The sequence below is a fragment of the Deinococcus sp. Arct2-2 genome, from assembly GCF_004801315.1.
GTDB lineage: Bacteria > Deinococcota > Deinococci > Deinococcales > Deinococcaceae > Deinococcus.
Genome location: NZ_SSNW01000024.1, coordinates 1 through 57671 on the forward strand (window position 1 = coordinate 1; position 57671 = coordinate 57671).

The 57671-nt window shown below is 59.7% G+C and carries 44 protein-coding genes and 2 pseudogenes (1 of these 46 running past the window's edge); 30 read left to right on the forward strand and 16 right to left on the reverse strand.

Annotation, left to right across the window (positions count from 1 at the left end; all coding sequences use genetic code 11):
• Positions 1-486: 486 nt before the first annotated feature.
• Positions 487-1866, forward strand: a complete 1380-nt coding sequence (locus E7T06_RS11420) for an IS701 family transposase (protein WP_136365919.1) — start codon at positions 487-489, stop codon at positions 1864-1866.
• A 270-nt stretch (positions 1867-2136) separates the two neighbouring features.
• On the opposite strand, the gene E7T06_RS11425 is transcribed toward E7T06_RS11420, so the two are convergent.
• The 13 genes from E7T06_RS11425 to E7T06_RS11485 form a co-directional block, all read right to left on the reverse strand.
• Entirely contained in the window at positions 2137-2511 is a 375-nt protein-coding gene (locus E7T06_RS11425; protein WP_346763204.1) for a transposase family protein, read from the reverse strand.
• Positions 2505-2948 carry a transposase family protein gene (locus E7T06_RS11430; protein ID WP_240741010.1) on the reverse strand — a complete coding sequence of 148 codons (444 nt, stop codon included), beginning with the start codon at positions 2946-2948 and terminating at the stop codon, positions 2505-2507. The genes E7T06_RS11425 and E7T06_RS11430 overlap by 7 nt, the downstream gene beginning before the upstream one ends.
• Positions 2949-3080: 132 nt before the next feature.
• Positions 3081-4841, reverse strand: coding sequence for a sugar transferase (locus tag E7T06_RS22085; protein WP_136365920.1), 1761 nt, complete (start codon positions 4839-4841; stop codon positions 3081-3083).
• Positions 4842-4866: 25 nt separating this feature from the next.
• A complete protein-coding gene (gene galE / locus E7T06_RS11440; protein WP_136365921.1) occupies positions 4867-5862 on the reverse strand; it encodes a UDP-glucose 4-epimerase GalE in 996 nt (331 codons plus the stop codon).
• Entirely contained in the window at positions 5859-6923 is a 1065-nt protein-coding gene (locus E7T06_RS11445; RefSeq protein WP_136365922.1) for a glycosyltransferase family 4 protein, read from the reverse strand. Before E7T06_RS11445 ends, galE begins: the two co-directional genes overlap by 4 nt.
• Positions 6920-7852 carry a glycosyltransferase family 2 protein gene (locus E7T06_RS11450; RefSeq protein ID WP_136365923.1) on the reverse strand — a complete coding sequence of 311 codons (933 nt, stop codon included), beginning with the start codon at positions 7850-7852 and terminating at the stop codon, positions 6920-6922. Before E7T06_RS11450 ends, E7T06_RS11445 begins: the two co-directional genes overlap by 4 nt.
• Positions 7830-9020: an O-antigen polymerase gene (locus E7T06_RS11455; RefSeq protein ID WP_136365924.1), complete on the reverse strand. Its 1191-nt coding sequence runs from the start codon at positions 9018-9020 to the stop codon at positions 7830-7832. Before E7T06_RS11455 ends, E7T06_RS11450 begins: the two co-directional genes overlap by 23 nt.
• Complete coding sequence (locus tag E7T06_RS11460; protein WP_136365925.1) at positions 9014-10048, reverse strand: glycosyltransferase family 4 protein; 1035 nt, start codon at positions 10046-10048, stop codon at positions 9014-9016. The genes E7T06_RS11455 and E7T06_RS11460 overlap by 7 nt, the downstream gene beginning before the upstream one ends.
• Positions 10038-11246, reverse strand: a complete 1209-nt coding sequence (locus E7T06_RS11465) for a hypothetical protein (protein ID WP_136365926.1) — start codon at positions 11244-11246, stop codon at positions 10038-10040. The genes E7T06_RS11460 and E7T06_RS11465 overlap by 11 nt, the downstream gene beginning before the upstream one ends.
• Positions 11247-11798, reverse strand: coding sequence for a dTDP-4-dehydrorhamnose 3,5-epimerase family protein (locus tag E7T06_RS11470; RefSeq protein WP_136365927.1), 552 nt, complete (start codon positions 11796-11798; stop codon positions 11247-11249).
• The gene (rfbA, locus tag E7T06_RS11475) at positions 11795-12706 is read right to left on the reverse strand and encodes a glucose-1-phosphate thymidylyltransferase RfbA (protein WP_136365928.1); all 912 of its coding nucleotides are present in this window, start codon (positions 12704-12706) and stop codon (positions 11795-11797) included. The genes E7T06_RS11470 and rfbA overlap by 4 nt, the downstream gene beginning before the upstream one ends.
• Positions 12703-13725 carry a dTDP-glucose 4,6-dehydratase gene (gene rfbB / locus E7T06_RS11480; protein ID WP_136365929.1) on the reverse strand — a complete coding sequence of 341 codons (1023 nt, stop codon included), beginning with the start codon at positions 13723-13725 and terminating at the stop codon, positions 12703-12705. The genes rfbA and rfbB overlap by 4 nt, the downstream gene beginning before the upstream one ends.
• Positions 13722-15347 (reverse strand): AAA family ATPase, encoded by a 1626-nt coding sequence (locus E7T06_RS11485; RefSeq protein WP_136365930.1) that lies wholly within the window; start codon positions 15345-15347, stop codon positions 13722-13724. Before E7T06_RS11485 ends, rfbB begins: the two co-directional genes overlap by 4 nt.
• Before the next feature lie 272 nt (positions 15348-15619).
• On the opposite strand from E7T06_RS11485, the gene E7T06_RS11490 reads away from it, so the two are divergent.
• Entirely contained in the window at positions 15620-17137 is a 1518-nt protein-coding gene (locus tag E7T06_RS11490) for a transposase (RefSeq protein WP_205750909.1), read from the forward strand.
• Positions 17138-17299: 162 nt separating this feature from the next.
• On the opposite strand, the gene E7T06_RS11495 is transcribed toward E7T06_RS11490, so the two are convergent.
• Together E7T06_RS11495 and E7T06_RS11500 are read right to left on the reverse strand one after the other, a co-directional pair.
• Complete coding sequence (locus E7T06_RS11495) at positions 17300-17776, reverse strand: transposase (RefSeq protein ID WP_136365931.1); 477 nt, start codon at positions 17774-17776, stop codon at positions 17300-17302.
• Positions 17777-18121: 345 nt separating this feature from the next.
• Positions 18122-19066 (reverse strand): transposase, encoded by a 945-nt coding sequence (locus E7T06_RS11500; RefSeq protein WP_136365932.1) that lies wholly within the window; start codon positions 19064-19066, stop codon positions 18122-18124.
• 277 nt (positions 19067-19343) lie between these two features.
• On the opposite strand from E7T06_RS11500, the gene E7T06_RS11505 reads away from it, so the two are divergent.
• From E7T06_RS11505 to E7T06_RS11540, 9 genes and pseudogenes are all read left to right on the forward strand, one after another.
• On the forward strand, positions 19344-20756 hold the full coding sequence (locus tag E7T06_RS11505; protein ID WP_168733497.1) for an IS66 family transposase: 1413 nt from the start codon (positions 19344-19346) through the stop codon (positions 20754-20756).
• A 122-nt stretch (positions 20757-20878) separates the two neighbouring features.
• On the forward strand, positions 20879-21919 hold the full coding sequence (locus E7T06_RS11510) for a hypothetical protein (protein ID WP_136365934.1): 1041 nt from the start codon (positions 20879-20881) through the stop codon (positions 21917-21919).
• Positions 21901-22698: a hypothetical protein gene (locus tag E7T06_RS11515; RefSeq protein ID WP_136365935.1), complete on the forward strand. Its 798-nt coding sequence runs from the start codon at positions 21901-21903 to the stop codon at positions 22696-22698. Before E7T06_RS11510 ends, E7T06_RS11515 begins: the two co-directional genes overlap by 19 nt.
• 153 nt (positions 22699-22851) lie before the next feature.
• A complete protein-coding gene (locus E7T06_RS11520) occupies positions 22852-23871 on the forward strand; it encodes an aldo/keto reductase (protein WP_136365936.1) in 1020 nt (339 codons plus the stop codon).
• Positions 23872-24017: 146 nt separating this feature from the next.
• Positions 24018-24689, forward strand: a pseudogene (locus tag E7T06_RS21790) (MBL fold metallo-hydrolase).
• A gap of 18 nt (positions 24690-24707) precedes the next feature.
• A complete protein-coding gene (locus tag E7T06_RS21795) occupies positions 24708-24998 on the forward strand; it encodes a hypothetical protein (RefSeq protein ID WP_240741011.1) in 291 nt (96 codons plus the stop codon).
• A 90-nt stretch (positions 24999-25088) separates the two neighbouring features.
• On the forward strand, positions 25089-26033 hold the full coding sequence (locus E7T06_RS11530) for an NADP-dependent oxidoreductase (protein ID WP_136365937.1): 945 nt from the start codon (positions 25089-25091) through the stop codon (positions 26031-26033).
• 369 nt (positions 26034-26402) lie between these two features.
• The gene (locus tag E7T06_RS11535; RefSeq protein WP_136365938.1) at positions 26403-28802 is read left to right on the forward strand and encodes a GGDEF domain-containing protein; all 2400 of its coding nucleotides are present in this window, start codon (positions 26403-26405) and stop codon (positions 28800-28802) included.
• Positions 28803-28931: 129 nt separating this feature from the next.
• Complete coding sequence (locus E7T06_RS11540) at positions 28932-29321, forward strand: hypothetical protein (RefSeq protein ID WP_136365939.1); 390 nt, start codon at positions 28932-28934, stop codon at positions 29319-29321.
• 19 nt (positions 29322-29340) lie between these two features.
• Here the strand turns inward: E7T06_RS11540 and E7T06_RS11545 are convergent, their stop codons facing one another.
• Positions 29341-30156: a DUF4255 domain-containing protein gene (locus E7T06_RS11545; protein WP_136365940.1), complete on the reverse strand. Its 816-nt coding sequence runs from the start codon at positions 30154-30156 to the stop codon at positions 29341-29343.
• Between the two features lie 223 nt (positions 30157-30379).
• Between E7T06_RS11545 and E7T06_RS11550 the strand changes: the two genes are divergently transcribed.
• The 19 genes and pseudogenes from E7T06_RS11550 to E7T06_RS11640 all read left to right on the forward strand — a co-directional run.
• Complete coding sequence (locus E7T06_RS11550; RefSeq protein WP_136365941.1) at positions 30380-30637, forward strand: PAAR domain-containing protein; 258 nt, start codon at positions 30380-30382, stop codon at positions 30635-30637.
• Positions 30638-30900: 263 nt separating this feature from the next.
• The gene (locus E7T06_RS11555; RefSeq protein ID WP_136365942.1) at positions 30901-32538 is read left to right on the forward strand and encodes a phage tail sheath subtilisin-like domain-containing protein; all 1638 of its coding nucleotides are present in this window, start codon (positions 30901-30903) and stop codon (positions 32536-32538) included.
• A 114-nt stretch (positions 32539-32652) separates the two neighbouring features.
• Positions 32653-33099, forward strand: coding sequence for a phage tail protein (locus tag E7T06_RS11560; RefSeq protein ID WP_026298618.1), 447 nt, complete (start codon positions 32653-32655; stop codon positions 33097-33099).
• A 7-nt stretch (positions 33100-33106) separates the two neighbouring features.
• Entirely contained in the window at positions 33107-33553 is a 447-nt protein-coding gene (locus tag E7T06_RS11565; RefSeq protein ID WP_136365943.1) for a hypothetical protein, read from the forward strand.
• On the forward strand, positions 33550-33732 hold the full coding sequence (locus E7T06_RS11570; RefSeq protein WP_136365944.1) for a hypothetical protein: 183 nt from the start codon (positions 33550-33552) through the stop codon (positions 33730-33732). Before E7T06_RS11565 ends, E7T06_RS11570 begins: the two co-directional genes overlap by 4 nt.
• A gap of 10 nt (positions 33733-33742) precedes the next feature.
• Positions 33743-34219, forward strand: a complete 477-nt coding sequence (locus tag E7T06_RS11575; protein WP_136365945.1) for a phage tail protein — start codon at positions 33743-33745, stop codon at positions 34217-34219.
• A gap of 55 nt (positions 34220-34274) precedes the next feature.
• Positions 34275-39380, forward strand: coding sequence for a DUF4157 domain-containing protein (locus E7T06_RS11580; protein ID WP_136365946.1), 5106 nt, complete (start codon positions 34275-34277; stop codon positions 39378-39380).
• Positions 39377-40468: a hypothetical protein gene (locus tag E7T06_RS11585; protein WP_136365947.1), complete on the forward strand. Its 1092-nt coding sequence runs from the start codon at positions 39377-39379 to the stop codon at positions 40466-40468. Before E7T06_RS11580 ends, E7T06_RS11585 begins: the two co-directional genes overlap by 4 nt.
• Positions 40469-40512: 44 nt before the next feature.
• On the forward strand, positions 40513-42609 hold the full coding sequence (locus E7T06_RS11590) for an ATP-binding protein (RefSeq protein ID WP_240741012.1): 2097 nt from the start codon (positions 40513-40515) through the stop codon (positions 42607-42609).
• Positions 42606-43019 (forward strand): GPW/gp25 family protein, encoded by a 414-nt coding sequence (locus tag E7T06_RS11595; RefSeq protein ID WP_136365948.1) that lies wholly within the window; start codon positions 42606-42608, stop codon positions 43017-43019. The genes E7T06_RS11590 and E7T06_RS11595 overlap by 4 nt, the downstream gene beginning before the upstream one ends.
• Positions 43020-43254: 235 nt before the next feature.
• Entirely contained in the window at positions 43255-45297 is a 2043-nt protein-coding gene (locus E7T06_RS11600) for a putative baseplate assembly protein (RefSeq protein ID WP_136365949.1), read from the forward strand.
• Positions 45294-46250, forward strand: a complete 957-nt coding sequence (locus E7T06_RS11605) for a phage tail protein (protein ID WP_136365950.1) — start codon at positions 45294-45296, stop codon at positions 46248-46250. The genes E7T06_RS11600 and E7T06_RS11605 overlap by 4 nt, the downstream gene beginning before the upstream one ends.
• On the forward strand, positions 46247-50293 hold the full coding sequence (locus E7T06_RS11610) for an FHA domain-containing serine/threonine-protein kinase (protein WP_136365951.1): 4047 nt from the start codon (positions 46247-46249) through the stop codon (positions 50291-50293). Before E7T06_RS11605 ends, E7T06_RS11610 begins: the two co-directional genes overlap by 4 nt.
• A gap of 96 nt (positions 50294-50389) precedes the next feature.
• Entirely contained in the window at positions 50390-50974 is a 585-nt protein-coding gene (locus E7T06_RS11615) for a hypothetical protein (protein ID WP_136365952.1), read from the forward strand.
• Positions 50971-52656 (forward strand): VgrG-related protein, encoded by a 1686-nt coding sequence (locus E7T06_RS11620; protein ID WP_136365953.1) that lies wholly within the window; start codon positions 50971-50973, stop codon positions 52654-52656. Before E7T06_RS11615 ends, E7T06_RS11620 begins: the two co-directional genes overlap by 4 nt.
• Positions 52657-52679: 23 nt before the next feature.
• Entirely contained in the window at positions 52680-53345 is a 666-nt protein-coding gene (locus tag E7T06_RS11625; RefSeq protein ID WP_136365954.1) for a hypothetical protein, read from the forward strand.
• A complete protein-coding gene (locus E7T06_RS11630; RefSeq protein ID WP_136365955.1) occupies positions 53335-53814 on the forward strand; it encodes a DUF3592 domain-containing protein in 480 nt (159 codons plus the stop codon). Before E7T06_RS11625 ends, E7T06_RS11630 begins: the two co-directional genes overlap by 11 nt.
• Positions 53815-53976: 162 nt before the next feature.
• Complete coding sequence (locus E7T06_RS11635) at positions 53977-55152, forward strand: RNA-guided endonuclease TnpB family protein (protein ID WP_136365956.1); 1176 nt, start codon at positions 53977-53979, stop codon at positions 55150-55152.
• Positions 55139-57671, forward strand: a pseudogene (locus E7T06_RS11640) (hypothetical protein); its annotated part runs 1922 nt beyond the window's last position; the annotation flags it as partial. The gene E7T06_RS11635 and the pseudogene E7T06_RS11640, both read left to right, overlap by 14 nt.

Below are 57671 nucleotides of genomic sequence, written 5' to 3' on the forward strand. Positions count from 1 at the left end.
CCCACGAAGTACACTCGACTCATCAGAGTGGTGCGCTAGCAACTTGAACTCGCCTTTTATGTGGTAACTGATGAAAATAATCTTACCTACCAAGTCAGGCACGGATATCTTGATCGCAACCTAAAAAAGACATCAAGACATGGCCCGTACCTTAATAACTTGAGCTGGAACCCCACGGCAGTGACCTCATCAGAAAGAGACTTTGTGAATGTTGCGCCAGCACCGATGGTACTCCAGCTGCCAACGGTTACGCTAGGTACATACGATGATCCTATACCCCCAAAAACGCTTTCTTCAAAATAAACATTGCCTGCGAGGTGGCAGTCCGGCGCGACATGCACAAAATTGTTGAGTTTGGATTCATGATCTACACTCGCCATCGTATTGACGATGACATGACTTTCTAATCGGACAATAGGTTGCAAAACCGCTCCAGCCATGACTATTGGTAGTCCATTGACTCATGAAATGGGTGCAAGCTAGGGAATGAACACCCAGCAACTCATTCCTGAACCGTTGGAGCAGTATTGCCAGCTGTTCGACGCGGCGTTTACGCGTCCCATACAGCAAGCCACGTTTCGAACGTATCTGCAAGGTCTTCTCCTGGGAACGGAACGTCACAAAACGGCGACGGGACTCGCGAATACTGAACCGGGTCAACTAGGCAGCCGACACAAAGACGCACAGCGTGTTCAGTGGTTCTTGTCTGAAAGCACTTGGGATCCGGAAGAGTTGAATGACCTGCGCTTGGCCATGCTGTGTAGGCTGGCCAGTACTGCGCCGTGTGACGGCGCGGTGCTGGTCATTGACGAGACAGGCGACCGGAAATACGGCACGCACACTGTGCATGTCGGTCGCCAGTACTTAGGAAGTTTGGGCAAGGTCGATTCGGGCATCATGACCGTCCATGTGCTGTATGACACGCCAAATGCATATGTTCCCCTCAAATTTGTGCCGTATACACCAGCACATCACTTTGAACGCAAGACCAATGATCCCACGTTCAAAACCAAGCCCCAACTTGCCATTGACATGATTGATGCGGTCCGGGCCGATTGGCCGTATCGGGCAGTGGTTGCGGATAGCTTCTCCGGGCGGAACGAGGTCTTCCAGACCCACCTGATCCGTCAACACATTCCCTTCGTGTTGGCCCTGCCCGCATCCCACACGTGGTGGCATACCGCAGATCAGCCAGGGAGTGCCCTGGAACTGGCGCTGCGTGCAGCGCCAGAGGCCTGGCAGCCTCTCCTGCGCACCTATGCCGATGGGCATCAAGAGATCAAATGGGTCGCCGAACTTCAGGGCGGCCCCTTCGGGCCGCACCACACTTTTCGGCTGATTGTCGTCACGCCGGATCCGGTGGCGTTGCCAGAGGATCGCACGGAGTATCTGATTTCCAATCTGCGTACGGATGACCAGGACACCCGGGTGTGGCATGCCAAGACGCCGCCAGCGACGCTGTTAGAGATCGCCTTGCTGGATTCCCGGCGTCCTCGAATTGAACAGGCCTACCGCGAGGTGAAGCAGCATGTGGGCTGGACACACGGTCAGGCACGCTCAGACCTGGCCCTCCGACGCCATTGGAACCTCGTCTGCGTCGCGTTCTGTTTCTTGTCTTGGGAGGCGGCACAGCCCACGGATGACCCTCCCACGACCGAGCCGCACGACGATCACCACCCCTCAGCAGCGGCTCAGCCGCCGCCGACCTGGAGTGCCGCTCTGCGTCGCGTCCGTTGTTATGTGGAACCCTTTGTCTGGATCTGGCGAGCGTGGCGTGCCTTTACAACGGCTGAACCACCCAAGACACTGCTCGCGTTGCTTAGGTCTGTGGCACAAGGGCAGCCTCTCTCGCTCTATGTCACGTAAATGCCGTACACAAGGGCCTTCTTCAAAGTCAACGGACTACCAATAAGCACCACATTGGGTGCAGCTCAAGCTGTTGGGCGAATCAACCATTAGACGTCATGCCAACGCACGGCCACCCTTTGCCAAGTGGCATTGTCGCCAATGGCAATGACGGCCACGGTATCTCGCCCATCTAGCAACTCCTGAAGTTTTCTTACAACAGGATGAGTCAGAACACTTGAGCCTTACTAGACCTCTTGCGAAAGTCAGGCGGGACGTGCGCGGGTGAGGTTATAGAGCGCCGCGATCAGCTGAACCCAGAGTGTAAACCGACGCCGCCGACGTCGGTACACGCCCCAGTACGTGGAAGATCTTCAGGCGACGGATGACCTGCTCGATCCCCTGCCTGGTCTGCGCCAGTACGCGGTTTTCCTGGCGCTGGTCGGCGGAAAGGGGTGACGCGCGCGTCGCCTTATGGATGGTGATGGCGTACCTGTGGCTTCTCCACAGGCCCTGATACCCGGCATCCCCGATCAGGGCCGTATCGTGAGGAAAACGCACCCCCGACTGACGGAACAGCTTCAGGTTATGACGCGCCCCAGCACTCGTGGCCGTGCCCAGGATGCGCTGAGCCACGGTGCAGATCAGCAGCTGACATTTCAGGATGTGGCGCTTTTTCTTGCCGCTGTACCAGCGGCGCTGCTTTTTTTGGGCCGTTCACACGGCACTTCGGAAGCATCGATGCGGGCGATGCTGTAGACGAATTGCGCTTCCTGGAACACGCATTTCTTGGGCATCTGGAACTGCGCACTGGCGGTCAGGGCCGCTTCCACGCGTTCCACCGTGCCGTGCACGCCATCGTAATGCACACCCCAGTCGTCCCCGAGGTGTACGAAGGTCCGGTATTCACGCCAGAATTCTAGCGTCAAGAGGAGTTGTTCAGCCACGCTGAGCGCGGCTGGGCGGCCAGCTTTCTTCTTTTGTCCTTCGCCGAGGGTCAGTACCTCTTCCATCTCGGCAAAAGGTTCTGGATAGACCCCGATGCGTCGACGAAACTGCTTGCGGTTCATCTTCAGGGTGCGTGTCAGACGGTCTCGCTCCACGCTGCCAGCTGAGCCCAAGACTTTCGCAAGAGGTCTACTGTTTGGTACCGTCGTAAATCTCAGCGATACGGTGTCCAGCTGGCTCTGCCATAGCAATAACCACTTGGGCGTGTCCACCAGCACCTATGATATTTATTCCACCACAGACATAGAGGACTTCGCACCCTCAAATCGACTCATAGTTGCTTCTCCGGGCGCACTGATGCCATCCCGCTTCAATACCTTCTGCACTGTCATCCAAAGAATGCGGAGGTCAAGCAAAAACGAGCGATGATCGACATACCAAACGTCGTACTCAAACTTCTTTTCCCATGATAAAGCATTGCGCCCGTTGACTTGTGCCCAACCCGTAATTCCTGGTCGTACTTGATGCCTACGCGCCTGTTCGGGAGAGTACAAAGGAAGATATTCCATCAGCAATGGACGTGGGCCAACTAGGCTCATTTCACCACGCAGGACATTCACCAGTCCCGGTAACTCATCGAGACTGCTAGAGCGCAAAAACTTGCCAAAAGGCGTGAGGCGTTGCTCGTCGGGCAAAAGTCCGCCGTCTGAATCACGCTCATCCGTCATGGTTCGAAACTTGTGCATAATGAAGGGTTGACCACCCAAACCGGGGCGAATCTGCTGAAAAAGCACCGGACTTCCCAATTTGGATCGGATGATGAGGGCTAACACGCTTAGGGGGATCGCTAAAACGGCCAATGCTGAAGCTGAAATAACAGTGTCAAACCCTCGCTTCAGTGGCGCGAGACCACTCAACCTGCGCCATTCCAACAAATCATTATAGTAGTTTGACCAGCGCTGATGCACGTCCGCGGGAACGAACTCTGTTGCAACCCATGCACGACCGGCCGCTCCGCGCCTAATAGCCTCTTTTGGATCTGCCAGAGCTTCCGACAAAGCGTGAGCTAACGCTGCTGCATCTCCTACAGGAACGAGCCATCCCGTTCGTCCATCTCGTACTGCGTCACGCGCTCCGGTAGCGGTCGTCGTAACTAAGGGTACGCCCAAGGCTGCTGCTTCCAAAGCGACCGTGGGAAAACCTTCTCGGTAAGTGGGAAGAGCCAAAATAGTCATCAGGGGGTAATAAGGCGTCACGTCCTTAACGAAGCCTGCCTTGATTACACCTTCTTCTTGGTCTATTTCGTTACGTAGGGCAGGTGGTATTGGGTCACCTTCTTCATAGTCACCAACAAGTAACAGTTTGGACTCAGGGTGATGTTCTTTGAGGGTACGGAAGGCAGCCATAAGCTCTGCAATTCCTTTGTCTCTGGTGAATCGCCCGACGAAGCCTACAACAGGAGTATTGCTGGAGAGCGTGAATTTCTCTCGGAGAGCTAGAGTTTGATGTAAAAAATCTGGTAAATTTGGAATAGAAATACCATTGGCACTACCCGCACCAAGGACAATTGTTTTGTGCGCAGGAACGAGTCGGAGTTGAAGTATTTGGCCACGCAAACTCGGGCTGACACAAACAACTCGGTGTGCACAGGCCATTGCTATCCGCTCTGCCAAAGTTAGTATTCGGCGTTTGATGCCAGTCGTCGTTTCAAGACGTAAACCATGTACGGTATAGATGCGCAAAGGAATCTGGGCTGCCACTCCAGCCAACCCCCCTACTAGACCCGCTTTGGGAGTTCCAACATTCAAAACAGTTGGTCTAAATCGTCGTAACGTCTGGTAAGTCTGCCACAATGCTTGTAGATCGGAACGTGGGCTGATTTCACGTTCTATAGCCAGAGGAAAAGCCTGTGCACCCTCTTGCAGAGCAAATGCTTCCAATTGACCCACATTGCTCGGTGCGCTCGCCACTCCTGTACTCCAACCTTGGTTCTGTAGCTTAGCCAAATGACCGCGCAAGAATACCAAGCTTACAGAGGCAGTTACCATAAAGAAAATGGAAGGTGGGTTCGATTTACTCACGTTGTTTCCAAGAGTGTTGCCAAGTTAGAGCATCACGTATCCCCTGTTCTAACGTCAGTTTGGGCTGCCACCCTAAAAGGTCACGTGCCCGGCTCGTATCTGCATACGCTCCAGCCGTATCACCTGCACGCCTTTCACCTACCCGAACTTGGATAGGCAGCTCAGTAACCATAAGAAAAGCATCAACGCATTCGCGGACAGTCACACCTGAACCGGATCCAACATTGATAATGGTCAAGTCGCCACGAGGCTGTTCTGCGCCTGTGACATACATTAACGCTGCTAAGTGGGCTTGTGCCAAATCCCAAACGTGGATGTAATCGCGAACTGGGGTGCCATCACGCGTTGGGTAATCGTTCCCATTAATTACGAACTCACCACCATCTTTGGCAGCAAGGGCCGTCAGCTTACCCAAGATATGTGACGGATCAGTTTTATAAGGCCCAGATCGCATAGCAGGATCGGCGCCGATGGGATTGAAGTAACGCAGTGCCACAGCTGAGGTACCTGCCTCAATACACATATCACGTAAGACTGATTCAAACATCAGTTTTGAGCGAGCATACGGACTTAGAGGTTGTACAGAAGCCTCTTCAGTTAGCCCTGTAGATCCTGAACCACTCTCATACACTGCCGCCGTAGAACTAAAGATGACGTTCTTAATGCCACGTTTTTGAACCCAGTCGATTAGTGTAGCCGCTTTAAATAGATTTTCGGAATAATATACAAAACGAAGGCGCATAGATTCCTCGACATCTATGAGTGCTGCGAAATGCATTAGAACAGTAATATCAGGATGATCAGAGAACAACACTTCTAATAGAGCTGTATCTGCAATATCACCAATATACAGCGGATGGTGGGAGACAAATTCAGATTGACCCTGAATCAACGAATCTAAAACGATGGGCACATGACCCGCCTCAACTAGGGCCGAAACAACCGTACTACCGATGTAGCCTGCGCCACCTGTTACCAGTATTTTCATATGGTTTTCCATTTTACAGCATCGCGTATAACCGTCTCCATAACGTCTATCTGCGCGGCTAAGCTAAAGCGCTGTTCAATAATTCGGCGTGCGGCCAATCCGAGGGGACGCCCCAAATCAGGACGTGTCAACAGTGTAACTAGATGAGTTTCAAACTCTTCTTGGTTACTGGCTAGAAGCCCTGTTATGCCGTGCTTTAACACTTCTCTATTGGCTCCGATATCTGAACCAATACTCGGAATTCCAATAGCTCCATATTCTATAAGTTTGAATGCACATTTTCCACGAACGTAACTGTCTTCTCTTAACGGCATAACACCTATATCGAAATCCTGTAGATTGCGCAGTTCTGTATCAAGACTCCAGGGGATAAATTTTGCACCAACGGCCTCAGCACGTGCCTGTACGTCCAAACTCGCGATAACATGAAACTCGGCATTAAGACGTTTACATACACTTATGAGTCCTGGCAGAAAAGGTAGTAAATAATTCTCAAAAGTAGAAGATGTACCGATCCATCCAACAACTGGTCGAGCGTTCTGCCGTTGCTGATCTTTAACACGATATTTCATTGTGTCAACTACAGTCGGAATTACAGCAACATGCGTGGAGGGAGAAATCAAGTTGACATATGAGCTAAGATAACTGTTGCCAACTGTCGCGGCCACACTTCCTCTCAACAACAGATCTATGGAGTATTCAGTGAATACAGCATCATCCATATCGAATACGATAGGGAGTTTTGATCTCAGAAAAGCTTTATCAAAATATGCCTGGGCGAATGGTGCGGTCTGACGATGTACATAAATGAGGTCGTATCGAGATTGAGCTGTGCGGGCCTGTAGCAATCGTTTAAACGCGGCGGCACCCACCTGAGCCAGGACTACAGGATGATTCTTCGCACCATTCATTCGAAGTTGAAAGGCGAGAGGTGGGAGGAAAGGCTGAATATCTAAATCAATGCCACGGTCTCGCAAAGGTTTTTGATACGCGTATAGGCGATAGCGTGGGCTGGGGCCAGCAAGGGGATAAGGGGAGAGAGCAAGAACTCGTAAGTTCATTGTTTGACTCTACGGAACAATATATTAGGCAGATCTCTATAAAGCAATGTAAAACCTTGTAGTAAATCTTTCACCTGCGATCTATCGCCCTTCGAGATTAAGAAGATAAACCGCGCTATTGGCTCTAGCAATAAAGTATTGGCAAAATTTACCCCATTTGCAAGCGGTGTGAAATGCTTGCGCCCGTAAATTAAACGACTACGCAATAGATAATACAGCCTACGCCCTTTTATAGAGGATGTAGTCCCTTCTCCCTGATGCATCGCCTGAATGTGAGCAGCATATACACTTTTATAACCAATTTTGCGGGCTCTAAAGGCATAATCCACTTCTTCAAAGTATACGAAAAATTGTTCGTCAAAACCATTCAACTCTTTGAATAAATCCGACCTTGTAAGGAAAAACGCTCCTATTACTTGATCTACCTCCCTAGTGACGTTATGATCCCATTCCACCATATTATGACCTAAGATTGGAAATATCTTATCAATTCCCAAATTATGTGCTAAAAACATTCTGGCTTGTGGAAATCGAGCACTACTTTTTGTGATTTTATTATGTTCATCTAATAGTTGAATTCCTAATATACCGACTTTCAAGTTTTGAGGTAGCGACATAAAATCAACAGCCTCACTGATAGCATGGGATGTTACTTCCATATCAGGATTTAAAAAAAGTATTAATTCAGATTTTGCTTGTCTCGCACCTAAATTACAACCCGCAGCGAATCCAAGATTGATTTTTGAGCAAATGAGTGTTATACTCTCGCCAAACGTTTTGAGTAGCTCTAGAGAATTATCAGTAGATGCATTGTCCACCACAATTATCTCATATCTGTGATTCTTCTGACGTTCATTAAGAATCAATTTTGAGATCGTATTTTGAGTTAACGAATTACCGTTCCAATTAACTATGACTATTGATAACATCACTTTTCCTCCTTGAGTTTGTTAATCCCAGAACAGACACCCAGAACAACACTTGAAGCCAATAAGAGGTGATACTCACATACTGGTCACCACCATAGTGGGACAGCAGTGGGATTATGCTAAAAGCATACAACACTCGCCAAGTGTGCGATACCGTTTCTCTGCTATACAAAATAGCATGCTGCATTCCTAATATGATGGATACCAACAATACACCAAAGTAGCCACCAAATGTATAATATGGTGCCAAAAAGGTGTATAAATTTGTAGTAATAGGTGTTGAAATCTGCCCCAAGATGATGCTACCAGTGTCTATTTCGAATCCGAATGGTTTTAGAATCTGGGATATGCTATAGAGTATTCCATTTTGATTTGCTTTTGTCGTTTCTAGCATATTTATGGATATGTCAAATGCAATCGAAGGAGGCACCAAGTAATCTGAAATAGTGAATAAAAGAGAGGAGGAGGTTTTATTTAGAATTACACTTATTGATATAAAGATTATCAACGGCAGTAGAATGGTCGCTACTAACTTTAATCTATTCAGGCGGCGATAGCCGTAGGATAGAATCATATAGACAATAATTACTGAGATCATCTGACCGCGTGCAAGCGTTAAGGAGTGCAAAATAAAAGTTAGTGATAACGTCAGATAAAATATATTTCTAAGACGGGTGACTCCAGAATAGTACAGACTGCCCAAGTAGGCCATGAATATCAAAGAAAATGCAATCACGTATTGATAAACTCCAAGACTTATAAACTCAACTGAGCTTCTGTATCTAATGTTTACAAAAATATTTGAGGTAGGGCCATTGCGCCCAGTTTCTAGAATATAGTTTGCTATAAAAGGGCTTATAATCAAGAGGCTAAAGAATATTATATAAATGATTTGCGTGTTTATATTTTCCGTGGCTTTTGTACCAATAGATGGCAATTTTCTAATAATACTATTCATAGTGATTAAGCCAAAGCTAAAAATGAGCATATACGAGCAAAGAATAAGTTGCGAGGCAGTAGAGATAGTGAAATATCTGTCATTAAATAAGATATAAAAGAAGCCAACTAGAATCCACTGGGCAGAGAATAATGTTAATGGATTAACACGCCTACTGTTAAACAGTAGGCCAAAAGAAAAGCAGAATAGGGCGCAAATTAAGATCAGCATTTAAGCATATCTTCCAATTCACTGTCGCCGTGGTTATAGTCTATCAATAGCTTTCTCATAACTTCATAATTATCTTCCCTCATTTTGTTTAAGTTTAACGATTTAAGTATGTTGGTATCTCTTATATTAATGCATTTATAACCATAATCATAAAAATCACCAATTTCGGCATAATCAACCAATGGAATCACACCATGAGAAAGATATTCCATCATCTTAGTTGGCAAGGAAACATTGTTCAAGATCAAATCATCTCTAATTATATATCCAGCTAGAGAGCGCCTATATATTTCCACTAATTCCGACTTCTTTGCATTTGACACAAGCACATTCTTACAATCACTGAATCTTGTAGTAATATTATCTAATTCAGAAGTAGGAACATAAATTTCATGACTGATATCACTATTCTTGACTGTATCAATCATCTTGTCAATGTTCTGCCACTTTTGTGTTCCACCAACATATACGATAATATTTCTCTCAGTGGAATCTGGAGATATGTTCAATTCACCAATTAACGGAGCTACAATAAAACCCTGGCGCTCTCCGAAAGACTCCATCAAAAATTTTTGCATCGATTTCGTTACTACGACAATGTGTTTTGCTTTGGAATATAAAATTTTGCTAATTATTCTTTGAGCAAACGACCTTACCAATTTACCCTGAAATCTCAATTCCTCAGGTGCTAGTCCATGCACATCCCATATTATAGTCTTACGTAAGAAAAGAAAAGGAACGATTTTCTCAGCACTATATCCAGAGTGAATGTATAATTTATTAGATTTTCTTATAATATTATATATCTTAAAGAAATGCAATAATGCATTTCCCCTAAATACTTTAACATCGTCCCCTCTCTCTGATTCAAATATATCTATCCTATGTCTCAGGCGTTTGAATGACAAATCCAAATATATTCTAGAATTGGTCGACAAACTATCTACTTTGATTATTCTCTGCATCATGCCATCAGATTTTTCGTCAATTGTAGGGTAAGGACACACAAAAACCACTTCATATTCCATGGGTCAGCTCCTTCATTCGTTTAGAAATTATAAAAGACATGACAAACAAGCCACTAAAAATCGAAAGAGGCACTGCATAAACTCCAAAAGATTCGACTGAGACTACCGCTACGAAAATTGTAGTCAAAGAACCTTTATATTGCAGAATAGTTCTATAAGTGTTAAAATTCATAGAAGTCATTGTGTCAGCCGCCGCCGTGAAGATAGCAAAAAATGGTATCGATAACGTAAATGCCAGAGTAAGTAAGAATATATCAACTTCATCCTCAACAGCAAACTTTAGGAGAAAACCTCCCAGCAGCATGATAACAGATGAAATAAATGAGATTTTCAACGCAGTGCCACGCACGGCTCTACCTAATTCAATGACCTCATTTATGTTACGTAAAGCCGTACTAAACATAATTGGATACTGTGAAGAGAAGTATGATGATAGAGGCAGAATTCCGATATTGTAAATTCTATAAACGATGTAAAAAACTCCCAACTTATCAGCAGAGATTTGCTGAGATAAAATCAAACTCGGCACATTACCCGATAGAGCAACGGCTACAGAAGAAGCTCCAAACGCGATTCCAAATTTAAAGCGTTTATTTAAATTTATGCGCCTAAAATTAAGGCTAACCAACTTTTTAACTTGCGAAGCGAAAAACAGCGAAAATATACAGTTAAGAATGCAAACCATTAGCAACATTTTCTCTAGTTCTACAAAAGGCACCAATACGATGGGAAACAATCTATTCAAAATCCATGGAACATCTACGCGATTGATCAGAATATTTTGACTGTTTCTAATTACTAAGCTGTAATTTACGACAGCGAGTCGTGCTAAGATTAGCTCAGAAGTGATATAAAACAAAAATAGCGTTGGAGTAAAGTAGATATCAAAAAGATTAACGAAAATCGCACCAAAAGTGGTTATTAACACTAAAGCTATAAAAATTAGCGTAATGTTCTCTGCGACTGCCATCGGAATTTCAGATTCGCTGCCTTGAGACAATATATATTCGTATCCACCCCATTCAGTGAATGGGGCGAGTATCGCTATGGTTATCAATGCCACACTTAAGTAGCCAACAGCGGAAGATCCATAAACGAATGTCAGAACCAGAAGAAAGACTGCTTGTATCGCTGCCTTAATAATATTGTTGATGGAAATTACTCTAGGGCCACTATAGAATCTACTTACTAAAAACATTCAACCTCTATCCAATTCCCACACCTCAGTGCCGAAATAATCCCAACTCAATCGCCCTTCATTAGGTTCAACAATATTAAACTGAGAGTCCATTGTGTACAACAATGTCGCACCCTGCTCTGTCGCTTGGTAACCGTGCGCTACACCACTAGGGATGTACACCAGGGTTGGCTGCTCTCCGCTCAGCACCAGTTTCCGGCGAATACCCAATGTCGGACTGTTCTGGCGGCAATCAATCAACCAGATCATTAGCTGGCCCTGTATGACGCACCAAATCTCATTTTGCTCCTCTTTCACATGAATATGGAAAGCGTTGATGCGGCCCGGAGCAGCCCAAGACACACTGATCTGGCGCGGTTGTAGATTGCCTGGGAGGTTTTGAAATCCATCCTCGCCTAAGCGGGCATACTCCATAAACGCCCCATTTTCGCTACGATTCTTTTTCAACCCGTGTGTCCAGACTCCATCAATTTGAGGAGCAGGTGGATAGCTCTCGAATGACAGACTTTCAGCAAATGCTGGAGCAAGTTCAATTTTGTGTGGAGTGGTCATGCATGGCCTCTTTTTTCTTGACTGATTTTCAACAGGTACTTACCATATTGGTTTTTCGCCAACCGCTGTGCCTGCTCCAGCAGCATCTCTGTACTGATCCAACCACTCCGCCAAGCAATCTCTTCAGGCGAAGCGATTTTCAGGCCTTGGCGGTGTTCTATCGTCTGGATGAACAAACTGGCTTCCAGCAAACTTTCATGGGTTCCAGTGTCCAGCCACGCAAAGCCGCGCCGCATAGTCTGGACGTCGAGAAGTCCCTCCTGCAAGTAGTGCCGATTCACGTCAGTAATTTCCAATTCGCCGCGTGGCGATGGGCGGATCGACTTGACGATATCCACCACATTCTGATCATAAAAGTAGAGTCCAGTAATAGCGAAATCCGACTTGGGAACAACTGGCTTTTCTTCGATAGACAGCACTGAACCTTGATCGTCAAATTCGACAACCCCGTACCGCTCCGGATCACTGACCTGATAGGCGAAGACCGTTGCTCCTGTCATTTTGGTGTTGGCTGCCTGCATGAGGTCAGGCAGATCATTGCCGTGAAAAATATTGTCTCCCAAAATCAGAGCACTGTCATGACCCTGAACGAAGTCCTCACCGATGAGGAACGCCTGGGCCAATCCTTCGGGCTTCGGTTGTACGGCGTAATGCAGCTCTATACCCCACTGCGAACCATCGCCCAACAAGTGCTGAAAACGGGGAGTGTCATCAGGGGTAGAGATGATTAAGATTTCACGCATTCCGCCGAGCATCAGGCTGGTAAGCGGGTAGTAGATCATGGGCTTGTCATACACAGGCAACAGCTGTTTACTGACTGCCAGAGTTGCCGGATATAACCGTGTGCCGGAACCGCCCGCTAAAATAATGCCCCGACGCGTGTTGGGCACAGAAAGAGCTTCGGTCATACCTGCGGGCCAGCCAGACGCTTGGCGTACTGTTTTTCGTAATAGTCACGGAATTCGCCGCTGCGAATAGGAGCCCACCACGCTTGGTTGTCGCGGTACCAGCCTACCGCCTCGGCCACTGCCTGCCTGGGTTCGTAGCGGGGTTCCCACCCCAAAGCACGCAGTTTGTCCACATTCATGCTGTAGCGGCGATCATGCCCCGGACGGTCAGACACATGCCGGATCAGGCTGCGATCTCTACCCAACGTCTCCAAAACGATATCCACCATTTCAAGGTTCGTCATTTCCCGGCCCGTGCCTACATTATAAACCTGACCGATCTCACCCTTCAGCAACACAGCTTCTATGCCCGTGCAGTGGTCGTAAACGTGGGCATAATCGCGCATCTGTTGACCGTCACCGTAAACGGGCAAAGGCTCACCCAGAATAGCGTTGGTGCTAAAGAGCGGCACGGCTTTTTCAGGGTACTGGTACGGCCCGACGTTGTTGGCCCCCCGCGTAATAGTGACGGCCATACCATAAGTAATGGCATAGGCCTGAACCAACTGGTCGGCGGCGGCTTTGCTCGCCGCGTAAGGACTGCGGGGAGCCAACTCGTCGGTTTCGACGCTTTGGTGGTCGTCACGAATATGGCCATACACTTCGTCCGTGCTGATGTGATGTAGCCGGATATCCAGTTCACGGGCCACTTCCAACAAGACGTGTGTCCCCCGGACATTGGTATCAGTAAAGACCAGTGGGCCAAGAATACTCTGATCCACATGCGTCTCTGCAGCAAAATTTACGATCAGGTCTGTGGATTGACTCTGGCATGTTTGGCGAACCAGAGTTTGATCGCCAATATCACCCACCACCAATGAAAGCCTAGCATCAGCCCACAGGTCATCCAAGTTCTCTCGCCGCCCTGCATAGGTCAGTTTGTCGTAGACCACAATCTGATCTTCGGGATACTGCTCCAGCCAATAACGAACAAAATTGCTGCCGATGAACCCGCACCCACCTGTCACTAAAAGTTTCACGCTTTCACTTCCCCCCGAGCTTTGTAGCTGTACGAATACCCGTAACTCTTGTCTTCCCTCGCATCCGATTTATTAATAACACAGCCCATAATCTTCAGGCCACCACGTTCTGCACGGCGCAGGGCCGCACGAACCGACTGAGCCGGTGTGCGTCCATATTCACAGATCATCAGCACGGCGTCGGCATGTTCGCCCAAGACCAGACTGTCGGCTAGGGCCAGCAGCGGGGCACTGTCGATCAAGATCAGGTCGTAGCTTTGACGCCAGTGACCTAGGGCTTTGCCCAAATCCGCTTGGTTGAGCAAGGAAAGACTGTCATGCATGCTCGGCCCAGCGGGCAGCATGTCTACATTGTCTTCAACCTGCAAGACCTGTACGTTCTCAGGATTCTGGAAGGCTTCGCGGGTGCTGCGTGCCCCGCCTGTTCCCACCAATTGATGCCACTGTCCCGCCTCATTAAATTTTTCCCACACTGCTTGTTGAGTGCCCCGGCGCAAATCAGCGTCGATGATCAATACCCGCTGGCCGCTGGAGGCAAAACCGTCGGCAAGGGTGGCAGTCAAACTGCTTTTGCCTTCGCCGGGAGCAGTACTGGTGATCATCAAGATCGGGTGCTGCTTGCCCTGCAGAGCTGTCAAGACATTGACCCGCAAGAAGCCGATGGCTTCATAGAGTCCCGCCTGCCGCGCCGCACGCACGATACCGGTGAGCAGGATGTCACGTTGGCGCAGGCGCGGCACGACTGCCAGCGTCGGGAGATTGAGGCTCAGCAGATCGTCTTCATTGCGAATGGTGCGGTCGAGTACCGTGATTAGGGCCACAATACCAGCCGACAACAACAGACCCAGTAGTCCGGCCAATACGGCATTCCGGAGCGGTTTGGGCGATTGGGGTGCCCGGGGCTGGACAGCGTCCGACAAGCGGCTCAACACACCCACAGCAGACTCTTCCAGAATGATCACATTGGCCAAACTCGACTGCAAGTTGGCGCGGCGGGCAATCAGAGTCTGACGCTCAAGGGTCGATAGGGTATTTTGCTCACCCAGTTGCTCATCCAATTGGCCCAATTGGGCACGGAAGCCCGCTGCTGCACGACGGATGCTTTCCTTGGCCCGATCACCATCCCAATCGCGGAGGGCCTGACTGGCAAGATTGGCTAAGCTCGTGGCCGCCTCCGGAGTCTGTGCTCTGGCATTCAGGGTATAAATTCCGTTGCCACCGCTAAACTGATCGATTCTAGACACTAAGGTGACGGTCTTGAGCCGTTGCTCGCTGAGTTCTAAGTTCAGGTTTTTGGTGATCCGCGCCTTTTCCTCGGCGGACACACCCTCCTGAGTGCTGAAGGCAGTGATCAGAGGCACGATGACTTGGGTGCTCTGCAACGCCTGCTGCACTGCGCCCTCTGGCAGCGGCGGGGCTTTGACGGTCGCGCCGCCCAGCACAGGGTCACTACTGCCACTGTTAGCTGAAATCAGGGTGGCACTAGCAACGTACACCGGGGCCTGAGCACGCGACCAGAAATAGGTGGCCAATGCTAGTACTAGGGCCGTGCCCAAGATCCAGAATAAACGCCGTTGAAGTCCCCGCCACAGTGTGCTGAGATTGATTTCCCGCTCGGTCATAATGTCACCCCTGAAATCTTGGAGGCAGGCAGTTCCTCCCTGAAATTGGGGGTAACGCTCCGAAGATAAAACTGAATTATTTGACTTTGTCGTTTTGATCCCTGCACCGTCATCTGCGAGATGATACCCCATAAGATGACTCCTTCAGAACCTGATGGCCTCAGGACTGAGCTTGCCTCGATCTTGCGGCTCTTCCGCACTCCCGATGCCGCTGGTTTACTCGCTTCTCTGAAGCGGGCGTACCATGACCTCAGACGCAAGGAGGTCAGCCTATGAGCCTAAAGGACAGTCATCCCCGCTCCGTGCCAGAAGACACCGCCCGCATTGCCAAGGCGATCTTCAACAAAGGGCATCGTTACCTTTTGCTGCGCGACACTTTCGGTGATTTCTTCGACAGCGACGATTTCCGCACTTTGTTTCATGTTGAAGGCCGGCCGGCGGTTGATCCGGCGCAACTGGCGCTGATCACCTTAGTGCAGTTCGCTGAGAACCTCAGCGATGAACGTGCTGCGGATGCGGTTCGGGCACGCATAGACCTCAAATACTTACTGGCGCTGCCCCTTGATCATCCTGGCTTCGACGCCAGCGTTTTGTCCGAGTTCCGTACTCGTCTGATTAACGGGCACGGCGAGCAGTTACTGTTCGAGCGACTTCTAGAACGGTTTCGCGCGCAGCAGTTGCTGCGCGCTCGTGGTCGGCAGCGCACTGATTCAACCCATGTGCTGGCCGCTGTCCGGGCGCTGAACCGTGTGAGTTTGGTCAACGAAACATTTCGACACGCCCTGAACGTGCTTGCGATCGCGGCACCCGACTGGCTTGTGCAGCACACCCAGAAAGAGTGGGTGCAGAGATATGCCAGCCACTTCGACCTGCAGGCCGAAGTGGCCGAAGGCTGGCAAACGAGACGCGAAGCCTTGCTCGTTCAGGTGGGTGCAGATGGATACCAACTCCTGACAGACGTTCTGGCACAGGATGCGCCCCCCTGGTTAAGGGAGGTGCCCGCTATAAGTGTCCTGTGGAACGTCTGGCTCCAGAATTTCACACCGACTGAGGCGGGAAGACTGCGGTGGCGGACAGGAGATGAACTTCCGCCGAGCGCCGACTTTGTGAGCTCACCCTATGATGTTGACGCTCGATACAGCAAAAAGCGATCAACGTCGTGGGTCGGCTACAAAGTGCATCTCACAGAAATGTGTGATGACGACCTGCCGCTGCTGATCACCAATGTAGAAACGTCTCCTGCCACCACCCAAGATGTTGATGTGTTGGAAGACGTACACGATCACTTGGCGGGAAGAGTGCTGTTGCCTGAGTCGCATCTGGTGGATCTGGGCTATCTCAGCACAGGGTTGCTGGTGAGCGAGCAGAAGGCTCATCAGTTGAAGCTGATCGGGCCGGCCCGATCAGACGAGCGGTGGCAAGCGAGGGCTGGAAAGGGATGTGCAGCAGAGCATTTCAAGATCGACTGGGAGGCACAGATACTGACCTGCCCTGCGGGGCAAGTCAGTGCGAGTTGGACGGACGCACGGGATGCCCGCCAACGAGCCGTAATCAAAATCAAGTTCTCAAGCACGCAATGCAAGAACTGTACCCTCAAAATGGACTGCACCACGGCGTACCGTCACGATTCAAGAAAAGGAGCGGCACCTGGCATTGTTGGAGTGGCGATCTTGGGCGCAGACCCAAGAGTTTGCGGCCCTTTACGCCAAACGCGCTGGAGTCGAAGGAACCATCTCTGTCGGCGTGCGGGTGACCGGCATGCGCCGGTCACGCTATTACGGGCTGGCTAAAACGCGTCTGCAACACCTCTGCACTGCCTCAGCGCTGAATTTGCTCCGTGTCGCAGATCATCTGGCTGGATGTCCCCGTGCCAAAACTCGCGTATCCGCATTCACACGCCTTCTGGCGCAGGTTGCCTGAGTAAGCCAGCGGCATCACTCCCGGTGCAGGTCTCAGGCAGCGAGGAGAACTCGCTTCCGAAGAAGTTCAAACGATCCTCGCCCGTACATCTGGCGCTTCACCAGCTTGATTCGATTGACAACACCCTCTGTGGGTCCGTTACTCCAAGGCAAGGTCACAGCCGCCAATAATGCGGCACGTTCTCGCGTCAACCCTATGGCGAAGGTGCGCACATCTTGAAATCCGCTCTTCCTCGCGGCTCTCAGCCATGCGTCCAGATCGGCTTCTGTTCCTCCAGGCATCAATTGACGGAAGCCCTGCGCCAGTTGGCGCAGGGCTTCCAAGTGCGGGCACTTCTCCTTGAGCTTGTCAAAGAGAAGCCGGTCGCGCTCCCGAAACTGTTCATCCCGCCGTAAAAGCAACCAGACGATTTGACCTGCCAAAAAATCGGATTTCTTCCATAACTCCTTAACAGCAGCCGAGTCTGTCCTCTGTGGTGGCTGCTCGGCCTCTTCAATTCGTCTCGCCAACGTCCATTGATGGACGCGCTTATAGCCATGTGGAGTATTTGATTAGCAATTGTGTTGATCGTCAAGTGGGACGTGAGGGACTCGGCTCAAGAGCAGCCAGCCCCCAGGCAAGGTCCCTTGACGGGCCTGCACGAGCTCTTGAGGCTCAAAAGGAGGCTGGCCACTCAAGACTAGCATTGCCTTCAGTTGCGGGGAACAGGTCACGATTCAGCACTGGTGGTGCTTGCTCAGGGGTAAAGGCCGAGGGGGTGGGCGGTGGTTGCACCGGCACACACGACGTGCCGGCACACCACACGACCCACCCCCTCGGTTGAGAAGGCGGCCAGGCGTGATGTCGGCCAGGATTTAAGCAGCGGGTTGAACATGCCAGGGGGCCTGATCACGCACCATGGCATTCAGGTAGACCAGCAGTTTGCGCATACAGGCGACCAGCGCGACTTTCGTCGGTTTGCCCTTGTGGATCAACTGATCAAACACGGTCTTGAGCGTGGGATTCCAGCGCACCGCTGAGACCGCTGACATGTAGAGCACTTGACGCACCTCAGCGCGTCCACCCCAGATTTTCCGGTGACCACGGGCTGTGCCACTGTCCCGGTTGAGTGGGGCGACCCCAACCAAGTTGGCAATCTTCTGTCTGGAGAGCGAGCCCAACTCCGGGAGTTGGGCGAGCAGCGTCAAGGCCATGACTGGACCGACCCCTGGGGCCGACGTCAACACGGTATACGTGGCCTGGAACTTCGGATCGTGTTGCACGGCGTTCTGAAGGGCCTGATCCAACTGTTTTCGGCGGCCTTCGAGATACAGGATGACCTCTTGCAGATCAGCCTGGACGTACGGATCCCGACTGCTGTGCAGTCGGTTGCGCTCCATCGTCAGCAGATCAACGACCTGGCGTCGACGGGCCAGCAAGGCTTCCAGCGCGCGTTGCGACGCCTCTCTGGGGACTTGGGCTTCGGGTTGCAGGGTTTGAGCAAACCTGGCCAGCAGCACAGCATCCATTCGGTCTGTTTTCGCGTGCTGGCCCAGTGCACGAGAGAAATGCCGAACCTGGCGCGGATTCAAGACCGTCACCGGCACCCCAGCATCGTGCAGGGCGAGCATCGCGGCCTGTTCCAGGCCGCCGGTCGCTTCCAGCACAACCAGTTGAGGCTGAACGTCTGAGAGACGAATCAGCAGTTCGGTGAGTCCAGGGGCGGTGTTCTCGACGGCGAAGACTTCGCCGCTGGGCAGCACCGCGACATCGAGGCGGGCTTTTGAAACATCAATCCCGACGAACATCTGTTCTGGCATACAGGTAGATCTCCGTCACCGATGTATGGGACAGGGTTCTGGCCAGCGCCAAGCTTGCTCATGCGAACTCCAGGGTTCAAGCAATTGTTCGGCCTGTCGGTCAGAACGGGTCTGACTCGGCGATCCATGCTAATCAACGGTCTTTTCGACCATGCGCCACGAGCGATCTACCGAGTCTCAGTCCCGACTCCAACATACAAGCGCTGTCGGTTCGGCGGTCAGGAGCAGGGTGATTGTGGGGATGACAGGCCGAGGTTGTGTCCGCTAGGCTAGCGTGGTGTCGGAGGAGTTGACTCGCGAAGCGTTGCTCCAGTTGCTTGCTGAGCAAGCAGCCCAAATTGCCGAGCAGGCTGCACAGATCAAGCTCCTGATTGAAGAGAATGCCCGGCTGAAAAAGCGGATAGAGCGGCAGGTGAAGCGGTACGTGGCGCCGCACAGCCGCGAAGCGCCCAAGGCTGACCCGAAACGACCGGGTCGACGAGTGGGGGAAGGGACGTTCACCTACAAGCAGGCTCCAGCGCGTGACACGGTCACGCGCGTCATTGACCTGGAACCCGCCAACCACTGCCCGTTCTGCCAGACGCCGTTGAATAGGGCAGCGTACAAGACGGATCTGGCGTTCATCACTGAGCTGCCTCTGGTGAAGCCTGAGATCACCCAGTACAACGTGCCCGTCACGACGTGCCCGAACTGTGGGAAGGATGTTCGAGGCGAACATCCGGAGCTGTGCCGCACGCAACGGGGCGCAACAGCCCACCGACTGGGTTCTCGCTTGATTGCCGCCATGCAGTACCTGCACCATGGGCTAGGTCTGCCAGAGCGAAAAGTGCCGGACGTGTTGCAGGCGCTGTGCGGCCTCTCAGTGACACAGAGTGCGGTGAATCAAGCCACCAGCCGCACAACAGCTGCTGGCACACCCATGGCGACGGCCTATCAGGGGATCAAGGACGCCGTTCAAGCCGCGCCCGTGATGCATCAGGATGACACTGGCTGGCGAATCAAGGGCGTGCAGGCCTGGCTGCAAGTGGCCTGCGCCCCGCAGCAGGTCTTGTTCCAGATCCGTACGCAGCACACCCACCAGCAGCTCAAAGAGCTGCTGGGAGAGACCTTTGGGGGCACGCTCGTGGCAGATCGATACAACGTCTACGATCATGCGGCCTTCACGACAGGCCAGCACCAGAAATGCATCCGGCACGTCATTCGCAACCTGCAAGAAGCCGTGGTGCTGCAAGAAGGCCGCCGTGGACAGGGGATCATGTACGCCACCCGGTTGCTGCAGGCCTTTGGGGACGCGCACAGCCTGCATTGGCAACTCAGCCGCAAAGAGATCACCCTGGTGCAGTACCAGGGCGCCGGGTACGCCATCCACACCTGCATCACCGGGCTCCTCGACCGTCCGCCGCTTCAGAGCAACGTCAATGAGCGGCTCCGCAAGGGATTGCTCAAACACCATCGGCGCGGGAACCTCTTGAGATTCTTGGACGACCCCAGCATCCCACCGACGAACAATGCCGCAGAGCGCGCTCTGCGGTCTGGGGTCATCGCCCGCAAGGTCTCGCAGTGCAGCAAAACCCAAGGAGGGGCTGACAGCTACGCCATGGTCAAAAGTGTGGTGGAGACGGCCAAGCGACAAGCACAGCACCCACTGGATGTCTTGGTCGGTCTGCAGGTTCGCGCGGCACCCCGCTGATTGCCTCACCACCTGCTGCCCTAGGGCTAATCAGATACGGGCTGGAAGACCTCGGATCGCTGGAGTTCCGCGCCTGGGTAGATCAGCGCAGAAGCCGGATCAGTGACCACCTCGAAGACCTGTTGACGCAGGTCTACCGGCGGTTCGAGCGGCAAGGGGAAGCGCAGGCCGCCGAATTGGTGCAGGCCCGCGCCGACCTGTTAGGCCTGAGCGTGCAGGGGGCCGGGGGGCCGGGCGCCCACAGTGCCGGCCCGCTCGCCGCGTTGTCTCTGCATCCTCCACTGCATTTTCAGTGGCCCGATACGGTAGCCGCTTTCCGAGGGGTCATGCAGGCAGCTCTGCACGCGCCTCAACTGGTGCTGTTTCGGGGCCACAGTGGCGCTCAGCGCCCTGTACTTCAGGCAGCGGTGTCGGGCACGCCTTGGCACCTCATCCAGCTTCAAGGATCGGCCCAGACCACCTTGCTCCGGGCCGCTCTCCTTCAAAACTTGGCCCGCTTGGTGCCGTCTGGGAGGGCCGCCCCCACCCTGCCGACTCACGGCGGCGGCGACCTGATCCAGATGGCCGACCTTTTGGAACGAACCGGCAAGCCGGTGGTGATCGCCGTTCACAACGCCGCCGAAGCCAGCGATTGGGTGACCAACGGCGTGCGGTTTACACTGGATTTGCCGCTGCCCCTGGTACTGGTGCTGTCTACTCCGCTTCAGCGTTCGCCGCAGGCGCTTCAGAGCGCGCTCGGTCAAGTGGACTGGACTCGCACCCACCGAATTTCAATGCTGCCGCTGGGGATTCAGGGCGTGTTGCAGGCGATGCGTGAACCACAACCCACAGGTCAACTCACACAAGACGCTTGGACACTGGCGGCGCGGTTGGCCCAGCAGTCGGAAGGCTCGCCGCTGTACGCACAGGCCCTCTTTCAGCAGCCCAGCAGCCAGAGCCGGATGCCCGACGAGATTCGGAGCGTGACGCTGTCGGAGCTGTCGTATCTGCCGGAAGACGTATTGGACAGTCTGTCGCGGCTGGCCCAGATTCATGACCGCTTCAAGCCCGAGGTGGCCGCCGCCGTGCTGGGCGACGCCGCCCCACGCCTGCTCAGTACGGCTATAAAACACGGCCTGTTGTTGGGGCCGGCACCACCGAAACCTTGCGCCTACCAGAACTGACCCACCGCCCCAGCGACGCCGAATCTCACTTGACGTTTGCCAGCGAAACCTTGCGCGTGGCGTTGGCCGGCTTACTGCCGGCGCCCGAACGGCAGGTGGTGCGCCGCCAATGGGCTGACTTGTTGCGGGCGCAGCGGCCCTTCCGGACGCCGCTGTCGGCAGGTGGATCGGCTGAAGACGCAGTGTGTGAAAGCGCAGTACCAGAAGTGTCAAAGGTTGCGCCGGCCGAAGCCGCAACACCCTCAAATCCAGCGGTTTCCCGTTTCACGCGCGTTCAAGTCCAGCCGCGTGCGCCTCTGGGTTTGGCCCTCGATCAGCCTCGGCGCGAGATCAGGACGGCCAACGGCTACCGGATCGCCCTCGCAAGCGGGATGTTGGAGGTGCTGCGGCGCGGGCTCGGGGGGCCGCCGCCTCTATTGGTGCTGGCGTGGCCCAAAGTGTCCGCCGGACGCTGGACATTGGTGGCCCGCCTAGACATGCTGAATCTCCCCACTGCCGACCTAGACGCCGCCCACCCCTACGCCTTGTCTATCCGCACCGGAGCAGCCGAGCGGGTATGCTATTCCACCGCGCCGCTGCCCGATCATCTGTGCGGCGCAGTGATTCACCGCTTCGGCGGCGTGCTGCCACTGGGCGGCTGGTTTCAGTTGTCGGGGCAAAGCGGGGCAGGGCCGCTGGAACTCACCTTCCGGGCAGTGGATCTGGCCCTCACGGTTCAGTCGCTGGGCTGCGAAGGCCAAGCGCCGCTGATGCCCCTGCCGGGCGAACCCTTTCACTGAGCAAGAATTGGCGACTCCATCGTCCCCACCCCGGCCTGAACGCGGTTCTTATGGACTCGCTCAAGGCCGCCCGCCTACAGAATCAGGCTGCCACCCGCTACAGTCAGGCGTCTTTCCACTCCTTCGCCCTTACTGTTTTTTCGGAGGCACCCCATGACCACCTACCGCAGACTGGGCCGCAGCGGCCTGCAGCTGTTTCCCCTCGGCCTCGGCACCATGCAGTTCGGCTGGAGCGCCGACGAGGCCACGTCGTTTGAAATCATGGACGCTTATGTGGCAGCGGGCGGCAATTTTATAGATACCGCCGACATCTACACCACGTGGACTCCAGGCAACCCCGGCGGCATTTCCGAAGAGATTATCGGGCGCTGGATCAAGGCACGCGGCAACCGTGACCAACTTGTAATTGCCACCAAAGTGCGGGGCGGCATGGGCGAAAAAGCCTCAGAAGGGCGCAGCACGATTCACCAACGCGAAGGCCTGTCTCGCCGCTGGATTTTGAAGGCCTGCGAAGACAGCCTGCGCCGCTTACAAGTCGATCACATCGACCTGTATCAGGCGCATTGGATCGACAGCCAAACGCCCATTGAGGAAACGCTCTCGGCCTTTTCGGAACTGGTGCAGCGGGGCTATGTGCGCTACTTGGGCTGCTCCAACTACAGCGCGTGGCGGCTGATGGAAGCGCTGTGGACGAGTGACCGCCGAGGGCTGGAAAGTTACGTCAGCATTCAGCCGGAATACAGCCTGCTCTCGCCCACGCGGGCCAATTTCGAGCGCGAGTTGCAGCGCGTGGCGGTGGAATACGGCATCGGCGTGGTGCCGTGGAGTCCCCTCGGCGGCGGAATGCTCACCGGGAAATACCGCCGGGGCCTGCCCCTTCCAGAAAGCGTGCGGGCCAGTGAAAACGCGGCGCGGCGCTTCAGCGATCAAAACTTTGACACGATTGAGACGCTGGTGGCGGTGGCCGAGCGTCATGGGGTTCCTGTTGCACAGGTTTCGCTGGCGTGGCTCTTGCGTCAGCCCGCTGTGACCGCGCCGATTATCGGTGCCAACAGCGTTGACCAACTGAACGAACTGCTGGGCACCGTCAATCTGAACCTCAGCGACGACGACCTGAGTGACATCAGCCGCGTGAGTGACTGGCCGCGTGCCCGGACGGACATGGAAAACTGAGCCGCACCTCTGCTTGTCTGGCTTGCGCCGCTAAGCATCGCGGAGGCAGGCCAGTTTTAGCTCCATCACGTTCCACACACGCAATCTCTGAAGGTTTCGCTGGCGTTCCTTCATCCCCGCCGGCGCACCTCTGGGCACAGTGGAGCATGACCCACAAAGTATTGGAATTCAGGCCCGATCTGCACGCCCGCGTTTCGGCGTTTGGCGGGCGGCAAATCCTTGCACCCGACGTGGAACGGCTGAGGCTGCCGTTGGCAAACGCCTTCTTGTTGGGCGAGCCGGGGCAGCCTTGGGTGTTGGTGGATGCGGGCGCACCGGGCAGCGGCCCCCTGATTCTGCGGGCGGCGCAGGCCCGCTACGGTACGGGTGCACGGCCCGAAGCCACCGTCTTGGCGCACGGGCACCTCGATCATATCGGCGGGCTGTGGGGGCCACTGCTTCAGTAGCCTAATGTGCCTATTTACGCCCACCGGCTGGAGCTGCCTTACCTGACCGGGCAATCGGCCTACCCGCCGCCTGATCCGACGGTGGGCGGCAGCATGAGCGCCCTCTCCCCACTGTTCGTGCCCGGCCCCTTGGATTTTCGCCCGCAGATTCGGCCCCTCGGTGAGCTTCCAGAGTTGGCGGCGCTGAAGGGCTGGGCGTTTCTTGACACGGCGGGGCACGCGCCGGGGCACGTCTCACTGTGGCGGGAAGCAGACCGGCTCTTGATCGCGGGCGACGCCTTCGTCACCACTGTGCAGGAGCGGGTCACGGGGGCGCTGACGCTGCGGCCCCAGTTGGTTCACCGCCCGCCCGCTTACTGCACGCCTGACTGAGATCAGACCCGCTCTTCGGTGCAGAAACTGGCCGCGCTGGAGCCTGCGCTGGCAGTAACTGGGCACGGCGACCCGCTGGCGGGGAGAGAACTGCAGGACGCCCTGCGCCGCTTGGCCCACAACTTTGACGAACTGGCACGGCCTGTGCAGGGAAGATATGTGGTGCAGCCCGCTGTAACTGGCACGAGTGGAATCATTAGCCTGCCACCGCTAAGTCGGCGCGGCCAAGTGTTGCGGGCGGGCTTGCTGGTGGGCGCGGGCCTGTTGATGCTACGGCAATTGCGGCGTTGGGGCGTCCTAGGAAAGTAAGGTCTGGCTTGTAGGACGTGTGGCCCATCTCCCAAGAGCATCCCAAGACATCTCGCCTTCCGTTTCACCCCTGCCCGCTAGCCTGCACCCATGAGAGCCGCACGGTTTCACAGCTTCGGAGGCCCGGAAGTCCTGCAACTCGACGAGGTGGCTTGGCCGCACCCAGCCGACGATCAAGTCCTGATTCGCGTCCACGCGTCCAGCATCAACGGCACCGATCTGGGCCTGCGCCGGGGAGAAGGCCCGATCCGTTTCAGCGTGCGCCGCCCGTTTACGGTGGGGCTGGACGTGGCGGGCGAGGTGGTGCGGGTGGGCCGTCAGGTCAGCGCCTTCGAGGTGGGCCAGCGCGTGTACTCGCTGCTGGGACACAGCGGCGGTGGCGCGGCGGAATATGTGAATGCCAAAGCCTCACGTGTGGCGCTGGCCCCCAATAGCGTCAGTTGGACTGAAGCCGCCGCCGTTCCGCTGTCGGGCCTCACCGCGCTCCAAGCACTCCGGGCAGGTGCGGGGCCGAACCTGCGTCCGGGCGCACGGGTGCTGGTCCACGGCGCATCGGGCGGCATCGGGGCGTTTGGGGTGCAGCTTGCCAAACATTTTGGTGCAGTGGTGACCGGAGTGGCCCGCAAAGAAAAACTGGACTTTGTGCGGAGCCTCGGGGCCGACGCGGTGCTGGACACCCAAGACCTCGCGCAAGCTTGGCAGGGCGAACCTTGGGACGTGGTGTTCGATACGCCGCCCGCCCTGAAATTTGCAGCCGTGAAACCGCACTTGGGCGAGGCGGGCGTGTACGTCTCGACCCGGCCTATTCCTACCAGCCCCAGTGACATTGGCGGCATGTTGGCCCGCAGCGGCCCGCGCTTTGCCAGCGTGATGACCAAAGAACGCAGTCAAGACCTGACTTATCTGGCCCGCCTGATCGACGACGGTGTGCTGCGAGTGCCGCTAGACCGCACTTTTCTCTTGTCTGAGATTGTCGCGGCGCACCAGTATGCAGAAGGCCCAACCGTCCGGGGCAAAGTCGCCGTGACGATTTAGAGAAGTGGTGGTTAGCTCAAAAGACAAACGTCTATTTAGACAATCATTTAGCAACTCTAGGAGATTCAATAGAACTTTCATCACGATCTAATTTCTGAGTGGGTCATTAGCCCGCCTCTTGCTGTAAAGAAGTTCATAGCCCACCGTTATCTTGACAGAAGGTCTTTCTTAACAGATTGGCGGCGCGGCTAGGCAAAACAACTTAGGCGCTTTATCTTCGGCGTTGAGGTTGTTTTGTCTGGCATCATTTTATCTCACCTTGTTTCGTCTGGCGCTCGGCCACCCGATTGGGCTTCTCTGCTGTCTCCGTTGTCTCAGGCTAAACCTTCGCAAGCCGAGGTTGCCCGTTGGCTGACCTTGTGCGCGCAGATGGCGCAATCACAGGCGGCGAGTGTGCGGCTCAGTACGGGCGATGTGGTGTGGGAATCGGCGCTGCCTGCCAGCGACGGCGCTGCATCTCCGCGGCGATATGCTTTCGAACTGGGCGAGCTTCGCGGAGAATTGACCTTGTGGGGAGGCGTGGCAGCTTCGGCTGAGACTACATCTGAACTTCAGCCGGAAGTGTTGGCCGCGCTCGCCAGTTTTCTCCAGCAGTTGTCGAGCGGCAATGCTGCCCCACTAGAGGCTCCAGACACGGAAGGGTCAGAAACGCTCCCGCCCTTGTCTGCCGCCTTGAGCCACTTTGGGGACGGGGTAGCTGTGTTGAGCAGCGCCGGAATCGGCGAGCTGGAGCCACGCATCCTGCATCTCAATTCGGCCTGGCTCCACCAGACGGGCTTCACTGCGCCTGAACTGTCGGGGCAGCCTCTGTGGAGCCTGTTGGGACCGGAGACTCCTCCACAAACCCTAGACCGGTTACGCGAAAGCGTGCGGCTTGGTCACAGTGTGCGGGCGCAGGTCCCCCGGCTGCACAAAGGGGGCCACAGCGTCTGGGCCGACCTGTCGCTGAGTCCGGTGAGGGATGGGCGCGGTGCCTTGACGCATTGGCTGGCCCACTGGAGCGCGGCGCGGCGCAAAAGGGTTCCCGACTCACCCCGCTCCCCTACCAGCGATTCTCCCGGCACAGACCGGGCGCAGGTGTGGGAACTGGCCGCCAACAATGCGCCGCTGGTGCAGGTGTTGGCCCGCTTGGTAGACAGTGTGGAGCGCCAGTTCGAAGGCCAGCGGGCGGTGATCGTGGTGCCGGAGGAGCCGCCCACTATCTTTACGGCGCGGGGCGAGGCGAATCAAAGCGGCTGGCTGACACCGGGCACGGCGGCCAGTGCAGCCCAGTGGACTCAGCCTATTGCCAGCAGCACAGGCCACCTGTTAGGGACGCTACGGGTACATGGTCAGACCGACGCTGCGCCGGATGCAGATGCCCGCGCCAAGTTGGAGGCGGCGGCGGGCTTGGCGGCGCTGGTCATGGAGCGTTCGGCATCTCAGGCGGTGCTGGAGCGGCTGGCCCTGTATGACGCGCTGACGGGCCTGCCCAACCGGGCGCTGTTCGAGCGCGAGCTGGAGCGGGCGCTGAATACGGAAACGCTGCCCACAGAGACGGGGGGTGAGCAACCCATCGGCGTGGGCCTGATGGATCTTGACCGCTTCAAAACCATCAACGATACCCTCGGCCACAGCGTCGGGGACGCCTTACTTCAGCAAGTGGCGGTGCGGCTGCAGGGGGCGTTGGAACCGGGCGACCTGCTGGCCCGCATGGGCGGCGACGAGTTTTTGCTGCTGATGGGCAGGGCGGCCACGCCGCAGCAGGTACAGCAGGTGGCGGGGCGCTTGCTGCACACCTTCAGTCAACCGTTCGTGCTCGCGGGGCGCGAGATTTTTATGCAGCTCAGCGTCGGCTTCAGCGTATTGCCGCGCCGCAGTGCCCGCACCGAACTCCTGATTCAGCAGGCCGACAGCGCCATGTATCAGGCCAAACGGCAGGGCGGCGGCTACGCGCTGTACCGCACGGGCGCGGACGAACCGCTGACCGCCATGACCCTGGAAAGTGGGCTGCACCGCGCCCTAGAACGCCGGGAATTCAGGCTGGAGTATCAGCCGCAACTGGACACCCGCACCGGAGAACTGGTGGGGGCCGAAGCCCTGCTGCGCTGGCAACACCCCGAACTGGGCCTGATTTTGCCCGGCGAGTTCATTCCGCTGGCCGAAGTGACAGGATTGATCGTGCCCATCGGCGCGTGGGTGCTGCGCCAAGCCTGCCTTCAGGCGGCGGCGTGGGTGACGCGGGTGCCGCATCTCCGCATGGCCGTCAACCTCTCGGCGCGGCAATTTCAGCGGCCTGACCTGATCGAGACTGTAACGCGGGCACTGACGGCCGCGGGACTGGAAGCCCATCACCTTGAACTGGAACTCACCGAAAGCATGCTGGTGCAGGCGCAGCACGCCGAGACGACGTTGGAACGCCTCAAAGACTTGGGCGTGCGCGTAGTGGTGGACGACTTCGGCACAGGCTATTCCAACCTCGCTTACCTCAAGCAGTACCCCATCGACGCCCTGAAAATAGACGCCACCTTTACGGCCAAAGTGGGCGGAGATTTGGCCGCCGCCATCCGCGACGAAGTGCTGGTCAAGGCAGTGATGAATCTGGCCCACGCGCTGGATTTGGCCGTGACTGTAGAAGGCGTGGAGCGCCCGGAGCAACTGGACTTTTTACGCCGCCACAACTGCGACTACGTGCAGGGCTACTTGCTGGGGCCGCCGCAGGAAGCCGAATCGCTGATGAGAGCGTTTCCGCAGTTGGCCCCGCCTGCCGTGTCTGATCCATTGGTTTAGGGTAGTGGGCGGGAGTGTTGTTCGTGCTTGGCCGGTGTAAGTGAGATTTAAGGAGGCGTGGGCGAAACGCTCTCATCCCCTGCTGGAGTTGCGGCCTGCACCGACTCTGGCTGACCTTATAGTGCTCTCATGAAAACTATTGCCCTCGGAACCTATCTGGCCCTGTGCTTGGCGACCCACACAGGTTCGGTTCACGCCCAAACGGTAGATCAGACCACCCGCGCAGGCATCGACGCCCATGCTTTTGCCTACTCGGGTCGTCACTGTATGGGCAGCATCGAGGCGCAACCTGCTCCGACTCCCAAGGCCATCACCGCCTCACAGTTTAAAATCGTGGCGCTGGTGCTGGACGAAACCCTCAAAGAGCAAGCCGCAAAAAACCGTGCGTTTCAATTCAAATCTAATTTCAACGACAGAGATTTGTACCGGGCTATCGTCAAAGACGCAAGCTCGACAGAGTTTGTGATGATGTTCTTGAAGGCGAGCCGGGTCTATTTGTATAAGTGCGAGTTGCGCTGAGGAAAGCGTTTTAGCCTCCTCAGGCGAAGGTCAGCACGTTCGTTTCCAAATCTGGCTCTACCTGTTGCACCTGACCTGACGGAGCCTGCAGGGTAAACGACCCGGCGGCGCTCAGGAGCAGATCGAGTGTGACCAGCCCTGCCGCGTCGGTGTAGCCCTGAACGCCTGTACTGGCAGTGACCAACACACCCTCTAGGGGTTGCCCCGATACACTCTGCACTCGCCAAGAACTGCGGGCGCTGTGCAGTGCCGGTTCTGGGTCGCCCACCAGATTCAGCGACGTATCGCGCTCCAGCACGAGGCGGCTGACCTGCTGTACATCAAGGTCAAGCGGCACAGTCAGCGTGTAGGTCAGGTGCGGGCGCAGGCTCAGGCCGAGGCCGCTGAACAGCTCGCCGGTGCGCGGGCCGTCAGGTTGGGCCACGCGCCCGTGTACCGTCAGACCCAGCCGCCGCACCACTTGGGGCAGCGCCTCTTCGGGCCAGTCGGGATGGCGCATCAGGGCGGCCAGCACACGCCACAGCACTTCCCATTCATCGCGGCCCGAGTCGTCGGTTTGGGCCTTGAAAAACACTGTGATCAGGTAGCGCAGATTGATTCGGCGCGGGGCAAGATGCTGCACGACGCGGCCCCGGTCTTGCACCGTCATCTGATCCATGCGCCGCAGCTCCATATTTTCGGTGATGTCGTGCATAAAAAAGTTGACGGTAGGCCGGGTCAGCCCCGACACCCAGTCGCCCGTCGGCGTGCCGAAGCGGATATCGAGTTGGTCTTCGGGCAAGCGGGCTTCCTCGAACAGCAGCGTTCGCAGGGCGTCATGAATCTGGCTGAGCATGCAGGCATTCTAGACAGCGCGGCCCTGCGGCTGGCGTGACAAGCGAGCATGGCGGCGCGGGCAAGATGTGAAAAATAACACATAAGTTCGTCTATTCCTCTTGCCCAAGAACAGTTAAGGACTGTACTGCTGGACTTGCGGCTCCCCTCCGCGCCAGCGTGCGGCATACTGGGCTTCCGTCCCCCCTCAGTTCAGCAGTCCGTTCCTCAGAAGGAGGTTGTTCATGCCAAGTGTGCACCGCGTCGGTGATCCCAGCATTCACGGGGGAGTCGTGACCACTGGGGCCGTGACCGTCCGCGCAGGCGGGATTCCAGTGGCCCGATTGGGCGATCCCTGCCCAGAGCCGTTTCACGGGCCGCAGGTGATCATTACCGGCTCTCCCACCGTGCGGGCAGAGGGAAAACCCATCGCCCGGCAAAGCGACAAATTGGGCTGTTTGGCCCTCCTGACGCCGACGCAATTTACGGTCAACGCCAGTTGAACCCCGCCTCTCCGAATTCGATTCAGCCCAACTCTGTTCGCATTCTATTTGATTCAATATCGAACTAAATCACATAGCAGTAACCTGTGCAAGGAATGAAGACGGCACTTGAAAATTTATAATCTTTTGCTCATCTAGTGCTGCCAAGCTGGTTATGCTCCGTTCAGCATGTGTGGTCTATCCTTCACTTCATCCTCCACTCATAGTATTTCATAGTTCCTGTGCCGATGGGTTGAGCTGTTTCCCGGTACGTAGAGGTGAAAATGGCAGAGTTTCTTTCCCCCGGCATCTACATAGAAGAATCGAGTGCTGGCCCACGCCCAATTGAAGGCATCAGTACGACGACGGCAGCTTTTGTCGGGTTTGCCCCCAGCGGCCCTACCAATACGCCCATCTTTGTGGCCAATTGGCAGCAGTTCACCGAAATCTTCGGCAGCGGTGAAGCGACGGGCGCGCGCAATCCATATATGGACAAGGCGTATTTGGCCCACGCGGTCTACGCCTACTTCAATAACGGTGGAACGCGCTGTTACGTGGTGAGACTGGCCCCGGCCACCGCTCCGGCAGGCAACAAGGGCAAAACCATCGACGATGTGCGCCCGCTGCAACTGCCCAGCCGGGCCAGCCGCGCTGTGCCGTCTCTGAGCATTGCAGCGCGTGGCGCACAAACCAGCGATATTCAGTTGGAAGTGCTGCCGCCCACACCCGACAAGGACGCGCCCAAAGACGGGCCGAGAGACCCGCTGTCTAAAGACCAGAAGCCGCCTGAAGAAGACGCTGGGCTGTTCACCTTGCGCGTGACCCGCGACGACGTGACCGAGACGTTTCTCAATCTGAGCCTCGGCAAAAAGCACCCGCGCCACGTCACGGAAGTGGTTAACCGCGACAGCACCCTGATCGAAGTGACCGAAGCCAGCATCACAGGGGCGTTGGCCGAACGTGCGCCGGAACACGGCTCGTACCTGCTTAAGAATCACGTCAACCCGCTGAATGCAGGCAATCTGAGCATGCCCAGCAATACCTTCGTAGGCTCGCTGGAAGGCCGCACCGGCATTGAAGGGCTGGAAGTCGCCGAAGACGTGAGCATGATCTGTGTGCCCGATCTGATGAGTGCCTATCAGCAGGGTCTGATCGACCTGAACGGCGTTCACGCGGTGCAGCGTGCCCTGATCGACCACTGCGAACGGGCGCAAAACCGCATGGCAATCTTGGATACGCCGCCTGATCTGACGCCGCAGCAGGTCAAAGAGTGGCGCGAGAAGACCACCAATTTCGACTCCTCGTATGCCGCCATGTACTACCCGTGGATGAAGATCAACGGCCCCGACGGTCAGCCAATGATGGTGCCGCCCAGCGGCTTCGTGGCCGGAATCTATGCCCGCAGTGACGTGGAGCGCGGCGTGCATAAAGCGCCCGCCAACGAAATCGTGCGCGGCGTGCTGAGTCCCAGCATTCAAATTACCCGCAGTGAGCAGGACATCCTGAACCCCATCGGCGTGAACTGCATCCGCAGCTTCAGCGGCATGGGCGTGCGGGTCTGGGGCGCACGCACCCTGTCCAGCGACGCCCGCTGGCGCTACGTGCCAGTACGCCGCCTGTTCAACTACATCGAAAAGAGCGTGGAGCAAGGCACGCAGTGGGCCGTGTTTGAGCCGAACGACGACACGCTCTGGGCCAAAATTCGCCGCGACATCACCGCCTTCCTGATGACGGTGTGGCGTGAAGGTGCGCTGTTCGGGCAAAACCCACGCGAAGCCTTTTACGTTAAGTGCGATGAAGAACTGAACCCGCCTGAACTGCGTGACCGGGGCATCTTGCAGATCGAGATCGGCATCGCGCCCGTCAAGCCCGCCGAATTTATCCGCTTCCGCTTCAGCCAGTACGCCGGCGGCGGTCAGTAATTTTCTTGGGGCAGGTTCAGACCAGTTCAGCAACCCGCCCCGCCCTCCGCTTCCTCGTTCGTCCGCATTCTGGCCGCCTCATGACCCGGCCCCTAGTTTCTTTGAGGAGGATCTATGACCGCATCACATAAAGACCCGTTGGTAGCAGCGTATTTTGCCGTCGATTTTCAGAACGGCGTCAAGGGTGCCTTCCGCGAATGCACCGGCCTCGGCAGCGAGAGCAAGATCGTGGAGTATAAGGCCACCGACGAGCGCGGACGCCCTGTCCTGATCCGCGAACCCGGAACGATGGCCTACACCGACATCGTGCTCAAGCGCGGCATCACCGACACGATGGACATGTGGCAGTGGCGCAGACAAGTGGAGGAGGGCGACATCGACGCCGCTCGCCGCAGCGGCACCATTACGCTGTACAACCAAAAAGGCGAAGCCGTGGCCCGCTGGACCTTTGACCGGGCGTGGCCCAGCAAACTCAACGGTCCCACTTACGACGCCAAGAGCAACGAAGTGGCCGTCGAAGAGCTGACCATTACGCACGAAGGCTATAAGCGCGTGCAGTGAGTAAGGAATGATGGCCGCCGAGTACACGTTTACGCTTCCGGTGGGATTGGTCAGCCCGGACGGGCGGGCCTTTCAGCAGGGCGGCATGCGGCTGGCAACGGCGCTGGATGAAATTGAGCCGATGGGCGACCCGCGCGTGCGTGCCAACGAGGCCTACTACGGCCTGTTGGTACTGGCGCGGGTGATGACGTGGCTGGGGCCGTACCGCACGGTCACGCCGGAACTGGTGGCGTCGCTTGCTGCACTTGATTTCTCTTATTTGCAGCAGGTGTACAGCAACCTGAATTCGGCGGGGGCGAGGATGCCTCAGCCTTCGTTCGCGGCGGCTCAGGCTGCGCCCGCTCCTGCACCGCAAGAACCCCGGCTCATCGAAACGCAGTGTCCGCACTGTCAGGCCATTCTGGAACTTGATTTGTCTCAGGGGGTTGAGGCGGCTCAGGGAGAAATGCTGTGAGCGGGCCGGGGCCAGCAGGCGGGGGCCAAGCGGGGGAGCAAGCGCCCAAACAGGCTACGGCTGCTCGGCCTAAGGCAGCTCCGGCGGGCATCGATCTGGACGACTTGGCCGAGCGGGTGTACCGCCTGCTGCAAGAAGACCTGCGTCTAGGAGGGCTGCGGCAGGGCAGCGGACGCTGAGGGGAACCGCATGACCAAGAAGTTTGTCGGCCAGCATGAACTGACCAGAGAACAGGTTGACCGCTTTCAGGCGCACGCCAGTCAGCGGTATCACATCGCCGTAGACCAGATGGAGCGGGCCGTATTTTCCGAAATTTCGGGCCTGCAACTGGAAACAGAAACGATGGACGTGATCGAAGGCGGCGTGAACGACAGCGTGCTGAAAATTCCGGTGCGTTCGCGGGCAGGCAACGTGACCCTCAAACGGGGCGTGACGGTGGGCAACGAACTGCTGCACTGGTATCTGCGGATCATGCAGGGCGTGATGGACCGCCGCACTATTACGGTTCGGACGTTTCGCACGAACGGCGACTTGCTGGCCCGCTATGAGCTGCTGGAGGCCTATCCCGTCAAATGGAGCGGCCCAGCATTGGCGGCTACGGGCGACACCGCCGCTATAGAAACGCTGGAACTGACCTATAAAGGCGTGCTGCTGCTCAATACCTGACGCTGGAACCGCCCCCTGACACACTTCAAGCCAAGTCACCCAGAGAGGAGGGGCCATGTCAACTTTCAAAACCCGATTGGACAACCTGCGCCACACCGAATTTTTGGCGGTGACACAGCAGGAATTTGGAATGAGCGCTCCCACCGGACTGACAAGTGTGTGGACGGGGCAAGTCTCAGCCGCTCCCCTCACGTCCGCGCCAGTCGCCGCTCCCAAAGCAACTACCGTGTGGCGCGTGCCCGCCCGCTTGGTGGCTCCGCCCGCCGCAGCTGTGCCGGATACCTCCGCACCCTTTTTTGCCGACGAGCCGGAATGGAACCGCCCGCTCTCGGCCCCAGCACGAGCTGAATCGCCACAAGCCCAACCGCTACAGGCGGTCTCTGTACCGACTCCGAATGCGCCCTTTGCGAGTGCGCCTACGGCTACTGCACCCGTGTCAGCTCCACCCATTTCAGTCCCACCTACTTTCGTTCCACCCATTCCAGAAGTCCCTTTTTTAAGCCCCACCCAAACCGAGATTGCTCCATCTGTTGATCTTAGTGCCACCTCTGAGCCTGCGTATTTCACCTCAGAAGCAGCCGCAGAGACGCCCCAGACCTCGCCCGTTGCCGAGGTTCCGGCTGACGCCACGCGCAGTCCTCAGCAGCTCCTAACCCGTGCTGAGCTGATGAATCCAACGCCGCTGCCCGCCGTGCTGCCCCGTGCGGAAGCTCAGGAGGCCCCAGCCGGAGCCGACGCGCCCGCCAAGACTTTTCCGCGCCGCGCCACGTTCAGGGAAGTTCTGGCACTGAATGATCTCGGCTCGGCACAACCGGAAGCGGCCCCGGTGCGGCAAGAGGGTGTAGCCTCCGAACCAGTGGCCCCACCTGTGCCGACTCCTCAGGCAGACGCCACCAATCCAGTCCCACCCATTCCAGCACAAGCTTTTCCAGACGCTGCGCCGCTGTTGGATGCGGCTTTAGCTCCCGCTGCTCCTGTCGTCGTGGACGCGAAATTGCCCGAAGTCCAGTCTGCTACTGTCGCTCCTCCACCCGTGTCAATTCCTCCGGCTCCCGAAGCGCAACGCCTTGGGTCTGCTGTTGACCTTATCCCTCCTAAGCTAGACCCTCCCGCACCAGTCCCGGTCAATACAGCCCAAGCGCCAGCCGCCATACCCGAACAGCCTGCGACTCAGGCCGAACCCGCACAAGTCAGCGCAGAAGCGGGCACAGCTTCGCTCGCTCCAAGTGCCACCCAATCCCCTGCCGACGCTGCCCCAACGCCAACGGGAGCCGCTCCGCGGACACCTCTGACGCAACCTTCTTCCCCTCAGATGCCTGTGGACGATCGACCAGTCAAACAGGCTCCTCAGCCTCCAGCCGCAGACATTGCCTCCCCAGCCCCAACGGAGCAGCGTGAGGCGGCGAGCGAGCAGGCAACAGGTACCGCAGAAACGCCGCAGATTGATCAACCCCCGGTGCAGCCCGCCCAAGCTGCTGTTTCGGAGCCGTCTTCTCCTGTAGAACTCGCGCCGCTCCCCGAGACTGCCGCCGAACCTGTCACGCCCGCAGAGCAGCGGATGGGGGCCGACGAACTGAAGGCGATTGAGGCCATCATGCGGGGAGGCGATCAGGAGATTGGGGTGATTTTGCCGCGCAGGCCGCGCCCTACCCGCCGTCCACCCTCTGAGGCAGAGGCGAGCGGTTCGTCCAGCACTGCGCCCCGCACGCCTGCCGCGCCCGTGTTCGAGGAGCTGGCGCACGCCGAGGTCATGTCGGTGTTTGACCGCCTGAACCGCATGGCCGACGCCGAGGACGAAGGCACCACCGAAACGCGGATGCTGAGCTTCGAGGAATTGACGACGGGACAACTGCGCCGCGCACCCGCCGCGCACACTCCGGTGCAAGAGGCTGTCAGCACTGCGCCAAGCCCCACTCCACATCCTGCTGCACCCACTGCTGCGAGTGCGGCTCCTGCGGCCCCCAGCACAGCAGCACGATTCCGCGCAACCGCCCGGCCCAGCGGCGAGCGGGGGGCGTCCGAGCGTCCAGCCACCGCCAATGCCGCTCCTGCTCGGCCCCGCGCCGATGGACAGGCCGCCGCTGCCAAACCCGCCGCTGCGCCCAATCCTGCGCCTGCTGCACCGGGCCAGACGCCGCGAGAACCGCAGGCCCGTTCTCAAACCGCAGATCAGACCGACGAAGAGGGCCATAGTTCAGCGCCAGATGTCGGGATGGCCGCTGTACCTGCCGCCGCTTTGACGCCCGGATTGCCGTTGAGCGTAGAGAGCAGTGACGTGGGAGCTGTGCCACAGGCGGTCAACCTCAGACAAAGCCCACCTATTCCAGCACGGCCTGAGTTTCTTGAGACGGATTTGAATGACCTCACTGCTGCTACGCCTCAAGCGGTGCAACTTGTCACGCAAGAGCCTCAGCTTGTGCCAGACGTCGGCTTGCCTGTCGTTGTCGATTTACCCACTGTTCAAGCTGTTCCTTTGACCGATCAGGCGATTGAGTCCGAACCTGTGCCGCTCGCACCAACTCCACTGACGGCGGAGACCTTTCCACCCGGACAACTGGCCGCGCTGCGAGGTGCGCCCGCCCGCCCATCCAGCGCCGCCTTGCTGGATTTGGCGACCCGGCCACTGCCTACCGCGACAGATGCAGAGCGGCAGGCAGTGACTGAACCGGGGCCAGAAGTGCTGGCGGCTGTGGCTGAGGCAAGTGCGGTGCTTGCGGTGCCACAGCTAGGCGAACCTCTTGGCCTGCCGACTGTTGCCCCTCTTCCCCAGTTTCAGCCAATTGGTCTGCTGTCGCCGCTGGCTCCTACGTCTCCTGTGCCTGCTCCCTTTAAAGCCGAACCTGCTCTGCCTCTTGCCCGCGCCGGAGCGGTTCAGCAGCCCAGCGCAACAGAGGGTCTCGGCACGGCGCAGCATCCCAATCCGGTTCCTATTGTTGTGCCTCTGCCTCAGCCCGCACCCGCTCAAGCAGTGGCAGAGGCAGAGGTGCCGTTGCGCGTCCCCACCGTTCAGGACGGCGCGTCTGACTTGTCTCACAACGACGTGGCACGGAAACTGGCCCAAGCGGTGCAGGTGGCTCCTACCGTTCCGGCGATCTTTACCCCAGGAGATGCGGAACCCAACTCCACTGCGATTTGGGAGCTGAGCCAGCCGATTGCTGAAACTTACTCTGGGCCTCTGCCCGCGCCCCTGCCGGAGCCGAATCTGCTGATACCCACGCTTCCAGCGGCGGTGCTTGAATTGCCTTTTATTCCGGTGGGTGCAGGTGCCACACAGCGCGGAGCCAGTGCCCCTGCGTCTTTGAACTTCTTGTCCATCAATCCCCTGCCCCTCAACCCTATCCCAACCGGATTCCCAGACATCCAGAACCTTAGGGCGACTGCGTTTGGCCCGCCTCTTGCGCCCCCGCTGGCACAGGGATTTGTGCCGAACAGTCGCCCCGTGAATGAAGTGCCCCGTCCCACACTGATCGGGCAAGCAAGTGGCTTGGCTCCAGTGGCGGCCTCTCCGGTGCGCTCCATTCCCGCAGATGTAGGGCTCAGCCTGCCTGCTTTGCAGCGGCAAGAAGCTGAGCTGCAAGCAAATGCAGAACAGACGGCTGAGGCACAGGCTTTTGCGCCGCTGCTCGAAACGATGCGGTTGGGCACACCCCAGCTCGAACTTGCACCGGGCTGGGAATCTTCAGAGCAAGGATTCCAGAGCTATGAGTTTCAAACGTCAGCGCCAACCTCATCCAGTTCTTTCCCTCAGGCGAGTGTGCCCATGCCTGCCTTGCCTACGCCGTACACGTCCGGCCCACTGGCTCTGAATTTGGCTTCTGACACGCCACCTAGCCTGTTCGCTCTCCCCAATTTCTCTGCTCTGCCCTCCCCCGTGCTGCCCAATTCGCCCGCACCAGTTGGCCCTGCACTCTTCAATCCCGCACCGTTCAACTCTGCCCGCCCAAACCTTGCCCCATCCAGCGCAACCGACCCGCTGCCCGGTGGCCCGGCTTTGCCACCCGTCGGTCAATTCTTGTCCCAGACAGCACTGCCGCAGCCAACGCTTTGGCAAGCAACCAGGGAGACTCTCAACCTGCCGCAGCCCCAATCGGTCAGCGCAGAACGCACGCCGATGGCTCAGGGAACCGTAGGTTCATCGGTGGTGGCGACTTCGGTGGCGTCTGCGCCCATGCGGCTTGCGCTGCCTGTGCCGCCCTCCCCTCGCCCGCTTCTGCCTTCGTTGCCCGCTCCCACTGCGCCTGCGTTTTCGGTCTTGGCTCCCTCGGTGCAGGCACAGATGAACAGGGCGCTAGGCGTGCGGGTCAACGATATTCCTATCGTGCAGCACGCGGCCACACAGGCGGTCTTGAACCAGCGCCGCGCCGAAGCTCTCACGGTGGGCGACACGGTGATTTTGGGGCCGAATATTGACCTGAGGTCACCCGCTGGCTTGGGCGTGTTGGCGCATGAATTGACACACGCCCTCCGCGCCCGCACACCCGATTTCGTGCCCCGGCTGGTGCAGGGCGCACCTCCCCCCAGAGGCGAAGAAGGCTTGGCGCTGCAAGTCGAGGGCGCGGTGCGGGCGTCGGCCAGAGCGCAGGGCCAGCCCAGTCTGCAAAACCGCACCCTCGACCCGGTGAGTTCATTTGCCAGCCCCACTGCACAAGCGCCGCGCAGTCTGCCGAGGAGTGTTACACCATCCCGCTTGGCCCCAGTTGAACCCACGCCAGTTGCCGCTCCAGACGCTGTCCCTTCAACCCATACCCCCGCGTCTGCCCGCCTGCCCGCCCCTTGGGAACCGATGCCGTTTTGGGAAGACAGCAGAAGTGCGACTGCTCCAGCGGCGGCTCCAGCGTTCCAAGCGCCCGCCGCTCAGTTGGCCCCGCCGCCCGTTTCCAGCGCTGCTTTTGCGAGTGCGCCTTTTTCCGGTGCGCCCGCACCTATCTATGCCGCGTCCACAGACCGCCAAGTGACAGAACCCGCGCCTCCTCCACCGCCTGCCCCTAGTCCTGCACCAAGCAGCGCCGCTCCAGCTTCGCCGCCGTCTTCTTCCACCCCAGCCAGCGCCACTTCACGCCAGCCGTCCAAAGCTCAACAAACCAACTTGGATGAACTGGCCCAGCAGGTCTACAGCGTGCTGAAACGGCGCTTAGCCAATGAATCGAGGAGGCGCACATGACCCAGTTGCCGGAATATGAGACGCAGGGACAGGCCGCACAGAAAGGAGCGCCCGAAGCGTTGCCCAAGGAGTTGGCGAAGGTGAAACCGGGCGAAGCGGGGCTGGCTTGGGCCACGCCAGATGGGGGCAAAGCAGACCGCACAGACCAAAGCCGCCCTCCGGGGTTAGAACAGAATCAGGCGGAAGGTAGCCCGCAGGCTGTCCAGACTGATACCGCACAAGCTCATCTTGCTCAACCTGACCTTGAGCAGACCGATTCTGCCAGCAACGATCAGGACACACCCACTTCTCTGTTGGCGCGGCTAAGGCGTGGGCGGCAGGCGGCCCAGAGCGGCACGGCGCAGGAACGGGCAGAGCAAGCCGTTCCCACCGAGGACGCCTTGCGGGCGCTGCTTCAGGGCGTGCCGCTGAATGTGCAGCTTCACGCCGCAACCGACGCCCCATTGGTGGCCGAGGAGCGAACCCGCGCCCTCGCCACAGAGCCGCGCCCTGCAGGGCAGATCAATGAGGAGGATTTTAGGCGGGAATCGCACCTGCGCCCGGAGGATCTGGAAGAACTGCGGGCCGAGCGCACCGAGTTGCTGCGGGCGTACTTGCGTTCCAGAAGTGGCAATGCAGGACAGACGGTGTCCATGCCAGACTTTCAGCAGACCCTGCTGACCCAGAGCGGCTGGTTTGGGCGCAGCGCGTGGCTGGAGCGGCATTTGCTGGCCCCGTGGAGTGTGCAGGCGGCCCCCAAATCGGGCGGGCTGGGCACAGACAAAATGAACACAGACAAGGAACAGGCCCGAACCGATGCACCGGGCAACAAAACGGTACTGCTGATGGCCCCCAGAGACCGCGCCCGTTTCGGCTCGTTTGTGCGGGTGGCGCGGGCCGGGGGCCAAACCGGAACCACCTCAGGCCGGGAAGAATTGGAAGCCCAGACCCGCCGCCCGGAAGTGGAAGAGGCCCTCGCCAAAGCCCGCTTGGAGGTGGTACGGGCCGCCACCGCACGCCTGTTTGCCGACTGGGAACAGGAAGCCGACGACTTGCCGCCCGAAGAAACGCAAACCAAGCGGCAGGCCCGCCAGAAACCCAAGTCTTAACTCCGCCCTCCCCCGCCCCATTCATCTAAAAGTCGAGACTTCCCATGCCCTCCCGAACCCCCAAACCCCGAACAGATCCGAAAGCGAGTGCCCTGCCTGCCGCCGCGAATCCTTCCTTGCTGGTGCCGCCGCATCAACTGCTGGCCGACGAGGTGGACTTGTTCCTGCGGATTTTCGAGGGCGACGATTCCGGGGATGCCAGCGCCGTGCTGCACGCGCAAGTGGGCAGGGAGAACCGGCTGCACCGCTTGGCCCACGCCTTCGATCTGAGCGAATTTGAGAGCGCGGTGCTGGCCCTGTGCGTGGCCTGCGAACTGTTTCCGCTGCGTTTTCGGCGGGTGGCGGCGGCGGCACTGGGTTTGAAAGAGACACGGGGGTTTGGGGATGAGTTGGGCATGGGCACACTCACGCCGCATCTGGCGCTGTTGTGGTTGGGCGGGCTGGAAGGGGCGTCACCGCAGGCGTTTTTGCCGCAGTCGCCGCTGCTGCGCTGGGGCCTGCTGGACACGCGGGCGGGCCTGACGTTTGATCAAAGTCTGCGCGGGCTGAGCATTCCGGCGGGCGTGCTGGCCTTTTTGCAGGGCCACGACGCCCCCGACCCGGCGCTGGACGGCGTAGCGCACCTGATCCCGGCCTCGCTGGTGGGGCAAGTGGCCCTGAGTGACAGCCAAGAAGGACTGGTGGGCCAGTTGCAAGGCTTTTTGGACGGCGATCCGCTGGGGCGGGCGGGGTTGCTGTACGGCCCCGACGCCAGCGCCCGGCAGGAAGTGGCGCGGCGGGCCTTGGGCGGCATGAAGGCGGGCGTGTTGGTGGTGAATCTGGCAGGTTTGAATCCTCCTGTAAAAGAGGGCCAGCCCGACGAACGCGCCTCCCGCTTGCGTGCGCTGGCCCGCGACTCGCGCCTGAAGGGCGTGGCCGTGCTGCTGGACGCCACTGGAGACACCGAGGAAGGCGCGATGGGCAACCTCGTGGCCGCCGCGATGGACGCCGCCGCTGGCCCGGTGGTGGTGGTCTGCGAGGACGCTTTGCCCTTGCAAGTGGCCCGCGCTGTGCTGCCCGTAGAGGTGCACAAGCCGGACGTGCAGGAGCAGCGGGCGCTGTGGGCCGCCGCGCTGGGCCTGCCCGATCCCCAACTGGCCGCCCTGCAACGCCTCACCGACCAGTTTCATCTGGACGCCGCCCGCATCGGCGCACTGGCGCGGGAAGTGCGGGCCGATTTGCCGGGCAACGCAGGCTACGACGCGCGGTTGGAGCGGGCATGGACGGCGTGCCGGGTGGCGGGGCGGCGGCGGATTGGTGGGCTGGCGCACCGGGTGTCCACCGGGGCCACGTGGGACGATGTGATTTTGGCCGACTCTGACCTGAGCGTGCTGCGCCAAATCGTGGCGCATGTGCAGCACCGCGCCGCCGTGAACGACCTGCTCGGCGCACCTACGGGCGGGCGGGGACGGGCGGTGGCCGCGCTGTTCAGTGGCCCCAGCGGTACGGGCAAAACCCTGTCGGCAGAAGTGATCGCCAACGCCCTGAATCTCGATTTGTACCGCATAGATTTATCGGGCATGGTCAGCAAGTACATCGGGGAAACCGAGAAAAACCTGAAGCTGGTCTTCGATGCCGCAGACGACGGCGGCGCGGTGCTGCTGTTCGACGAGGCCGACGCCCTGTTCGGCAAGCGCAGCGAGGTCAAGGATGCGCATGACCGCTACGCCAACATTCAGGTCAATTATCTGCTTCAGCGCCTAGAGGCGTTTAGTGGCGTCGCCATTCTGACCACGAACTTGGAAAGCAGCATGGACATCGCCTTCATGCGGCGGCTGCAGTTCGTGCTGCCCTTCCGTGCCCCGCAGGCCCGCGAGCGCGAGCGGCTGTGGCGGCAAGTGTTCCCGGCGGGCGTGGACGTGGGGGAACTGGATTTTGGCGAGCTGGCGCAGGTGGCACTGGCTGGGGGCAGCATCCGCAATGTGGCCGTGAACGCGCTGTATCTGGCGGTCTCGCGGGGAGAAGCGCTGGGGATGCCCCTGATACGCGAGGCCCTGCAACTGGAATTCCGCAAGACGGGCCGCCTGAATCTGGGCGGGACGGGCGCAGCCAACACGGGTGAGCCTCAACCCTCCGAACTGAATCTGCGGGGCCGGGCATGACCCGCACTCCCGACGACATTCTGGGCGCGGGCTGGGCCTTTCCGGTGGTCATCAATCCGCGTGGGCGGGTGGCGATGGTGCGCGGCGAGCAGGCCATTACCCAGAGCATCCTGATGCTGCTGATGACTCCCAAAGGCCAGCGCGTGATGCGCCCGGAATACGGCTGCCGCATCCACGACCTAATTTTCGCGCCCAACGACGCGACCACGCTGGGCTTGGCGGCCTATTACGTGGACGAGGCCCTGCGGGTCTGGGAACCGCGCATCGAACTCGTGCGGGTAGACGCCACCACCGATCCCGCCGACGCCTCGCGCATTTTGGTTCACATCGAATACCGCCTGCGCGGGCACCACCAGCCTGCTTCGTTGGTGTTCCCCTACTACCGCCTGCCGGAAGGCGGGGAAGGGTAGAATGACACTTCTCTCCCCCACTCCGTTTCCTCATGCCAGAGCGCGTTGCTCTGTGTCGCTACCCTCTGTGTTCTTACCGTCTAGCCAAGCTAAACTCAGCTCTTCTGTCACCCCCACGCTTTTCCCACTCACCACTGACCCCCTGCCAAGAACAACACGCCTTGTCCCGTCTTTCCCGCTGTCCCACCTGCTCTGTTCTCGCCGTCTGGCCCCCACCAGACGCGGAGGTTCGTAAGTGCCCCTGCCCACCGTGAATCTGGATGACCGCCGCTTTGACGACCTGCTGGACGAGGCCAAGCGCCTGATTCCGGTGTACTGCCCCGAATGGACGGATCACAACGCCTCTGACCCCGGCATTGCCCTGCTGGAAGTCTTCGCGTGGATGACCGACCTGATGCTGGCCCGCGTGAATCAGGTGCCGCAAAAAATGTTCATCACGTTTCTGGAGATGATCGGGCTGCAACTTGACCCGCCGCGTGCGGCCACCGCGCCCGTGACCTTTTACCTGAGTGCGCCGCAAGACACGCCGCTGATGATCGCCGCAGGCACCGAAGTCGCCACCATCCGCACCGAGGTTTCGGAGGCCACCGTCTTCAGCACCGAGCAACCGCTGACGGTGCGCCCGCCCGAACTGCTGCACGTGTACGGCGCCAACACCGTGTCGGCAGACAACCAGTTCGTGCGGCACGATCTGGGCCGCCTGAGCCTGCCGGGCCAAAAATTCCCCGTGTTCAGCCCGCAGCCTGTGCCCGGAGACGCTTTCCTGTTGGCGTTTGGCGCAGACCTGAGCCACCATGTGCTGGCGCTGGTGCTGACGGTGGAAGTGGCAGGCGGGGCCGGGGTGAACCCGCAGGAGCCGCCCTTTGTCTGGGAGGCGTGGCAAGGCGGGGCGCAGCGTTGGGTGCCCTGCGAAGTGGAATACGACGGCACGGCGGCCTTCAACGTGCCGGGAGAACTGATTTTGCGCCTGCCCACGCTTCAGGAAGGCGAGTTTTTCGGGCAGGTGGGCTACTGGCTGCGCTGCCGCCTGACCAGCGAACAAAACTATTCGGGCTACAAGGTCAGCCCAGACGTAGAGGCGATCCGGGCCGAGTCGCGGGGCGCGACGGTGGCTGCCCGCCACGCCACCGTCGTCTACGGCGAACTGCTGGGCGAGAGCGACGGCAACGCGGGGCAGACCTTCAAGCTGATGTACGGCCCGGTGTTGTCGCCCGAAGCGGATCAGGACGTGCTGGAAGTTTTTGAACGGCCCGGTTCGGATCGGCAGGGCGAGACGACCGCCTGGACGCCCGTGACCGATTTCAGTGATTCGGGGGCCGATGACCGCCATTTCCGGCTGGATTTGCAGGACGGCACCGTGACTTTTGGCCCCACCCTGCTGCAACCCGACGGCAGCGTGTACCGCTTCGGGGCCGTGCCGCCCGCCGGAACGGGGCTGCGGATGCGGCGCTACAGCTACAGCGGCGGCGTGCTGGGCAACGTGCCCGAACGCACTCTGAGCGTGCTGAAATCCAGCATTCCGTATGTGGCGCGGGTGGTGAACCACAAGCCCGCCACCGGGGGCCGCAACGCGCAGTCCCTAGAAGACGCCATTCAGCGGGTGCCGCGCATTCTGCGAACCCGTACCCGCGCCGTGACCCGCGACGATTACGAATTTTTGGCCGAGCAGATGGACGGCGTGGCCCGCGCCCGCTGCCTGACCGCCAACACGGTAGCGAGTGCCGCCAGCTATCCGGGCAACCTGCGGGCCGTGCAGGTGCCTGCCGGACGGGTCACGCTGGTGGTGCTGCCCGCGCTGCCGCCCGCCTCTGACCCGGCAGGCAAGATTGCGCCGGAATCGCTGACCCTGTCGGCGGAACTGAGGACGCAGGTGCAAGCGCTGCTGGATGACCGCCGCCCGATTGGCACCATTTTGGAGCTGAGGCAGCCGCAGTACGTGTGGCTCAGCGTGACCGCGACCTTGCGGGCCAACAGTGGGGCCAGCCGGGGCGAGCGCGAGAGCTTACGCCGCGCCGCCGAAGCCGCCCTGTACGCCTACCTGAATCCCTACATGGGCGGCCCGGAAGGTACGGGGTGGCCCTTTGGCCGCACGCTGGGGATGCCCGAGCTGTACGGCTTACTACGGGGCCTGCGCGGCGCGGAAGTGGTGGAAGACATTCAGGTGGTGCTGACCGAACCCGGCCAACCGCAGCAGCATGAGGCCGTCGCGGGCAGCCTGAACCTGCCGCCGCAAGCCGTGATCGTGTCCGATATTCACCGGGTGGAGGTGGAGGGATGACCGGGCCGGAGCAAGCGGCACCTGCACCGAACGGCGGGCAACTGAGCGTGCGGCGCGGCGGCGAAACCTTGCGGGCCGTGGCGCTGGAAATGCGCCTGCTGTCGCTGGGACGCACCCCCGACAACGGCCTGCCCCTGCCCGACGCGGGTGTGGCTATTCGGCACGCGGAACTGGCCCGCGACGACAGCGGGCAACTCGTGCTGACCGATTTGGGCAACAACTCCACCTTCCTGAATGGCCGCCGCCTGCAAGCCCACGCCCCCACCCTGATCGAGGCTGGAGACGAAATTCAGATCGGCCCTTTTTCCCTGACCTACAGCGCCGACGCCGCGCCCGCTCCGCTGACGGTTGCGGCCACGGCCAGCACCCCTGCCCGCGAGGAGTTGCGGCTGCATCCGCTGCGGCCTGCGCGGGTGCCGCAGCGTCCGCAACTGCTGTCTGCGGGGGCCAGCAGTTATCTGGGCTACCTGCCCGCCCTGTTCGAGGAATCCGATTTCGCGGGGCGCTACCTGCGCATCTTCGAGAACCTCTGGGAGCCGCTGCAACACCGCCAAGACCATCTGGCGCTGTACTTTGATCCGCGCACCAGTCCGCCCGAATTCCTGAATTGGCTGAGCGGCTGGCTGGGCCTGAGCTTAGATGACCGCTGGCCCGAACAGCGGCGGCGCGAGTGGGTGCGCGAATCCATGACCCTGTACCGCTGGCGGGGCACGCGCTACGGCCTCACGCGGGCGCTGGAAATCGCCTGCGGCGTCACGCCCGCGCTGGAAGAAGACGGGAATCGCCCCCATCACATCAAGGTCGTGGTACCCGAAGACCCGCACGAAACGCCCGCCGAACAGATGCAGCGGCGCGAACTGGTGGCCGACATCGTGAGCCAGCACGCGCCCGCGCACGTGCAATATCAACTGGAATTCGTGACCCTCATGCCCGCAGTGGGGGCCAGCCAATGACGACCTCACGCATCATGGCGCAGTACCAACTGCTGCGCTCGCTGGGGGCGGGCTGGCTGGGCGAGGTGCATGCCGCCACCGACCTCGATGACGGCAAAACCTACGCCGTGCGCGTGTTGGCCGACGCGAATAAAGCTCAGGCGCACCTGTTGGTTCAGTTGGAAGGCCTGCTGACCAAGGTCATGTCGCTGAACCACCCCCACATCCTGCCCGCCGAGCCGCCCAGCGAGCGCGACCACCGGGTGTTTTACCGGATGGTGCTGGCCGAACGCGGCTCCTTGCGCCAACTGCTGCAATTTCAGAGCCGCGCACAGGAACCCACCGACCTGCCCGTGTCGCTGGACATCGTGCGGCAGGCGGCCTCCGGGCTGGCCTACGCGCACGGGATGGGCCTGATGCACGGCAACCTCAAGCCCGAAAACCTGCTGCTGCAACCCGGCAAGGCCCTCTTGGGACGCGGCGGTTACACCGTGCAGCTCAGCGATTTTGGACTGGCAGACCTCAGATCGGCCAGTTACGGCAGCCACGAACAGTTGGGCAGCAGCCTGACTTACCTCAGTCCGGAGCAGTGCCGGGGCGTGCAGGGCGACCCCCGCAGCGACCTGTACGCGCTGGGCGTCATGCTGTACGAACTGGTCACGGGCATGGTGCCCTTCGAGACCCGCACCGCCGCCGAAGCCTTCGAGCGCCACCAGTACAGCGCCGCCGTGCAGCCCAGCCGCCTGCGTCCCGGCCTGCCCGAAGAGGTGGAAGAACTGATCCTGACCTGCCTCGCCAAGCGGCCCGAAGACCGGCCTGCATCGGCGGCGGCGCTGGAACAGTCTTTGCAGGCCATCATCAACCGGATGCTGCCCAGGGGGCCGGAACCCACGGTGGTGCTGCCGCCGCTGGCACAGGTGCCCCCCAAACCGCAGGTAGAGCCGCCCACTGACCGCTCTCCTCATCCCCGCCTGCTCATTTACGGCGAAGACCGCCAACTGCTGCGCCACGAGGTCTTGCCCAACCCCACCGCCACCATCGGGCGCGGCCCCGGCAACGACGTGGTGCTGGATCACGCGGGCATTTCTCGCCATCACCTGAGCTTAGAGTTCCGGCCCGGACAGGTACTCGCCACCGACCTGAACGCCACCAATCCCAGCGTGCTGGACACCCTGCCGCTTCCGGCCATGACCCCAGCGACGTGGCCGTATGGGGAACTGCTGTATGTGCGCCCGTACTGGCTGTACCTGCACGCGCCGTACACGGTGGCTCCTCAGCCGCGCATCGTAGTGAATCCGGCGGTGCTGGAACTGACCCTGACCCCCGGCGTGCCCACCGCCCTGCCGCTGGTGCTGGCGAATACCGGGCGCACGGTGGATCACTTCCGGCTGAGTGTAGAAGGCGTGCCGGATCACTGGATTCAGAACGCCCATTTTGAGGTGCAGCTGAACCCCGGCACGCAGGGGCCAGCCACCTTGCAGATCGTGGTGCCTCGCGTGCCCGACGCGCTGGCCGGAGAGTACACGGCGACGGTGGTGGCCCGCTCGCGTGAGAACCCACAGGAGATGGGCCGCGCCGAGATGCGCTGGACGGTGCTGCCGTACTTTGAGACGGAGGCGACCATAACGCCGGGGCTGCGGCGGGCGTGGTTCCGCACCCGCTACGACCTGAGCGTGACCAACGGCGGCAACGCGCCCCTGCTGTACTCGCCCACCATTTCCGACGACGAGGACGCCGTGAGGCTGCTGCCGCGCTGGCAAGAAGTGTTTGCCATGCCCACCAGCGGCAACCTGAGCAACATCGTGAACCTGCGGGCGGTGCTGTCGGGCATCTGGATGCGGCTGCGCGAGGGCATCGGCAAAATCCGGGTGGACAACTTCGTGGGCAATGTGCCCGCCGACCCCGGTCAGGGCATCGGCCAACAGATGAAGGTACGCCTGCCCATTCGCTGGATCGGCACGACCACGCACCGCACCCTGAAAGTGATGGTGACGGCTGACCGCCATCCCCCCGTGCCCGCGCTGGCCCGCCTGCAACACAATCCGCTGATTCCGCTGTGGATGCTGCCCGTGCTGCTGGTGCTGCTGGGCTTGCTGGGCTGGTGGGTCACGCGCCCGCCCGAAATCACGGCCTTTGCCCTGAAAGGAGCCGCCCCCCTGACCGGGCAACCCTTCGTGCTGAACTGGGACACCACCGGGGCACGCAGCGTGCGCCTGCTGCCACAGGAAGCGGGCAAAAACGCCGCGCTGAAAGGCGCGGGCGAACTGAGCCTGCCCGGACTCACGCAGGCCAATACCTATACGCTGGTGGCACGCGGCTGGCTGCGCGAATCCCGGCGCGACCTCACGGTTGCCCCCAAACTGCGGGCCGCCGAAATCCGGGTGTTTACGGTCAGTCCGGCCAGCGGCAAAATCGGCAAGCCCATTACGGTGGCGTGGGACGTGACCAACGTGGAGCGCGTGCAGCTTGAACCGTTCGGGACGGTGGCCGCCAAGGGCAAGCAAAGTTTTACCCTCACCAAAGACGTGACCGTGCGCCTGCAAGCCGATTCGGGCGGCGGCCCGGTGTCGCGCAGTACCGACGTGACCGTGTTGCCGCCCAGCGTGGCCCAGTTCGATCTGTCGGCCCAAACACTGACCGCCGGACAGACCGCCACCCTGCGCTGGAACGTGCTGAACGCCACCAGCGTCACGATTGACCCGATTGGCCCGGTGCCGCCGCAGGGCAGCGTGCCGGTGTCGCCCACCCAGAACACCAGCTACGTGCTGAAAGCCAGCAACGGCCTAGAGGACGTGCAGGCCACCGCCGCCCTGACCATCAGCGCCCGCCCGCCCAAGATCACGGGCTTTTCGGTGTCGCCGGACACGGTGGATGTGGGCGGCACTGTGACCGTGACGTGGAGTACCAGCGACGCCCAAACTGTGCAACTGACCACTGCTTCGGGCACGCAGTCGTTGCCCACCAGCGGCTCTCTTCCTATCTCTGCGCCGGGGCAGTCGGGCGTGTTTACCCTGATCGCCACCAACGCTTCGGGCCAACAAGACACCGTGTCGGCGGGCGTGAATGTGCTGGAGCCGACGCCGATTGTGATTACGCCGCCGCCTGTGGTAGAGCCGCCGCCCATTCCTGATCCAGTTCCTGACCCCAAGCCTGTGACGCCCGCCGTCGTTGTTCCTCCGACGCCCCCTGCTGCGGTCACACCTCCTCCGGTTGCTCCCCCAACCACCACGCCCCCCACACGTCCCACCGCCCGCGCCGCGCCGCCCCTGCCGCGCCCCAGCATCGGCTTTACCGTGCCCCCTGCGCCCGCCAGAATCGTGGGGTTCCGGGTAGATAAGGCCAAGATCACGGGGCCGCAGCAGGTCACGCTGATCTGGCAGGTACAGGGCGTGAACACGGTGAGGATTCAGCCGCTGATCGGGCCACTGGCAGGCCGCCGCTTTCCTGCATCGGGCCGCGTGGTACTGCGTGTGGCCGCCGACAGCGCCTATACGCTGTTGGTGGGCGAAGGCGAGCGCCCGCTGAAGGCCACCGTGAACGTGGATTACACCGCCCCGCGTGTGGTGGCCGTGACACCGCCCCGGCCTCTCCCGGTTCCACCCCCTACACCAACGCCGACGCCAACTCCGACGCCCACCCCCACACCAACCCCGACACCCACGCCCCGGCCTGTTCCAACCACGCGCCCCACGGCTCCGGTCCGTGTGACCCCCACCCCCGTTCCCGCCGCCCCACACGAACTCGACGGCCTCTGGCAACACAGCTTCGGCAGCATGTCCCTGAAAATCAACCGCACCCGCGTCACCGGAACCTTCAATTTTGGCGAGCGGCGCGACGGCGTGCGCGGCACCATCACGGGTTCGGTGTTCGGCAGCCCCGGCAGCTACACCGTCAATGCCCGCGTGACCGTGCCAGAGGGAGAGGCGGACGCCAATAATATTTCCTTCGTGGTTCGCTTCAGCCCCGATTCCAAGTCGTTTGCTGGCCCCTACAGCGAGCGCCGGGTCAGCGAGCGCTGGTGCGGCTGGCGGCCCAACACGCCCAAACCGCAGGATTGCCGGTGAACAGGGCGAGTGGGCTGTCGGAAGACATCAGTTTTGACGAAGATTCCTCGGCCACCGCGCCTTTCCTACGCTCCACTCTCCTCAGGAGGTTTCCCCATGTCCGACGGACAACTCGCCAAAGCGCAAATTATTCGCCTCGAACCCAGCCGACTGGTGATTCCCTGCATGTTCAATCCCAAGGAATACACCATCACCAAAAACGTGAACTGGGGACAGGCCGACAACAGCACCAAAGACGGCGCAGACCTGACCTTCGGCGGCGGCAACACCAGCAATATGGCGCTGGAACTGTTTTTTGACACCTACTATGACCGCCTCTCCGAAACGGTGGTAGAAGACGTCCGCACCCACACCGATAAAATCTGGAACCTGACCTATATCGATGAAAGTTTGCGCGACCCCAAGACCAAGAAAGGCCGCCCGCCCACCATCCTGTTCGTGTGGGGCAAAACGTGGCTGTTCGAGGCCGTGATCGAGAGCATGGAGCAGCAATTTACGCTGTTCATGCCCAACGGAATGCCGGTGCGGGCCGTGGTGAAATTACAGCTCAAGCAGGCCGACAACGGCAAACTCAAGCCCGGCGGCAGCGCCAGCACCTACCACATCAGCGAGCAGTACCGCAGCGCGGCGCAGGCCAGTCGGGGGGCCGCCGATTTGCGGGGGAACCGGAAAAACCAATGACCGCCAGTTCCCCGACTTCGGGCACGCCATCTGCCAGCAACGTGCGCGGCGCGGTGGCACAGCTGTACCTGACGCTGGACGGCCAAACGCCGCCCGCTGAACTGATGCAGGCCCTTCAGGAAGTGGTGGTAGACAGCAGCCTGACCCTGCCCGACAGCGCCACCGTGACCTTCCGGGACGCCAGCATAGATCTGATCGACAGTGACCGCCTGAAACTGGGGGCCAAGCTGGAAGTCAAGGCTGCCGTGCAGCGCGGCGGCGAACAGGAAGCCATTTTCCGGGGCGAAATCGTGGAGGTGGAGCCGCAGTTCGAGGGGCACACCCAGACCCTGACCGTGCGGGCCTTTGACCGCCTGCACCGCTTGGCACGCGGCACCCAAACCCGCTCTTTTCAGAATGTGACCGACATGGACTTGGTCCGCAAAATCGCCTCGGAACTGGGCCTGAAAGCCGAAGTGGGCGAGGCGCGGGCGGTGCACGAGTACGTGCTGCAACACAACCAGTCCAATCTGGCGTTTCTGCGGGGGCGGGCGGCGCGGCTGGGCTTCGTGCTGTACGTGGAGGGCGACACGCTGCACTGCCACGCGCCCAAAGGGGAAGGCACCTTGGAGCTGCGCTGGCGCGAAAATCTGAGTTCGTTTTTGCCGCGTCTGAGCAGCCTCGATCAGACCAGCCGAACCACCGTGCGCGGCTGGGATCCGCAGAAAAAGCAGGCGGTGGTGGCGCAGGCCGAGCGCGGGCAAGGGCAAGCGCAGGTGCAAGACCCGACCCGCAGCGAGCAGGTCAGCCAGAATGCTTTTAATCTGCCCGCCCCGGAAACCCAGAGTGGCACAGTGGTTCGGCAGCAGGGCTACGCCGACGCGATGGCGCAGGCCAGCCGCAATCGCCGCGCCGAGGGACTGGTGGAAGCCACCGGAACCTGCGGGGGAACGCCGCGCCTGACCGCCGGAACCACCATCAAAATTACGGGCGTCGGCACGCGCTTCGAGGGCGAATACGTGACCTCCAGCGTGCGTCACCGCTACCGCACCCAGCAGGGCTACATGACCGAATTCACCATTTCGGGTGGGCGGGAAGAGGGCGTGGCGGCGATGTTGGGCGGCTCCAGCACAGCGTCCGGGGCGGGGAGCGGCGGAAATACAGGCGGCGACCAAACCGGATTCATGATCGGCATCGTGACCAACAACGACGACCCGCAGGGGCAAGGCCGCGTGAAGGTCAAGTTTCCGGCCCTGACCGAGAAAGACGAAAGCGACTGGGCGCGGGTGGTCAGCGTAGGCGGCGGCCCCACACGCGGCGTCATGTTTACGCCCGAAGTGAACGACGAAGTGCTGGTGGGCTTCGAGCAGGGCGACATCCACTTTCCCTACGTGCTGGGCGGCCTCTGGAACGGCAGCGACGCCCCACCCAAAGCCAAGGGAGAGGTGATCAAAAGCGGGCGCGTGACCAAGCGCATCATCCGTTCGCGGCTGGGCCACGAGATCATTCTGGACGACAGCGACGGCAGCCCCAGCATTCTGCTGAAGGACAAGAGCGGCAACGAAGTCTTGATCGATTCCAAAGCCAACCTGATCAAGATCAGCAGCAAGGGCCGCGTGGAAATCAGCGCCCAGAGCGGCGTGAAGATCGACGGCGGCGGCGGCAACGTGGACGTGAAGGGCACTTTGATCAACCTGAACTAGTCTGGACGGAAGGAGACTCCCCCATGAGCATTCACCCTGACCCCACTTCTGGCCTGCTGCTGACCGACCCCGTGAGCGGCGCGGTGTTCCGGTTGCCTGCCCGCCCGGATGAACTTGAGCAGCCTGCGGCGGCAGACTGGAGAGAAGTGCTGGACGTGTGGGGTGAGGTGTACCGCCTGCCCGCCGGGGCGCTGGCTCCCTACCGGCTCAGCGCGGAACAAGCCGAGGCCGCCGCCGCTGGGCTGCTGGCTGACCCGGAGTATCTGGCCCATCTGGTGCGGGAACTGGGTGTGGGTGAACTGGGAATGGGCGATCTGGGGAACCTGGTAAACGCTCAGACGCCTGAAGCGTTTGCATCAGCAGTGGGCGGCGAGAACTTGGCGGTGGCAGAGACCCGCTTGAGTGCGCTGGAAGAGAGGTTGGCACAGGCAAAAGACGCTTTGGCAGCGGCTCCAACCCTTGTTCAGACCAACGTTCCCAGCGCCCCCGCCGATCCTTCCCAACATTCGGCCATGCTCGCGCTGCTGGGCCTGCTGAGCCGCGTTTCGCCGCAGTGGATTGGGGAAACGTTGGCGGGAAAACAGCGCACACCGCCCGCCGCGCCGCTGTCCATTCCGCTGCCCGCTCTGCCCAGCTTTGAGTACGCCGACCTGCTGGGCCGCCCGCTGGAGGCTGACCGTGAAGGCTAATCTGGCCCTCTGGTTGGGCGGGGCCTGTCTGTTGGCGCTGCTGTTGACGATGCTTTGGCTGCATTTTTCACTGGTGCAAGACTGGCGGCGCACGCAGGCATTAGCGGGGCGCGGCGTGGTGGTGCAAGCGCGGGTGCTGGAGTTCTTATCGGCCCCCGGCCCCCGCAGCCTGATCCCGCAACGCAGCGTGCGCTTTCAGTTGCCTGCGCCGTTGGGACTGACAGGCACCCTTCCGATCAGTGCCGAGGCCGCCCGACAATCCGAACAGACACGCCGGGTGGCCGTGCGCTATTTGCCCGATCAACCCGGAGTGCAAGCGCTTGAGGGCACAGGAGCGCCGCTGACTTTGGGCGCATTGCTGCTGGGCTTAGATCTGTTCGCGGGGTGGGTGGCGTGGCAAGTGTGGGCCTCTGGCCGCCGTGCAAGACACAGGAAACTGGGCCACAGCAAAGAAGGGGTGCGGCAATGACAAAAAGTGACGCGCATGCCGTATACCTGAGTGCGTCTGGCGGCACGCCGTTCGCAGAACGGCCAAGCCGAACCCCCCGATTCTGTGGTAAGTTAAATGAGCAAAGCCCCCGCGTGAGTGGAATCACCGGAGGCGTGGCGAAGCAGTTAAGGGCTGCTCAGCATGAACAAGACTACCACGTCAATCAAGACGTTCAAGTACCGTTTGTACCCAACAAAGACTCAGGAAGCGGCGATGTTTGAGACGCTGCGCCTCACGCGCACCCTCTACAACGCTGGCCTTGAGCAGCGCCGGGAAGCATACCGTAAACAGGGCAAGACGTTGAGTGCCTACACCCAACAAGCCGAACTTACGGCACTCAAAGAAGCCTGTCCTGAGTTTGGAACGGTCTACTCCCATGTCCTCCAAGACGTGTTTGATCGTCTGGACAAGGCGTATAAATCGTTTTTTTCCCGCGTTAAAGCCGGGACGAAGAAGGCGGGGTTCCCCCGCTTCAAACCCCGTCAACGGTGGAACAGCTTCAAGTACAAGCAGTGCTGGGACAACAAAAAAGAAACATGGACAAGTTGCGGCAAGCCCGTAAACGATGGAAAACGTATCTCCGTTCCCAAGATCGGCAACGTCAAAATCAAGCTGCACCGCCCGCTGGAAGGCAAGCCCAAAAGCCTCCAGATCCTATTGGATGTGGATCAGTGGTACGCCATCTATGCCTGTGAGGTTCATAATGTGGCGTTGCCTGCCACCGGAAGCTCAATCGGGGTAGACGTAGGAACTACTTGGTTCGCCATCACCAGCGACGGGGGATTTGTGGAAAACCCGCGCCACCTCGAAGCGGGTCTGAAGAAGCTGCGTGTCCAGCAACGCACGGTGTCTCGCCGCAAGAAGGGTGGCAACCGTAGGCGAAAAGCTGTGCAGTCAGCGGCCAAAACGCACCGCAAAATTCGGCGGCAACGCTTGGACTTCCATCACAAAACGGCCCGCAGCTTGGTCAACACCCACGACCTGATCGCCCACGAAGCGTTGCAGGTGTCCGACATGGTTAAGTCCAATCTTGCCCGGAGTATTGCCGACGTGGGCTGGGCGTCGTTTTTCTCTCTGCTCGCTCTCAAGGCTGAAAGTGCCGGAAAGCGGGCTGTTGCTGTAGACCCCCGCTATACATCGCAGCGTTGCCATGCGTGTGGGCATACCGGGAAGGAGAACCGCATGAGCCAATCCAAGTTTCAGTGTGTGCAGTGCGGTCATACAGCCAATGCCGATGTGAATGCGGCGCAGAACATTCTGGCAAGGGCATTGCCATCAGGTGTTAACGATAGCGGGGTTACGCATGTCGTCGCCTGAGAAGCCTCAGTCTTCAGACTGGGGAGTTGTCACCGGATGGCAAGAGGAACTGAAAAAACGCCGTGGGCAGGGGGAAAACGCCGTCAACGACGCCTCCCGCCTTGTGCCGCAGCAGCCGAACGCAGGCTTTCCCCAATGGGATGAACCCGCCCCAGCCGCACAAACGGGCGCGGTGGGCGGCGCGGCCCAGTTGCAAACGGGAGGGAACGCATTGGGCGGCCTCAGCACACCACCAACAGGCGGCGTACCCGGCTTGGGCAGCGTGGGTGAAACCTCTACCCTTCCTGCTGGCGTAAGAACTGCGCCCACTTCCGGGCCACTGGCCGCGCTGGTGGGGCGCTTGGCGGGGCAATTGCAAGGCCAGCGGCAGGCGCGGGCGGCGTCCGGGGCGCTGGATCAGGGCGCGGAACTGGGCACGCTGAAACAATTGGCGCTGCAACTGGCCCAGCAGTACCGCAGCTTGGGCACGCGGGCCACGCCCACCGACCTCGCCGCCGCCCTGAACGCCCTGCCCGACGCCACTGACCGCCAACAACTGGGCCGCGCTGTGGTGGGCCTGATTTCGGCCATGCGTCCCGGCGAGCGTGCGGCGCTGGAACGGGCAGTGAACGATCCGGCGGCGCTGGTGGCCGAACACGCCAACAGTTCCCCGACTCCCCCAGCGCAAGTGAGCGCCAAAGCTGCCCCCGTCAGCGTGCAGCGGCCTGCGGGCGGGGAGGGAACGAGTGCAGGGGCCGTTGCGGTGAAAGCTCAGGGCAGCGCAATCTCTCCTGCCACACCCGCAAGCGCTCCCGCTCCGGTGGCGGCGAAAGCAACACCTCAAGCGCCTCCCGCGCTCGCCAAGGCTGCGCCCGCCCCGGCCAAAACGCCTGCGCCCACATCCACCCCGCAGGGCAAGCGGACGGCCGCTGCGGCAACTGCTCCTCAGGCCGACGCTGCCAAATCTCCGACCCCCAACGACCTGAAACTGGTCAGTCTGCAGGCCCTAGACGGAAGCGGACTGAATGTACAGCCGACCGCGACGTTGGGCAAAGCCGCTCTTTTCGAGCCGCGTGAATGGGCCAAACTGAAAGCAGCGCGGCAGCAGACAAAGGGCCAGCCAGCCCCAGCAGGAACGCCGCCCGCCACTGTTTCCAACGCTTCCGAAGCACCCAAACAAAAGCGCCAAAGCAAACCGCTTCCCAGCGTGACCGTGAAGGCCGCCGACCTGAAAAAAGAGGCGCAAAAAGACCGCAAAGCCAACCAGAAGGCGCTGACGGCGGCCCTGAGCGCGGCGGCCAAGCAGACGGCGCAAATTGATCAGGCGCGGGCAAGCGGCGCGGCCAAGGTTCAGGGCGCAGCACGGGCAGCAGAAGCCCGGATGGCGGCGGCGCTGAAGACGACAGAAAGCCAGATCGCGGCGGCGGCGAGTGCGGCCACAGCGCGGGTACAGGCCGCCGCCACCCGCAGCACGGCGCAGGTCAACGCGGCCCACCGGGGCACGGTGCAGGGCATCCGGCAAGAGGCGCTGAAGCAAAAGCAAGCGGCGCAGCAAGCGCTCACGGCCCTGAAAACGCAGTTGACGGGTGCGAAAACGGCCCTCGACGCCCGTACCAATGCTGAATTTGGGGCGGCAGCAAGCGGCATGAAGGCGGCAGGCAGCGCGGTGGCGGGGCAGGCCACGGCACTAGGCAACAGCCGCGCCAGCCAGTACGCCGCCGAACCCCTACCCAAGCAAGACGGCTGGGACGATTTCAAGAACGGCGAAGACTTCCCCAAGAACAAGCGGAAAGCCAAAGTCGACGCCGCCCGCGAGGTGGGCAAAAGCTTTGCCGAGAGCTTTACGGCGGCAGGCGCGGAACAGGCCGCCAAATTGCCCCAATCTAAGGGAGCCGTGCTGCAGGGCAACGGGCAACTGTTGGCGCAGTACCTCGTTTCGTTGACGCAGGGTCAGGCGGCGGTGTTGGCCCAGATGGAGGCGGCCCAGCAAGCGGCGATCCGGCAAGCCGACGCCCTGAAAGCGGCGCAACTGGCGGCCATCGCGGCGCAGAAGCGGGCGGCGGTGGCGGGCATCGCGCAGACTCGCAGCGGCTTGCGAACTGGGGCACGCCAGACGGCACGCCAGCAGCAGACGGCGGTGAGGCAGCAGGCCAGCCGCAGTGTCTCGGCCCTGACCACGCAAGCAGCGCAGGCCAAAGCGGGCCTTTCCCGCCAAATTGGGGCGGCACGCACCACCAGCGCCCGGCATCTGGATCAGGATTCGGCCACGTTTGCACGGGGCATGGCCGGATTCTTGGTGCACATTCGGCAAGCCGCGCAGGGGGCTAGCCGGGGCATGACCACCAGCGCGGCGGGCAGCGCGGCCACTTTGACCCGCACAGGAACGCAGGCGGCAGGCAGCCTCACGGCGCTGGGCACGCAGGCCCGCACCGCTTGTACGGCGGCGGCCACCAGCGCCAGCACGGGCCTCACGCAGTTGGCGGCTCGGGCTCAAACCGCATTCAGCGCACAGGGCAAGGCCTACCAGCAGCAGAGTACGG

Excerpts from the sequence above, each read along its gene's own strand:
- E7T06_RS11420 (WP_136365919.1), top strand. The coding sequence starts at position 487 with ATGAACACCCAGCAACTCATTCCTGAACCGTTGGAGCAGTATTGCCAG.
- E7T06_RS22085 (WP_136365920.1), bottom strand. The coding sequence starts at position 4,841 with ATGGTAACTGCCTCTGTAAGCTTGGTATTCTTGCGCGGTCATTTGGCT.
- galE (WP_136365921.1), bottom strand. The coding sequence starts at position 5,862 with ATGAAAATACTGGTAACAGGTGGCGCAGGCTACATCGGTAGTACGGTT.
- E7T06_RS11445 (WP_136365922.1), bottom strand. The coding sequence starts at position 6,923 with ATGAACTTACGAGTTCTTGCTCTCTCCCCTTATCCCCTTGCTGGCCCC.
- E7T06_RS11450 (WP_136365923.1), bottom strand. The coding sequence starts at position 7,852 with ATGTTATCAATAGTCATAGTTAATTGGAACGGTAATTCGTTAACTCAA.
- E7T06_RS11455 (WP_136365924.1), bottom strand. The coding sequence starts at position 9,020 with ATGCTGATCTTAATTTGCGCCCTATTCTGCTTTTCTTTTGGCCTACTG.
- E7T06_RS11460 (WP_136365925.1), bottom strand. The coding sequence starts at position 10,048 with ATGGAATATGAAGTGGTTTTTGTGTGTCCTTACCCTACAATTGACGAA.
- E7T06_RS11465 (WP_136365926.1), bottom strand. The coding sequence starts at position 11,246 with ATGTTTTTAGTAAGTAGATTCTATAGTGGCCCTAGAGTAATTTCCATC.
- E7T06_RS11470 (WP_136365927.1), bottom strand. The coding sequence starts at position 11,798 with ATGACCACTCCACACAAAATTGAACTTGCTCCAGCATTTGCTGAAAGT.
- rfbA (WP_136365928.1), bottom strand. The coding sequence starts at position 12,706 with ATGACCGAAGCTCTTTCTGTGCCCAACACGCGTCGGGGCATTATTTTA.
- E7T06_RS11485 (WP_136365930.1), bottom strand. The coding sequence starts at position 15,347 with ATGACCGAGCGGGAAATCAATCTCAGCACACTGTGGCGGGGACTTCAA.
- E7T06_RS11490 (WP_205750909.1), top strand. The coding sequence starts at position 15,620 with ATGAGCCTAAAGGACAGTCATCCCCGCTCCGTGCCAGAAGACACCGCC.
- E7T06_RS11500 (WP_136365932.1), bottom strand. The coding sequence starts at position 19,066 with ATGCCAGAACAGATGTTCGTCGGGATTGATGTTTCAAAAGCCCGCCTC.
- E7T06_RS11520 (WP_136365936.1), top strand. The coding sequence starts at position 22,852 with ATGACCACCTACCGCAGACTGGGCCGCAGCGGCCTGCAGCTGTTTCCC.
- E7T06_RS11530 (WP_136365937.1), top strand. The coding sequence starts at position 25,089 with ATGAGAGCCGCACGGTTTCACAGCTTCGGAGGCCCGGAAGTCCTGCAA.
- E7T06_RS11535 (WP_136365938.1), top strand. The coding sequence starts at position 26,403 with ATGGCGCAATCACAGGCGGCGAGTGTGCGGCTCAGTACGGGCGATGTG.
- E7T06_RS11540 (WP_136365939.1), top strand. The coding sequence starts at position 28,932 with ATGAAAACTATTGCCCTCGGAACCTATCTGGCCCTGTGCTTGGCGACC.
- E7T06_RS11545 (WP_136365940.1), bottom strand. The coding sequence starts at position 30,156 with ATGCTCAGCCAGATTCATGACGCCCTGCGAACGCTGCTGTTCGAGGAA.
- E7T06_RS11550 (WP_136365941.1), top strand. The coding sequence starts at position 30,380 with ATGCCAAGTGTGCACCGCGTCGGTGATCCCAGCATTCACGGGGGAGTC.
- E7T06_RS11555 (WP_136365942.1), top strand. The coding sequence starts at position 30,901 with ATGGCAGAGTTTCTTTCCCCCGGCATCTACATAGAAGAATCGAGTGCT.
- E7T06_RS11560 (WP_026298618.1), top strand. The coding sequence starts at position 32,653 with ATGACCGCATCACATAAAGACCCGTTGGTAGCAGCGTATTTTGCCGTC.
- E7T06_RS11565 (WP_136365943.1), top strand. The coding sequence starts at position 33,107 with ATGATGGCCGCCGAGTACACGTTTACGCTTCCGGTGGGATTGGTCAGC.
- E7T06_RS11575 (WP_136365945.1), top strand. The coding sequence starts at position 33,743 with ATGACCAAGAAGTTTGTCGGCCAGCATGAACTGACCAGAGAACAGGTT.
- E7T06_RS11580 (WP_136365946.1), top strand. The coding sequence starts at position 34,275 with ATGTCAACTTTCAAAACCCGATTGGACAACCTGCGCCACACCGAATTT.
- E7T06_RS11585 (WP_136365947.1), top strand. The coding sequence starts at position 39,377 with ATGACCCAGTTGCCGGAATATGAGACGCAGGGACAGGCCGCACAGAAA.
- E7T06_RS11590 (WP_240741012.1), top strand. The coding sequence starts at position 40,513 with ATGCCCTCCCGAACCCCCAAACCCCGAACAGATCCGAAAGCGAGTGCC.
- E7T06_RS11595 (WP_136365948.1), top strand. The coding sequence starts at position 42,606 with ATGACCCGCACTCCCGACGACATTCTGGGCGCGGGCTGGGCCTTTCCG.
- E7T06_RS11605 (WP_136365950.1), top strand. The coding sequence starts at position 45,294 with ATGACCGGGCCGGAGCAAGCGGCACCTGCACCGAACGGCGGGCAACTG.
- E7T06_RS11610 (WP_136365951.1), top strand. The coding sequence starts at position 46,247 with ATGACGACCTCACGCATCATGGCGCAGTACCAACTGCTGCGCTCGCTG.
- E7T06_RS11615 (WP_136365952.1), top strand. The coding sequence starts at position 50,390 with ATGTCCGACGGACAACTCGCCAAAGCGCAAATTATTCGCCTCGAACCC.
- E7T06_RS11620 (WP_136365953.1), top strand. The coding sequence starts at position 50,971 with ATGACCGCCAGTTCCCCGACTTCGGGCACGCCATCTGCCAGCAACGTG.
- E7T06_RS11625 (WP_136365954.1), top strand. The coding sequence starts at position 52,680 with ATGAGCATTCACCCTGACCCCACTTCTGGCCTGCTGCTGACCGACCCC.
- E7T06_RS11635 (WP_136365956.1), top strand. The coding sequence starts at position 53,977 with ATGAACAAGACTACCACGTCAATCAAGACGTTCAAGTACCGTTTGTAC.